This is a genomic window from Rathayibacter sp. AY1A2 (assembly GCF_002930935.1).
Taxonomy (GTDB): domain Bacteria; phylum Actinomycetota; class Actinomycetes; order Actinomycetales; family Microbacteriaceae; genus Rathayibacter.
Map to the genome: position 1 here is coordinate 136,121 of NZ_PSTP01000004.1, position 55,112 is coordinate 191,232.

Below are 55,112 nucleotides of genomic sequence, written 5' to 3' on the forward strand. Positions count from 1 at the left end.
GCACCGCACCCGGGACCGCAAGGGCGCCCGGGCCGTCTGGTTCGCCGGGCTCTCGGCGCTCGCCCCGGCGCCCTCGACCCCGTTCTCGCTCACCAGCCTGATCCTCGGCGTCACCTCCGTCTTCTTCGGACTGACCGTGATCGCTCCGGCCGCGGGCCTCGTCTTCGGCATCCTGGGCCTGCGGAGGGAGCCGACCGGCCGCACGCTCTCGATCTGGGGCATCGTGCTCAACTCCGTCATGCTCGGCCTCGTCCTGCTGTTCGCGATCGCCGTGCTCGTCGTGGTCGTGCTCGTTCCGCTCGCGGCCCTCGCGTCGGGCAGCGACTACCGCTGATCCGCCGCTTCCCGCGTCCCGCGCCTCCTGTCCGCTCCGGCGGCGGGAGGCGCGGTCGTTCCGCGCCCGCCGAGCGGACGCTCCGCGCCCGCGTCCGCCGCCGCCCCGTGCCCCGGCGATAGGCTGGCCGCGCAGTTCGCGAGCCCCCTGCACCCTCCGGGGCCGCACGACGACAGCAACGGAGCTGGACGTGACCCTCGAACCGAGCACCCTCCCCGACCGCGACCCGGAAGGCAGAGCCCTGGACGACACCGAGACCCCCGCCACGCGCACCGAGAGCGACTCCCTCGGCTCGATGGAGATCCCCGCCGAGGCCTACTGGGGCATCCACACGGCGCGGGCCCTCGACAACTTCCCGATCTCGAAGCGCCCCATCTCGATCTACCCCGATCTCGTCCGGTCCCTCGCCACGGTCAAGCTCGCGGCCGCCCGGGCGAACACCGAGCTCGGCAGCCTCGCCCCCGCCAAGGCCGAGCTGATCGACGCCGCGTGCCGCCGCATCATCGACGGCGAGTTCCACGACCAGTTCGTGGTCGGCGTGATCCAGGGCGGCGCCGGCACCTCGACGAACATGAACGCGAACGAGGTCGTCGCCAACGTCGCACTCGAGATCGGCGGCTTCGAGCGGGGCGACTACGCCCACCTGCACCCGCTCGACGACGTCAACCGCAGCCAGTCCACCAACGACGTCTACCCGACCGCGATCAAGATCGCGATGACCTGGTCGCTGCGCCGCCTGCTCGACGAGCTGGCGCTGCTGCGCGAGTCGTTCTCCCGCAAGGCGGTCGAGTTCGGAAGCGTCCTGAAGGTCGGCCGCACGCAGCTGCAGGACGCGGTGCCGATGACGCTCGGCCAGGAGTTCCACGGCTTCGCGACGACCCTCGGCGAGGACCACGCCCGCCTCTCCGAGACCATCTGGCTGCTCGCCGAGGTCAACATCGGAGCCACCGCGATCGGCACCGGCATCACCGCCGATCCGCGCTACGGCGCAGCCGCGGTCCGCCACCTCAACGAGATCACCGACCTCGACCTCGAGATGGCGCAGGACCTCGTCGAGGCGACGAGCGACACCGGCGTCTTCATGTCGTTCTCGAGCGCGCTCAAGCGCTCCGCGATCAAGCTGTCCAAGATCTGCAACGACCTGAGGCTCCTCTCCTCGGGCCCTCAGGCCGGCTTCGGCGAGATCAACCTGCCTCCGCGCCAGGCGGGATCCAGCATCATGCCCGGCAAGGTGAACCCGGTCATCCCCGAGGTGGTCAACCAGGTCGCCTACTCGGTGGCCGGGGCCGACGTCACGGTCACGATGGCGGCCGAGGCGGGTCAGCTCCAGCTCAACGCCTTCGAGCCGGTGATCGCGCACTCGCTGCTGCAGAGCATCACCTGGATGACGCAGGCCTGCAGGACGCTCCGCGAAAACTGCATCGACGGCATCACCGCGAACGTCGACCGGCTCGAGGCCATGGTCGCCTCCTCGGTCGGGGTCGTGACGGCGCTCACGCCGAGCATCGGCTACACCGCGTCCGCCGCCCTCGCGAAGGCCGCCCTCGCGACCGGCCGCAACATCGCCGACCTCGTCGTCGAGGCGGGGCTCATGTCCCGCGAGGAGGTCATGCGGCTGATCTCGCCGGCGCGGCTCTCGGGCATCGAGGCGATGACCGCGGCGCTCCCGATCATCGACCCCGCGCCGGAGGCGTGACCGCGGCCGCGAGGCGCGCCCCGGCGTAGCTGCGCCAGGGCGCCCAGCGGCGCCCGGCCTCGGCCAGCCCGCGTTCGCCGGCGGGCAGGCCGAGCGCCGCCGCGCCCCGCCGGAGCACGGGATCCCCTGTGAGCAGGACGTCCGGATCTCCGGTCGCCCGCTGCGCCACCTCGGCCGCCGTGGCCGCGTCGATCCCGGGGACCGCCAGCAGCTGCTCGGCGAGCTCCTCCCGGTCGGCGTCGAGCCGCAGGGCTCCCTCGGCGAGCAGCGTGCAGGTCCGCACCAGCACGTCGGCGGATCCGCGGAGCACGTCGGCGGCGTGCTCGGCGATCACCGCGGGGGAGGGGAAGGCGCGTGCGATCGATCCGCTCGCCACGGACTCCGGGAGCGTCGCGCCGAGCGCCGCGACCAGCCGTGCGGCCTCCCGCCGGCCGAGCAGCGCGCGCACCAGCGTCTCGGCCGGATCGACGGAGCCGGGCACGCGGACACCGGGGCGGGCGGCGACGCTCGGAGCGAGTGCGGGATCGGCCGCGAGGGCCTCGTCCACGGCGCGGGCGTCCGCGTCCAGGTCGAGCAGCCGCCTCACCCGGGCGACCAGCGGCCCGACGTCGGCGACGGAGACGAGCGTCGCGCTGCAGCGGACGCTCTCCCCGTCCGCCGCCAGCCGGATCAGCGCCGCGCCCCCGGGCAGGACGAGCGAGCGCGCGTAGCCGCCGGGGGACGCCTCCTCGATGCCCGGGAGCGCGGTGCCGCCGAGCACGTCGAGCACCCCGGGATCGAACGGAGCCCGCACTGCCAGCCGGAGCTCCAGCGTGGTCGCGCCGTCGTGGACGCTCGCCTCGGAGCGCGTGCCGCGGGCCGAGGCGCGCAGGGCCGTCGGGGTCCGCTCGTACACCTCCGCCAGGGTCGCGTTGAACTGCCGGATGCTCGTGAAGCCGGCGGCGAAGGCGACGTCGGACACGGGCAGGTCGGTGCTCGTGAGCAGGAGCCGGGCGGTCTGGGCGCGCTGGGCGCGAGCGAGGGCCAGCGGAGGCGCGCCCAGCTCCTCGCGCAGGATGCGGCCGAGGTGGCGCGCGCCGTAGCCGAGCCGGGCGGCCAGCCCCTCGACCCCCTCGCGGTCGACCACTCCGTCGGCGATCAAACGCATGGCGCGCGCCGCCGTGTCGTCGCGCAGGTTCCACTCGGGGGAGCCGGGGACGGCGTCCGGCAGGCAGCGCTTGCAGGCGCGGAGCCCCGCCTCGTGCGCGGCGGCGGCCGTCGGGTAGAAGCGCACGTTCGCGCGCCGCGGCGTGATGGCGGGGCAGCTCGGACGGCAGTAGATGCCGGTGGAGTGCACGCCGGTCAGGAACCGCCCGTCGAACCGGGAGTCGCGGGAGGCGACGGCGCGGTAGCGCTCCTCGAAGAGCGGATCGGAGTCGGGCACGCCTCGAGCCTCGCACGCGGCGACGTCGAGCAGGAGCGGGAATCGGACACGGGCGTCCGCACCCCGGCCCTCCTCCACGCGCCCGGCGCGTGTCAACCGCCGACAGCGCACCCCGCCCGTGCCCTACTGTCGGCCCCATGAGCGCCTATCCGCCGCCCGCACCGCCCGCCACCGCCCGCCCCTCCGTCGTGCCGACCGTGCTCGGCTCGATCGGCGTGGCGCTCCTCGGGATCCTGCTGCTGCTCGTGCTCGCCTACGTGGTCCTCGGACTCGGCGTCAGCGCCGCGGGGATCTGCGCGGTCATCGCCCTCGTCCCGCTGACCGTGGTTCTGCTGGGCGTCCGCTGGGTCGACCGGTGGGAGCCGGAGCCCGCGCTGGGCCTGTGGTTCGCGTTCCTCTGGGGTGCGGCCGGATCCGTCGCGATCGCGCTCCTGGTCGACCTCGGCGTGCAGATCGCCGTCTACGCGTCCGGGCAGCAGCCGAGCGGATCCGACTTCGTCGGCGCCGTGATCCAGGCGCCGCTGGTCGAGGAGACGGCCAAGGGGATCGGCGTCCTCCTCGTCCTGCTGATCTGGCGCCGGACCTTCGACGGACCCGTCGACGGCATCGTCTACGCGGCCGTCGTCGCCTCCGGGTTCGCCTTCGTCGAGAACATCCTCTACTTCGGCAGCGCGCTGGTGGAGGGCGGTCTCGGCTCGCTCGCCGTGACCTTCTTCCTCCGTGGGGTGCTCTCGCCCTTCGCGCACGTGCTCTTCACCGCCTGCACGGGCGCGGCCCTCGGCTTCGCCTCGAACCGGCCCGCCGTTGCGCGGCTGCCCATCGCCCTGCTCGGGCTGGCGCTCGCCGCGTTCCTGCACGCGCTCTGGAACGGCTCGTCGTTCCTGGTGTCCGACTGGTTCGGCTTCTACGGCGTGGTCCAGGTGCCGCTGTTCGCGGTCGCCGTGGTCGTGGTGGTGCTGCTGCGCCGGCAGGAGCGGCGCGTGACGCTCCAGCGGCTCGACGACTACGCCGTCGCCGGCTGGCTCTCGCCGGCCGAGGTGCGGATGATCGGCACCGCGGAGGGGCGCCGCACCGCCGCCCGCTGGGCCCGGAGCGCGGGAGGGGACCGGCCGCGGGCGATGCGGGACTTCCTCCGCTCGGCGACGCGGCTCGCGCACCACCGGCAGCACCTCCTGCTCGGCCGCGGCGGACGCACCGGAGCGGTCGACGAGCAGGTCCTGCTCGACGAGCTCGTCGCCCGCCGGGCGGTGCTCACCCGCTGAGCCGGGGCCGCCCCCGCTCAGCCCCGGCGCGCTAGGCGGAGGCGCTGCGCACGCGGCGCTCGCCGGCCGTCACGGGCACGCCGAGCCGGTTCTGCGCGGGCGGCAGCGGGCAGTTGTAGTGGGGCGAGAAGCCGCACGGCGGGATGTAGGCCCGGTTGAAGTCCAGGAGCACCGGACCGGGGGTGCCCGCGTCGGCCGCGCCGCCGATCCGCTGCACGACGAGGAAGCGGCCGACGGGGTAGCTCGCGAGCTCCGGGTCGTCGCTGCGGTTGGTCGGATCGCCGAACGGGACGAGGAGCGTGCCGCCGTCGTCGAACGCCGCGACCGTGTACTCGCGGGCGCGCCCGTCGTCCACGAGCGAGAAGGTGATGTCGCCGGGCACGACGAGCTCGCGGGTGGCGCCGTTGTCGCGCAGGTGCTCGAACGGGACGGTGCGGTCCTCGGCGACCGGCTCGAACCACGCCTCGAGCACCCAGGCGGCGTCGAACGGGAAGGTCTCGATGGCGTCGAAGGAGCGGATGCCGTCGGAGGCCGCGTCCCAGACGCGGTAGCCGTACTCCGGCTCGCCGGTGTCGAGGTTCTCGCGGCGCATCCGCGTCAGGGTCGCCGAGGGGCCGTAGCCGGCCAGCGCCTGCTCGTCGTCGATGCTCTCGGCGGGCTCGAGCCAGCGCGTCTCGACGAGGGCGAGATCGCCCCGGGGTCCGGTGACGCGCTCGACGCGTCGGGCGAGCCACGACTCCCAGCCGGCGCGCGCCGACTCCGTGAGGTCGATCGAGGCGCGGGAGGGGGCGGTGACGCTGCTGCTCGGAGTGGCCATGGAGCGTGCAACGCGGGGCCGTCCGGTTCTCTTCCCGGTCGATGACCGGACGGCGGACGGCTCCCGCGAGAAAGAGCTCGACGCCCTGCGGCAGCGGCAGGGCCGGCTGCTCGGACGGGGCGTCGAGCTCTTCGTGAGAGAGAGGATGCTCCTCCGCGGCGCCGAGCGCAAGAGGCATCCGGATCCCGCTGTCGGGACGGGCCGCTTCGGATCGCTCGGTAGACTGGACCGCCTGTTTTCCCGCGGCCCCCGGAGCGCATCCCGCGCCTCCCGGCCCGCGGCGGCGGACCCTCGGAAGGCGGACGATGACGGACGGCAGCACTGTGCAGGCCACCGAGCTCTCTCGGGAGCGCGACTACGTGGCGGCGCTCTACGCCCGCCTCGACGAGCTGATCGCCCAGGCCCGCGAGGCTCTGGACACCGTTCGCATCGAGAGCGTCGGCGGCAACCACCAGAGCCGCTCCGAGCGCGACGCGTACGCGCGGCTCTACGAGGACCGCATCCGCTCGCTCACCGGCGCCGACGACCGGCTCGCCTTCGGCCGGCTGACGCTCGCGGACGCCGACGCCGAGCACCGCTACATCGGCCGGATCGGCCTGAGGGACGAGGAGCAGGACACGCTGCTGCTCGACTGGCGCGCCCCGCAGTCGGCCGCGTTCTACCAGGCCACCGCCGCCCGGCCGATGGGGACGCGCGCCCGGCGCCACCTCACCACTCGGGGCCGCGAGGTCCTCCGCTTCGAGGACGAGGTCTTCGACGAGGAGCTGCTGCGCGAGGGCACCGTGCTGCAGGGCGAGGGCGCGCTCATGGCGGCCCTCGGTGCGCAGCGCACCGGCCGGATGCACGACATCGTCGCGACCATCCAGAGCGAGCAGGACCGCATCATCCGGTCCGAGCTGCGCGGCGTGCTCGTCGTGCAGGGCGGGCCGGGCACCGGCAAGACCGCCGTCGCCCTGCACCGGGCCGCCTACCTCCTGTACTCCTACCGAGACCGCATCGCCTCCTCCGGCGTGCTCGTGGTCGGCCCCTCACGCTCCTTCCTCCGCTACATCGAGGCGGTGCTGCCCTCGCTCGGTGAGACGGGCGTCGTCCTCTCGACGCTCGGCCAGCTCTACCCGGGCCTCGACCTCGTCGAGGAGGACGTGCCCGCGGTCGCCCGCGTGAAGGGCTCGGCGCGGATGGCGGAGCTGCTCAAGCGCGCGGTCCGCTCCCGCCAGACCGTCCCGGCCGAGACCCAGGTGCTCGACGTCAACGGCGAGAAGCTCCGTCTGGAGCCGCAGGACGTGGAGCGCGCGATCACCCGGGCGCGCGACACCCGCAAGCCGCACAACGAGGCGCGCGTCTCCTTCGTCAAGACGCTGCTCTCGCAGCTCACCCGCCAGCTCGCCGATCAGCTGCGGAGCCACGGCAGCACGGTCGACGAGGCCGACGAGGCGGTGCTGCGCGAGGACGTGCGGACCGCCCACGACGTCCGCGTCGCTCTCAACACCGCGTGGATCCCGCTGACCCCCGAGAAGCTGCTGCAGGACCTCTACGCCCGTCCGAACTGGTTCGCGACGCTCACGCCGCGCTGGAACGCCGCGCAGCGCTCCCTCCTCCGCCGCGACCGCGACGCTCCGTTCACGGTCTCCGACGTACCGCTGCTCGACGAGGCCGCGGAGCTGCTCGGCGCCTACGACGACCACGCCGACGCCTCGAAGAAGGCCGAGAAGGAGCAGCGCAAGCGCGACGTCGAGAACGCGGAGGCCGCCATCCGCAACATGGGCGTCGACGGCCTCGTCAATGCCAAGGACCTCGCGGCCGGCTTCGCCGAGCGCTCGGTGCTCGGCACCACCGCCGAGCGGGCCGCGGCCGACCGCACCTGGACCTACGGGCACGTCGTGGTCGACGAGGCGCAGGAGCTCTCGCCGATGCAGTGGCGGGTGCTGCTGCGCCGCTGCCCGATGCGCTCGTTCACGATCGTGGGCGACGTCGCGCAGGCGTCCGGCGCCTCCGCCGCCTCGAGCTGGGACGCCGCGCTCCGCGACACCTTCGGCCGCCAGGGCCGGGGAGTGGAGGCGGCGCCGTGGCGCCTGGAGGAGCTGACGGTCAACTACCGCACGCCCGCGCAGATCGTCGCCTTCGCCGAGCGGACGGCGCGCGAGAACGGGCTGGAGATCACGCCGGGGGAGGCCGTGCGCTCCACCGAGTGGCCGGTGCAGACGATCCGCGACCGCGGCGACGCGAGCCTCGCCGAGCGGGTGCTGGGGGCCGTCGTCGAGGACCGGGCGATCGAGGCGGAGGGGACGCTCGCGGTCATCGCGCCCGACGACGACCTCGCCCCGATCGCCGAGCGCCTCGAGGAGCGGTTCGGCCGGGAGGTGGGCCGCGGAGCGACCGGGCTCGACCGCGCGATCGCCGTGCTGTCGACGAACGACGCCAAGGGGCTCGAGTTCGACTCCGTGATCATCGCCCGGCCGCGCCTCATCGCGCAGACCGGCGAGCGCGGCGCCGCATCGCTTTACGTCGCGATGACCCGGCCGACGCAGCGCCTCACGCTCGTGGAGTGAGTGCTCGCAGCCCGCTCCCAGACTCCGCTCCCGAGCGCCGTAGGATCGAGGCATGAGCAGCGAGAACCTGACCAAGCCCGAGGTCGACGCCCCTGAGGGCCCGGCCCCCGACACCCTCGTCGTCGAGGACATCGTCGTCGGCGACGGCGCCGAGGCGCAGCCCGGCTCGACCGTCGAGGTCCACTACCTCGGCGTCGAGTACGACACCGGCGAGGAGTTCGACTCCTCCTGGAGCCGCGACCAGTCGATCAACTTCCCCCTCAACAACCTCATCCGCGCCTGGCAGCAGGGCATCCCGGGGATGAAGGTCGGCGGCCGCCGCAAGCTGATCTGCCCGCCCGCGCTGGCGTACGGCCCGGCCGGTGGAGGGCACCCGCTCTCCGGCAAGACCCTGATCTTCGTGATCGACCTGCTCGGCACCGAGTAGCTCCGAGCACACGACGAAGGCGCAGCTCCTAACGGGGCTGCGCCTTCTTCACGCGGTCGACCAGCTCGCGCCAGGCTCCGTCGAGCTCGGTCTCGCCGAGGCGGACATGGTGCGTCTGCACACGGATCTCGTAGACGAAGCGGTCGGCCCGGCCGGGGGACTCGCCGTCGGCGGCGTCCCAGGGGAGCGAGCCGAGCAGGTCGCGCCAGGCGCGCTCGTCGGGCTGCTGCTCGACGTCGACCCGCCACACCCGGCGGAGGCCGGCGACTCCGCCGCTGCGCGACACGATGACGTCCATGCGCGCGATGCTACCCGCCTCCGCCCTCGAGCGGACCGGCTCAGGCGGACAGCGTCACGCCGACCGTCGTCCAGCCGGTGCGCACGGCGGCCTCGACCTCGGAGCCGGATCCGTAGCGCTCGGCGGCGGCCCGCACGGTGAGCGCCGCGAACGCCTCGAAGTCGGCCGTCGCGGTGAGGACGCCCCCGGTCAGCACGTCGTACCAGACCTGCCCAGCGCGCTCCCACGCCTTCCCGCCGAGGGTCGTCGCCGCCACGGCGAACGCGCGGTTGGGGATCCCCGAGTTGATGTGCACTCCGCCGTTGTCGTCGTCGGTCTCGACGTAGTCGGCCATCGAGCCCGGCTGCGGGTCGGAGCCGAGGACGTCGTCGTCGTAGGCGGTGCCGGGGGCGATCATCGACCGCAGGGCCGTGCCCTGCACCTCGTCGGTGAAGAGCCCCTCGCCGATCAGCCAGCTCGCCTCGTCGGCGCTCTGGCCCGCGCCGTACTGCTCCAGCAGGGCTCCGAACACGTCCGAGACCGACTCGTTGAGCGCTCCGGACTGGCCGCGGTAGACGAGGTTCGCCGTGTACTCGGTGATGCCGTGGGCGAGCTCGTGGCCGATCACGCTCTGCGAGACGGTGAAGCGGCGGAACACCTGGCCGTCCCCGTCGCCGAAGACCATCCGCGAGCCGTCCCAGAAGGCGTTGTCGTAGTCGTCGCCGAAGTGCACGGTCGCGTCGAGCGGGAGCCAGGCGTCGTCGATCGAGTCGCGGCCGTACGCACCCTGCAGGAAGGCCGACATCGCGCCGAGGCCGTCGTACGCCTCGTCGACGGCCGCGTCCCCCGTGGCCGCCTCGCCCTCGCGGCGGACGACCGTGCCGGGCAGGGTCTCCTCGGTCCGCGCGTCCGCGATGGTGCGCTGGAGGGACTGCACGCGGGTGCGCGGCGAGGACGTCGCGGCGGCGGTCGGCGCCCCGCGGTCGGGCGCGGGCTCTCCGGGCCGGACGCGCCGGAACGGCACGTCCTGCTCGAGCGAGCGGCTCGCGGCCCGCGCGGCCCGGGCGAAGGCCGGATCGTCGAGGCGGGCGATGCGGACGAGGAGGTACGGCGGCACGACGGTTCGTCTCATGCCCCGATCCTGGCACCGACGTCCGACACGGTCCCGGGCTCGCCCGGCGGGCCCGCATGCGGTAGCGCCGAGCGGTAGCGTGAGCGCGACGAGCGGTTTCCAGCGATCCGGGGCCAGGCCCCGAGGACGACGAGGGCGGACATGGGCATCATCACGCGGGGCTTCTTCGGCAAGAGGGAGACGGACCCGGACCTCCCGCCGGGCCAGCACCTCGAGAACGGCTTCCCCGTCCTCTCGATCGGGCCCACCCCGAACATCCACGAGTGGGCCTTCTCCATCGACGGCGGCCCCGCGGGCGTCCGCCGCTGGAACCGGGAGGAGTTCGACGCGCTTCCGCACGAGGACGTGCACACCGACATCCACTGCGTGACCCGGTGGTCGAAGCTCGGCACCAGCTGGCGCGGCGTCTCGGTCGACACGCTGCTGGAGGGCCTGGAGACGGACGCCGGCTTCGTCATGGCGCAGAGCTTCGGCGGCTACACGACGAACCTCCCGCTCGCCGAGATCCGAGGCGGCAGGGCCTGGGTCGTCACCGAGTTCGAGGGGAAGCCCCTCGCGGCCGAGCACGGCGGCCCCGCCCGGCTCCTGGTGCCGCACCTCTACTTCTGGAAGAGCGCGAAGTGGGTGCGGACGCTCCTTCTGATGCCCGGCGACGAGCCCGGCTTCTGGGAGCAGAACGGCTACCACATGCACGGGGACCCCTGGAAAGAGGAGCGCTACTGGTGATGTGGACGGAGGCGGTGGCCGAGTCGGTCGCGCCGCTCACGCCCACGTCGCGCCTCCTGGTGCTCCGCGTGCCCGGGTGGCCGGGCCACCTGGCGGGGCAGCACCTCGACGTGCGCCTCACCGCGCCAGACGGCTACCAGGCGAGCCGCTCCTACTCGATCGGCGCCCCGGCCGACGGGGAGCGGGTCGAGCTCGCGGTCGAGCGGCTGGACGACGGGGAGGTCTCCCCGTACCTGGTCGACGGCCTCGAAGCGGGCGACCGGCTCGAGATCCGCGGTCCGATCGGCGGCTGGTTCGTCTGGCGTCCGGAGCAGGCGGAGCCGGTGCAGCTGATCGCGGGCGGGAGCGGCGTGGTGCCGCTGATGGCGATGGCGCGCGAGCACGCCCGGTCCGGGAGCGCGGCGCGGATGCAGCTGCTCTACTCGGTCCGCTCGCCCGTCTTCGCCTACTACCGCGAGGAGCTGGCGGCGCTCGCCGAGCTGCCGGCCGCGACGGGCGGAGTCGCGGTGGACCACGTCTTCACCCGGGTGGCGCCGGCGGGAGCGGCGCGTCCGGCCGGCCGCGTCACTCCGGAGCTGCTCGCCGAGGCGGCTCTGCCGGCCTCGCTCGAGCCGACCGTCTACGTGTGCGGCCCGACCTCGTTCGTCGAGGCCGTCGCCACCGCCCTGGTCGAGCAGGGCCACGCGCCCGAGCGCGTCCGCACCGAGCGCTTCGGCGGCGCCTGACGCCATTCCCCGCGAGGCGCCGCGCCCCGGCGGCGCCCCGGGGGGAGGGATCACTCGAAGGAGACGGTGCGGTTCTCGCCGATGTCGGGCTGTCCGCCGGTGACGGCGGCCTTGAGGACCTTGAACAGCACGACCGGACGCGGCTCGTCGGTCGCCCACAGCTCGACGGTCTCGGCCTCGACGCGGATCAGCGCGACGGTCGGGTCGTCCTTGCCGTCGGGGAACCAGCCGGCGACGGCCGGGGACCACAGCTCGTCCACCTTCGCCGGGTCGTGCACGACGGTCGCCGAGCCGGCCACCGACAGGTAGCCCTTCTTCGACTCGAACGCGACGTTGACGCTCGGGTTCGCGCGGATGTCGTCGACCTTGGGCGACGGGTCCTGCGTGAAGAACCACAGTTCGCCGTCGAAGTCGATGTCCTGGGCCTTGAGCGGACGGCTGACGAGCTGCCCGGTGGCGTTGACGGTGGTGAGGAGCCCGATCCCGGCGCTCTTCACCATCTCGGTGATCTGCTCGCGGTCGTCGGAGTCGGCGGGAGTGATGTCGGTGTCGGTCATGGTGCCGACGCTACGCGGACCGTGCGCCGCCGCAAGGGGTGGCGACGCCTCCCCGCGCGTGTCTAGCGTCGAGGCATGGACACCGAATCGACGTACACCGCCATCCTCGACAGCGGAGCGGAGCAGGAGAGCATCCGCCTCGAGATGATCGACGGCTCCCCGCAGCGCTCCTTCACCCGCCTGGCCGACATCGACGGCGAGGAGGTCGAGGTGGTCTGGGAGCTGGAGCCCGACGACGACGGCTTCCACGTCTACCGCCCGGTGCGGGTCGAGGGCCGCGACGACGACAGCGGACTGGTCTCGGACGACCGGCTGACCGACGGCGGCGGCGCCGACGCGGCCTCCGGCGACTGATCCCCGGCGCGCCCGTCCGCCGGCCTGAGCCGAGCGGGCGGGCGCGCTGTCCCATCCGGCTCGAGGGAGACGCCCCTCCGCTCAGGCCGTCGGGTGCAGGGCGTCGTACCCACGGAACCCCGGTCGGAGTCGCAGCACCGCGGCGAGGATCGCGATGATCGCGAGCCCGCCCGCGAGCGGCGGCAGCCAGAGCAGCGCGAGCGAGGCGAGCAGTCCCGTGTAGAGGTCGCCGACCCGCGGGCCGCCCGTCACCACGACGATGAACACGCCCTGGAGCCGACCCCGCATGTTGTCGGGGACCGCGGTCTGCAGCATCGTCTGCCGGAAGATCGAGCTGACGTTGTCGGAGGCGCCCGCGCCGGCCAGGGCGACCGCCGCCAGCGCGATGAGCACCGCGTTCGGCGCCGACGCGTCGTGCTGCACGAATGCGGCACCGAGCAGGACCGCGCCGAACGCGACCACGAACGCTCCGTACACCTGGATCGAGCGGCCGATCGCGAGGCCCTGTCGGCGGACCCCGGTGAGCCGGCCGGAGAAGACGCCGCTGATCAGCGCCCCGACCGCGAACGCGGCCGTGAGGGCGCCCACCGTCACCGCGCCTCCGCCGAGCAGCACGGCGGCGGCGGCCGGGAAGACCACGCGCGGCTGTCCGAAGGTCATGGCCACGATGTCGACCAGGAAGGACATCCGGATGTTCGGGGCGCCCTTCAGGAAGCCCAGGCCGTAGCGGAGGGACTCCAGCCCCGGCCGCTGCCGCTCGCCCTCGGGCACGAGCGCCGGCAGCCCCGCGATGCCGAGAAACGCGGCGAGGAACAGCACGACGTCGATCGTGTACGTGATCGCGAAGCCGGAGGAGGCGACCAGCACGCCGGCGAGGGCGGGCCCCACGGTCACCTCGACTCCGCTCGCGATGCCGCCCAGCGCGGCGGCGGCGGGGACCAGCTCGGTGCGGAGCAGCCGCGGAGCCAGCGTCATCCGGGTGGTCACGATCACCGTCGTCGCCACCGCGTTCACGGCGGTGAGCACGTAGAGGGAGAGCGGGGTCTCGGCGCCGAGCCAGGCGAGGGCCGCGATCCCCGCGGTCGAGCCCCAGGCCACGACCGCGGCGAGCAGGAGCACCAGGCGGCGGTCGAACGCGTCGGCGAGCATCCCGCCGTAGAGGCCGGCGATCACGGTCGGGACCAGCGCCACCACGCCGACCAGCGCGACCGCGAGGGTCGATCCGGTGAGCTCGTAGATGTGCAGGCCGACCGCGACGATCGTCATCTGGCCGCCGATGCCCGAGACCACGTTGCCGGCCCAGAGCCGGGCGAAAGCCGGGGACTCGCGGAGGGGGGAGACGTCGAGGACGTGGCTGCGCCGGGGGGCGCGGGGGGTCTGGCTCACTCGCTCCATTCTGCTGACTCCGCCGCCCCGGCGGGCCGCGTCGCGCCGATCCGGGGGCTCAGGGGTCATCCCCTAGGGTGAGAGGCATGAGCACGTCATCCGACGGCGCGCCCGGGCGTCAGGGTCCTCCTGCCCCGCGAGCAGCCGGAGCCGCCCCCTCGCGACGCTCGATCCGCACCGCCGCCGAGGCGGGCGCGCGTCGCGCGGCGGCCGCCACGGGCGGTCGGCGCAGCTCCACGGGCGGCGTCCGCGCCGGAGCCGCTCGGACCGGTGCCACGGCCTCGGGAGCTCGCGGGTTCCTCCGCCGCTACGGAGCCGGGATCGTCTCGGTCCTCCTGGCCGTCCTCGCGGTCCCGCTGTCGTTCTTCGTCTGGTACGCCCTGATCTCGCTCGGCGCCTACCCGGGCGACCAGGCCGTCAGCGACCTGCTGGTCGGCGTGCTCTACACCGCGCTCGTGCACGCGGTCCTGCTCGCCGGGATCCTGCTCGCCGTCTCCACCCTCCGCGCCCGGCGTCGCGAGAAGCGCCCGCCGATCGCCGGCTGGATCGGCGTGGTCCTCAACGTCCTCGTGCTCGTCTACTGGCAGCTGCTGGTCTCGCCGTGGCTCGTCGTACTCTGGAACCGGGCCACCGGCTCCTGATACCGCCCTCCCTCTGGTAGAGTCGTCCGGTTGCCGTTCGACGGCCGCGGATCAAGAGAGCCCACGCATCAGGCGCCGGGCACCGCGCAACGAGAGAGAGGGGATCCCATATATGGCACTCGAAGCAGATGTCAAGAAGGCGATCATCGAAGAGTACGCGACCCACCCCGGTGACACCGGATCCCCCGAGGTGCAGGTGGCCGTCCTGACCAAGCGGATCAAGGACCTCACCGAGCACCTCAAGGAGCACAAGCACGACCACCACTCGCGTCGTGGTCTGCTGCTGCTCGTGGGTCAGCGTCGTCGACTCCTCGGCTACCTGTCGGATGTGGACATCAACCGCTACCGCTCGCTGATCGAGCGTCTCGGTCTGCGCCGCTAGCTCCTCCCGGAGCAGGGCGCGGTCTCGATGACACCGCGAACTTCTTGCCGAACGGGCCGTCCTCCTCGCGGAGGGCGGCCCGTTCGCGTTCCCGGGCGGACGAGGCGCGCGGCGCCGGTCAGGGCAGGGGAGCGGGGCGGTCGACCCCGCCCCACGAGTAGCCGCTCGAGGCCGAGAACCAGTCGGCCGCGGCCCGCTGGAGCGCCGTGTCCTCCTCGGGGCGGCCGGGAGCCTCCACGGCGTCGACGAGCCCGGGCAGGGCGATCCGCCAGGCCGCCGCGCTGCGCTGGGCGCGGCCCCAGTCGCGCGCGCACACCGGGTCCTCGGCCGCCGCGGCGAGAGCCCGCGGCGAGGTCACCCGCCAGCCGGTGTCCGACTCCGCGACCACGACCGCGCAGGTGAGCGCGGCGCCGCGGATGATGCTGTCGGGACCGGCGGAGGGGCCGATCGCCTGATCCTGAGCCGCGACCACCGCGGTGAGCGCGAGCTGCAGCCGGGTCGAGGGCTCGTCGGGCCGCGGTCGGATCCTCCCCTCGCCGGCGGAGACCGAGGCCGCCGATCCGGGTGCGAGGAGCAGCCCGGAGGAGGACTGCGACGCGTGCAGGCTCAGCAGACCCGTCACTCCGTCCGTCCCGCTCGTCACGCCCCGCACCGAGGAGTCGCCGAGACTCCAGACGACGGGGGTGCGGTTGTGGATCGTGAGGCGCCGGTGGTCCTCGTCGAGGCAGGCCACGAGGTGGCCGGCCGGCACGCCCGCTCCGCCCTCGAAGGCGGACGAGGCGGCCAGCAGCTCCCGGGCGTCGTCGCACTGGGCGGGGGCGTCGGAGGCGGCGGCGGCCTGGTCGGCGACCGGCGCCCAGGGGGCGAGGGAGCCGTGCACGCCCGCGACCGCCGCCGTGGTGAGCGCCGCGGCGGCGAGGAGGAGGACCACGCCGCGCCTGCCCATCCTCCGCACCTCCTGGTCGGAGGCTAGCCCGGCACGGGCGCTCGGGCCAGCGCCGCGAGGGGCCCTCGAAGCGTCCGGCAGGAATTCTTTCGAGGAATCTCAGACCGGGTGCATCCGAGGAGGCGCCTCGGGCGGAAGTAGTGGTGAAGGCCCTTCTCGACCACCCCCCGACCCCTCGCGGGTCCCATCGTGAAAGAGGAACACCGTGACCACCTCCCGCTTCTCCCGCAGCCTGCTCGCCGGTGCCTGCATCGGAACCCTGGCCGTCGTCGGCATCGCCGCCACGCCCGCCGCCGCCGCCGACGCCGACTCGGCCGACCTCTCGGTCCTGCACGCCGTCCCCGACACCCCGGTCGACGTCTACGTCGACGGCAAGCTGACGCTCGACGACTTCACCCCCGGCTCGCTCGCCGGCCCGCTCGACCTCCCCACCGGCACCTACAAGGTCGCCATCACGGCCTCCACCGCCGCGGACGCCAGCGCCCCCGTGATCGGCCCGATCGACATCAGCCTCGAGGCGGGGAAGAGCTACACCGTCGCGGCGCACCTCAAGCCCGACAACACCCCCACCGCGACCCTCTTCACCAACGACATCTCGAAGACCGCCGCGGGCGAGGGCCGGCTCACGGTCCGCCACATCGCCGCCGCTCCGGCCGTGGACATCCTCGCCGGAGGGTCGCCCGTCCTGACGAACGTGACGAACCCGAACGAGGGCGTGCTGAACCTCGCCCCGGCCACGATCTCGACCGTGGTCGCCGCGACCGGGACCACCGCGCCGGTCATCGGCCCGGCCGACGTGCAGGTCCAGGAGGGCGTGAACACGATCGTCTACGCCTGGGGCAGCCTGGAGAAGGGCAACCTCGCTCTCGCGACGCAGACCATCGACGGACTGCACTCCTCGCCGTCGGGCGTCCCCGCCGGTGAGGCCGGCCTCGCCGCGGACAACCGCCCCGACGCCGCCGCGGGCTGGTGGGGCGGAGCACTGCTCGCCGCCCTCGCCGCCGCCGGCGCCGTGCTGATCGGCCGCCGCACCGCCGCCTCGCGTCGCTGACCCGAGGAACCGACCGCCGGGTCGGCCGTGCTGGAGCGCGGCCGTCCCGGCACCCCCGACCACGACCCAGGAGGACGCCATGAGCCGGAGCCCCTTCCCTCTGCGCGTCCTCGCCGTGGTCGGGCTGATCGTGGCCGGTGCCGGTCTCGCCGGATGCGCGGCGCAGGAGTCCCGGGTGGAGCCCGCTCCCGCCGCCGTCTCCTCGGCGCCCCAGCAGCCGGTGCCGGCCACGGTCCCCTCCTCGCCCACGGCGGCCCCGCCGGAAGCGGTGCCGTCCGTCCCGGTGGCGGACGCCCGGCTCGGCGCGACCCCCGCCCCCACCGCGCTCGCTCCCGAGCGGCTCGTCGTCGAGGGGCTCCCCGTCGACATGGCCGTCGAGCCGGTCGGAGTCGCGGACGACGGCACGATGGAGCTCGTGCCCGACACGCAGGTCGCCGGCTGGTACCGCTTCGGCGCCGGCCTCGACGAGCCGGAGGGCACGGTCGTGATCGCCGCGCACGTCGACTCCCTCGCCTACGGCCTCGGGCCGTTCGTCGAGCTGAAGAAGGCGGTCCCGGGCCAGACCGTGACCCTCACCGGCGCGGACGGCGCGGAGAGCGCGTACACCGTCTCGACGGTGGAGACCACGGAGAAGACCACGGTCGACCTCTCGGCCGTGTTCGCCGCCGACGGACCGCCGCGGCTGGTCCTGATCACCTGCGGCGGCGACTTCGACTACGACACCCGCCACTACCTCAGCAACGTGGTGGTCACGGCCGTCCCGGCCGGCTGATCCGCCCGCCCGAGCCTCAGCGACGTACGATGAGCCTCGCAGCGCCGCACGCCCCCGGGCGGCAGCGCTCCCCGCAGCCCTGGAGGGATCCCCTGATCGAGACCATCGAGCCCGCCGACGGCGCCGAGGCCGACAGCGCTCTCGTGGCCCGGCTCGGCCGCCGCTTCGCCGCAGGGGAGGAGGCGGCGCTCGCCGAGGCGTACTCGCGCTGGTCGCCGCTGGTCTTCACGCTGGCGCTGCGCTCGCTCGGCGACCGCGGCGACGCGGAGGACGTGGTGCAGCGCGTGTTCGTCTCGGCCTGGACCTCGCGCTCGGGCTTCGACCCCGGACGGGCGGCTCTCGGAGCCTGGCTGGTCGGGATCTCCCGGAGGAGGATCGCGGACGCGCACGAGGCCCGGGCGCGCGAGCGGAGGCTCACCGAGGCCCTCGTCGCCGTCACCCCGGTCGAGGAGGGGGAGGCCCCTGTCGACCTCGAGGCGCGGATCCTGATCGCCGACGAGCTGGCCCGCCTGGATCCCGTCCCCCGGCGGGTGATCGGCCTCGCCTTCTACGAGGACCTCACCCACACCGAGATCGCCGAGCGCACCGGCCTGCCGCTCGGTACCGTCAAGAGCCACATCCGCCGCAGCCTCGACCGGCTCCGCTCCCGCCTGGAGGTGAGCAGCACATGACCCACCTCGATCCCGACGAGCTCGCCCTGCTCGCCCTCGGCGAGCACTCGAGCGACGCCGAGCAGGCCCACCTGCGCGACTGCCCCGACTGCGCCCGGCAGCTGGTCGAGCTCGGCCACGCCGCGGGCCTGGGCCGTGCGAGCCGTGCTGTCGAGCTGGAGGCGCCGCCCGCGATCGTCTGGGACCGCATCCGCGAGGAGCTCGCCCTCGGCGACCTCGGGCCCGGCGCCCTTCCGTCGTCGGCGGCTGCCGTGCCGCCTCCGCTCGCACTTCCCCGGGGACGGCACCGTCCCGCGCGCCGCCGCCGGCCCCGCGCTCTGAGCGCCGTTCTGGCAGCTCTCGGCGCGCTCGTCATCGGGGTCGCGGGCGGAGCCTGGTGGCAGGCCTCGCGGAGCGACGACACCGCCGCCGTCGTGGCGCGCGCTGATCTCGCCGCTCTCCCCGACTGGCAGGGAGCGAGCGGAACCGCCGAGCTGGAGGACGCCGACGGCACCCGCCGCCTGCACGTGCACCTCGATGCGCAGAGCGCGGACGACTCGTACCGGGAGGTCTGGCTCCTCGCCGCCGACGCCTCCGGGCTGGTCGGGCTCGGCGTGCTCGACGGGACCGACGGCGTCTTCGCCGTGCCCGATGACGTCGACCTCGCCGAGTTCCCGCTCGTGGACGTCTCCCAGGAGCCGTTCGACGACGACCCGGAGCACTCCGGCGACTCGATCGTCCGCGGCCCCCTGCGCGAGGGCTGAGGCCTAGGCCGAGCGCTCCGCCAGCACGGCCGTGAGCGCCTGCACCGCGGCGGAGGGGCGCGGCGCCGTGCAGACCGAGAGCTCCCAGACCAGCCCCGGCCAGTCGAGCGCGAGGGCCGTGACGCCCTCCAGCGGCTCGACGCCCGCGCGCGGCACGATCGCCGGACCCAGCCCCGCCTGCACGAAGCGGGGGATCCCCGGCAGATCGGCGACCTCGGTGGCCACCCGGCGCGACGCCCCGGCCTCGCGGAAGGCGAGGTCGACGGCGACCCTGTTGCCGAAGCCGGCGGGCGTGTCCACGAAGGTGAGCCCGTCGAGGTCCTGCGGGGAGGGCGGTCCCGCCGCGGCGAGCGGATGCGCGCTCGCCACCAGCAGGACGTAGTCGCTGCGCACGAGCCGCGTCACCGCCAGGCCCCGCAGCTGCGTCGCCGGCAGTGCCAGCAGAGCGGCGTCGAGCAGGCCGCGGCGCAGGTCCTCGGCGAGACCGGTGGAGCCGGTGGTCGAGGTGCGCAGGAGCAGGTCCACCAGCGGGTGCCGAGTGCGGAAGACGCCGAGCGCGCCGGGCAGGTCGACGAGGTCGAGGGCGGAGAAGGTGCCCACCCGCACCCGCCCGCGGAGCCCCGCCGCGTCGTCGGCCGCGAGCGAGCGCATCCGGTCGAGGCTGTCGATCGCCGATCGGGCCGAGGGCAGGAGCGCCTCGCCGACCGCGGTGAGCGCCACCCGCCGGGTCGAGCGGGCGAACAGCGGCGAGCCGAGCTCCTGCTCGAGCGAGCGGATGCTCGCCGAGAGGGTCGACTGCACGACGAACAGGCGCGCGGCCGCCCGAGTGAAGCTGAGCTCCTCGGCGACGGCGACGAAGGCGGCGAGCTGGCGGTCGTCCATCCGCCCATTATCCAGCAGGGACGATCAATCCAACCGAGATCCTCCGTTGGACACGGATGATGGGGCGGAGCACTGTGGACACCGTGACCACCACCGAGCGCTCCCTCCCGTCCGTCCACCGCCGCGAGCTCCCGCACCGCCACGGCTTCTGGGTGATCGCCGTCGCCTTCCTCACGGTGATGGCGTTCTCGACCGTGCCGACACCGCTCTACGCGATCTACCAGCAGCGCGACGGGTTCCCGGCCTTCGTCGTCACCGTGGTCTTCGCCGCGTACGCGGTCGGAGTCGTGGCGAGCCTCTTCCTCGCCGGGCACGTCAGCGACTGGCTCGGCCGCCGCCGGATCCTGCTCGCGTCGATCCTCGTCGAGGTCCTGGCGGCCGCCGTGTTCCTGCTCTGGCCGGACGTGCCCGGGCTGATCCTCGCCCGCCTGCTGACCGGGCTCGGCGTCGGCGCGCTCACCGCGACGGCCGCCGCCCACCTCTCGGAGCTGCGCGCCGTCGCCCGCCCGGAGGAGGGCCCCGGCACCTCCCGCGCCGTCTCCGCCCTCGTCAACATGGGCGGGCTGGCGCTCGGCCCGCTCGTCGGCGGGGTGTTCGCCGTGACGGTGCGCGAGCCCCTGGTCGTCCCGTACGCCGTGTTCCTCGTCCTCCTGGTCGTCCTCGGGATCGGCGTCGCGCTCGTCCCCGAGACGGTCGAGCGGCGCGAGGTCCTCCCGGCCTACCGTCCGCAGCGCCTGGCCGTGCCGGCCGCCTCCCGCGGCGTCTTCCTCTCGGCCGCGGTCGGCGCGTTCGCCGGGTTCGCCGTGTTCGGCCTCTTCACCTCGCTGGCGCCGACCTTCCTCGCCGGGCGCTTCGGCGAGACCTCCCACCTCGAGGCGGGCGCGGTCTCCTTCGGGGTCTTCGCCGCCGGAGCCGTCGCGCAGCTGGTCTCGATCCGGCTGTCCTCGCAGACGGCGCTCCGCCTCGCGGCCGTGGCGCTGACGGCCGGGCTGCTGCTGGTCGCGACCGGCGCCGTGATCGTCTCGGTGTCCGCCTTCATCATCGGCGGGGTGCTCGCGGGAGCGGGCGTGGGCCTGCTCTTCCGCCTGGCGCTCGGAGTCGCCGGCTCGCTCGCCACCGACGAGACCCGCGGCGAGGTGCTCGCGGCCGTGTTCCTCGCCGCCTATCTCGGCCTCGCGGTGCCGGTCCTGGCGATCGGTGCCGCGCTCGCGCTCCTGCCGGCCGTCCCGGTCCTGCTCGGCTTCGTCGCCGTCGTGCTCGTCCTGGTGCTCGCGGCGATCGCCCGGATGCGGCGCACCGCCTGACGCGAGCGGGGGAGGGGCCGCGCGCTGGACAATGGAGGCATGAAGCTCTTCCCGTTCGGACGCGGCGACGCGAACCCCCTCCCCTCCGACGACCGCGGCTCGGGCAAGCTCGACGACTACGACTACGAGCTGCGTCCGAAGTCGCGGCGCGGCGACACCCTCCTCCGCCTCGCCGACTCCCGGCCGCACCAGGACGAGATCGCGCGGGTGCTCGCCCTCGGCGAGGACGAGGTCACGGCCGTGATCCCGCGCCGCACCGCGGAGGAGGAGCGCGTGGACGCTCCGATGCCGGTCCGCCTGTTCGCGGCCCAGCGCCCCTCGGGGCTCGTCGGCCAGGTGCCGCGCGGTCTCGAGAACGTGGTCGAGGCCGCCCTCGCCCGGCTCTCGGAGGCGGGGAGGTCGCCCCGCGTGCCGGCCCGCATCGTGACGGTGAGGGGCGGGCTGCGCGTCGAGCTGCTGATGCACGAGACGCGGGGCTGACGGGCGGAGGGCCCGCCGGGTCGGCGCGGTCCATGGAGGAACCGCACCGCGGCTGATAGCATGAACCGGTTCCGAATCCGAAAGCGACCGCCGGTCGACCCAGGATTCGAGCCACGGAGCAGGCCGGCAGGAAGCTGGTCCTCGGTGGTGGAGTCCCGGACGGCGGCAGCGTGCGACAGAGCGCGGGCCGCCGCGGCACGAGTCGCAGGCGGCACGTCCCGCTCGCGGCACAGGTCGCGACAGCCCGGAGCTCTTCTACTGGTGGCCAGCACGAACGCCCTCCACACGACGGCACGGCGCGAAGCCCTGCCGTGGGATCGTCTCGATTCCTGACCGGACCGCTGCTCCGACGAACGCCGGCGCCCAGAAGGGGCGCCGCTGCAGACGTTAAGGAGACAGACCTCTTGGAAGGTCCTGAAATCACATTCGCCGAAGCCGTTCTCGACAACGGCTCGTACGGCACCCGCACCGTCCGCTTCGAGACCGGCCGCCTCGCGCAGCAGGCTCAGGGCGCCGTCGCCGCCTACCTCGACGAGGACACCATGCTCCTCTCGGCCACGTCGGCCTCGAAGAACCCGAAGGACAACTTCGACTTCTTCCCGCTGACCGTCGACGTCGAGGAGCGCTCCTACGCCGCCGGCAAGATCCCCGGCTCGTTCTTCCGCCGCGAGGGCCGCCCCTCCACCGAGGCGATCCTGGTCTGCCGTCTGATCGACCGGCCGCTGCGCCCCTCGTTCGTCGAGGGCCTGCGCAACGAGGTCCAGATCGTCATCACGGTCCTCAGCATCGCGCCGGACGAGTTCTACGACGCCCTCGCGATCAACGCCGCGAGCGCGTCCACGCAGATCTCCGGCCTGCCGTTCTCCGGCCCGGTCGCCGGCGTCCGCCTGGCGCTCATGTCCGACGGCTCCGGCAACGACCAGTGGGTCGCCTTCCCCAAGGCCTCCCAGCTGGAGAACGCCGTCTTCGACCTCACCGTCGCGGGCCGCGTCGTCACCAACGAGGACGGCTCCTCGGACGTCGCCATCATGATGGTCGAGGCCGAGGCCACGGAGTCCTCCTGGAACCTCATCAAGGCGGGTGCGACCAAGCCCAGCGAGGACGTCGTCGCCGAGGGCCTCGAGGCCGCCAAGCCCTTCCTCCGCGCACTCGTCGAGGCGCAGGCGAAGCTCGCCGCCGAGACCGCGAAGCCGGTCAAGGACTACCCGGTGTTCCTGCCCTACGCGCAGGAGACCTACGACAACGTCGCCGAGCTCAGCTACGACGAGCTCGTCCGCGTGTACCAGATCGCCGACAAGGTCGAGCGGCAGGACGCCGACGACGCCCTCAAGGCGCGCGTCAAGGAGCAGATCGCCGAGCGCATCGCCTCGGGTCAGCTGTCGGCCGAGGCCTACAACCAGGTCGGAGCGGCGTACAAGTCCGTCACGAAGGTGGTCGTCCGCGGCCGCATCCTTCGCGACGGCGTGCGCATCGACGGACGCGGCCTCGCCGACATCCGCCCGCTCGACGCCGAGGTGCAGGTCATCCCGCGCGTCCACGGCTCGGCCATCTTCCAGCGCGGCGAGACCCAGATCCTGGGCGTCACCACGCTGAACATGCTCAAGATGGAGCAGCAGATCGACTCGCTGTCGCCCGTCACCAAGAAGCGGTACCTGCACCACTACAACTTCCCGCCCTACTCGACCGGTGAGACCGGCCGCGTCGGATCGCCGAAGCGTCGCGAGATCGGGCACGGCTTCCTCGCCGAGCGCGCCCTCGTGCCGGTGCTGCCGAGCCGCGAGGAGTTCCCCTACGCGATCCGCCAGGTCTCCGAGGCGCTGAGCTCCAACGGCTCGACCTCGATGGGCTCGGTCTGCGCGTCGACCCTGTCGCTCCTCAACGCCGGAGTGCCGCTGCGCGCCCCGGTCGCGGGCATCGCGATGGGCCTCGTGTCCGACGTCGTCGACGGCCAGACCCGCTACGCGGCGCTGACCGACATCCTGGGCGCCGAGGACGCGCTCGGCGACATGGACTTCAAGGTCGCCGGAACCGCCGAGTTCGTCACGGCCATCCAGCTCGACACCAAGCTCGACGGCATCCCGTCGTCGGTGCTCGACGCCGCGCTCAAGCAGGCCAAGGACGCCCGCACCACGATCCTCGCGGTGCTCACGGCGGCCATCGACCAGCCCGACGAGATGGCCCCGACCGCGCCCCGCGTGATCTCGGTGCAGATCCCCGTCGACAAGATCGGCGAGCTGATCGGCCCCAAGGGCAAGACGATCAACGCGATCCAGGACGAGACCGGCGCCGACATCTCCATCGAGGAGGACGGCACCGTCTACATCGGGGCCGTCGACGGTCCGTCGGCCGAGGCCGCGCGTGCGCAGGTCAACGCCATCGCGAACCCGACCAACCCCGAGGTCGGCGAGCAGTTCCTCGGAACCGTCGTCAAGCTCGCGACCTTCGGCGCGTTCGTCTCGCTCCTCCCCGGCAAGGACGGACTGCTGCACATCAGCGAGGTCCGCAAGCTCGCCGGCGGCAAGCGCGTCGAGAACGTCGAGGACGTCCTCGGAGTCGGCCAGAAGCTGCTCGTCCAGATCACCAAGATCGACGACCGCGGCAAGCTGTCCCTCGCGCCCGTCGTGGCCGAGGAGGCCGAGGCCGAGGCTCCCGCCGAGAGCTGATCCCTCCTGCACGACCGTGACGCCCGTCCCACTCCGGTGGGGCGGGCGTCCGTCGTCGGCGGGGGCATGGGGTACGGTGGCGGGACCGCGCCGCACCGCCACGACCGGAGGACTCCGTGACCGACCCGACGCCGCTGGCCACCGAGCCGGAGACGCCCCTCCTCTCGCGCACCCTGGGTCGGACCGGCCTCCCCGTGCATCCGCTCGCCCTCGACGGCTCCGTCTTCGGCTGGGCCGCCGGGATCGACGACACCACCGAGGTGCTCGACGCGTTCGGCCGCCTCGGCGGCACCCTGATCTCGACCGCGGACCACTACGCGACCGGTCGGAGCGAGTACATGATCGGCCGCTGGCTCGAGCAGAGCGGGCTGCGCGAGCGGATGCTGGTCGCGACGAAGGTCGGCCGGCACCCGGACGCGCCGGGACTCGCCCCGGAGGACGTCCGCATCGCGATCGAGGGGAGCCTCGAGCGGCTCGGCACCCGGATCGACCTGCTCTCGTTCGACAGCGAGGACCCCGGGATCCCCATCGCCGACAGCCTGGCGGCGGTCGCGCCGTTCCTGGCGGACGGCTCGGTCGGCGCCCTGGGCGCCGCGCACTTCAGCGGAGCCGCGATCACGGCGCTGCACGAGACGGCGACCGCGTTCGCGCTGCCGTCGCTCTCGGCCGTCGTGTCGGAGTACAGCCTGATGGAGCGCCGGACCTACGAGACCGACGTCGCCCCCGAGGTGGTGCGGCTAGAGCTCGGCACCCTCGCGCGGCTGCCCCTGGCGAGCGGCTACCTCACCGGCGCCCTGCGCAGCCGCACGGACGAGCCGGAGTCGGCCCTGTTCGAGGCGGGCCTGGACTACGTCGGCCGCCACGGCTCCCGCGTGCTCGCTGCCCTCGACGAGATCGCCGGCGCCCACGGCACGGAGCCCGGCGTGGTCGCGCTCGCCTGGGTGCTCTCGCACCAGGAGGTCTCGGCGGCGATCGTCCGGGCCCGGAACGCCGCGGAGCTCGAGTCGCTGTTCGCGGCGGCCGCGCTCCCACTGACCCGGAGCGACATCGCCCAGCTGGACCGCGTCTCCGCCTGAGGCTCTCGCCGGCTGGTCCGCCGCCGTCGGGCGCCGCGCCCCGCGCCGGGCTCGGAGCGGGGCGCGGCGAGGTTCAGCGGCGCAGGATGCGCGCCTCCCACGGGCCGAGCGTCGACCCGGTCGCACCGGCGACGTTGCCGAGGACCGTCTCGGCAGCCGCCCACTCCTCGAGCAGCGGCACCTCGAGCGGCTCACCGGACACGTTCCCGACGACGAGCAGCTCGCCCGGTCCGGTGCGCGTGAAGGCGAAGAGCGCGGGGTGCTCGGGCTCCAGCAGCGCGAAGCGGCCCAGCTGCACCGTCTCGTCGGCGTGCCGCAGCGCGATCAGCGCCCGGTAGTACTCGAAGACCGACCGCTCGGCGGCCCGATCGGCGGCGACGTTCACCTCGGCGGCGTTAGGGTTGACCGCGATCCACGGCTCGCCGGTCGTGAAGCCGGCCTGGAGGCTGTCGTCCCACTGCACCGGCGTGCGGGCGTTGTCGCGGCTCTGCGCGCGCAGCCCGGCGAGCACGGTCGCCGGGTCCTCGCCGCGCTCGCCGACGGCCTCGGCCCAGTAGTTCAGGGACTCGACGTCGCGGAAGTCCTCGATGCCGGCGAACGGGACGTTCGTCATCCCGATCTCGTCGCCCTGGTAGATGTACGGCGTGCCGCGCTGGAGGTGGAGGAGCGTCGCCCAGAGGGTCGCGGACTCGTAGCGGTGCGCGCCGTCGTCCCCGAAGCGCGAGACGAGACGCGGCTGGTCGTGGTTGCCGAGGTACAGGCTGTTCCAGCCGCGCTCGGCCAGGCCGTCCTGCCAGCGCGCGAGGTTGGCCTTCAAGGCGACCAGGTCCAGCGGCACCGGGTGGAACTTGTCGACTCCGTGGTCGATGCCGACGTGCTCGAACTGGAAGACCATGTCGAGCTCACGCCGCTCGGGATCGGTCACGAGCACCGCCTCCTCGAGGGTGACCCCGGGCATCTCGCCGACGGTGAGGAAGGAGCCCTCGCGGTGCGCGAACACGGCCTCGTGCATCTCGCGGAGGTACTCGTGGAGCCGCGGACCCACCCCTCCGACGATGCCCGCGCCGCCCTGCTCGCCGTCGACGGCTCCGACGTCCTTCGAGACGAGGTTGATCACGTCCATCCGGAAGCCGTCCACTCCGCGGTCGAGCCAGCGGTTCATCATCGCGTGCACCGCGTGCCGCACCTCGGGGTTCTCCCAGTTGAGGTCCGGCTGCTGCACCGCGAAGAGGTGGAGGAAGTACTCGTCCGTCGCCGGGTCGAGCGTCCAGGCAGGGCCGAAGAAGTAGGAGCGCCAGCCGTTCGGCTCGGCGACGTCGAGGCCGGCGCCGGCGGCCGCCTCGAGCTCGCGGCCGGGCTCGGCCGAGCGGCGCCCGCGGCGCCACCAGTACCAGTCGCGCTTCGGGTCCTCCTGCGAGGAGCGGGACTCGACGAACCAGGCGTGCTCGTCGCTCGTGTGGTTGACCACGAGGTCCATCACGATGCGGATGCCGCGCTCGTGGGCCTCCGCGAGGAGCAGGTCGAACTCCTCCAGCGTCCCGAACCGCGGGTCGATGTCCTCGTAGTCCGAGATGTCGTAGCCGTTGTCGTGCTGCGGCGACGGGTAGACCGGCGAGAGCCAGATCACGTCGACCCCCAGGTCGGCGAGGTGGTCGAGCTTCGAGCGGATGCCGCCCAGGTCGCCGATGCCGTCGCCGTTCGAGTCCGCGAACGAGCGCGGGTAGATCTGGTAGACGACGGCGCTCGTCCACCAGGGCGCGGACGTCTCCCGCTCGGGGGAGTCGGAGGTCGGGGCGGCGGTCTCGGAGGGGGTCGGGGCGGCGGAGTCCATGGTCGCGAATCTAGCCCGGACGGCCGACACGGAGGGGCCCGCCGCACCGCTCGCCGGCGCGAGTCGACCCCGCCGGCGGCGCCCGTGTAACGATCTGGTGAACCGTGCGCGACCCGGCGGAGTGGCGGCTCCGGCGCTCGGATACTCTCTCCCCTGGCGGGACCCGAGCCGCCGCAGGGAGAGTGGTGGCGTGCCCAGGGACAGGACCGGCGTCGTCGTGCGGGCTCCCCGTCACAGTGCCGTCCCGCTCCCGCCCGCGGCGTCCCGCGCAGCCTCCTCGAGCGGCGTCCTCGCCGAGACCGGCCCCGTCGAGCCGACCGCCGTCGCACCCTCGCACCGCCGGCCGATGGGCGACTCCGGCCACGACCTCTTCCCCTTCGTGCTCGACGCGGCGGCCCTCGGCCGCGACGACGGTGCCGCGCTGCTCGAGCGCTACGCGGCGTGGGGCGGCAACGGCGTCGTCGTCACCGACTCGAGCGTCGCGGAGGGCGTCGGCGGCTGGCCCGCCGGACACCGCGACCGGGACCGCTTCCTCCTGATCGGCCGCTTCGCCGCTCCGGTCGGCGCCCCCGCGACGCCACGTGCGCTGGTGGACCGTGTCGAGGGGGCGCTGCGCCGCCTCCGCACCGATCGCCTCGATGTGCTGGCGGTCCGCCCCGACGGGGCCGGACGCCTCGACGAGCTCCTCAGCGCTGTCGACGTGCTGCTGGCGCGCGGGCTGGTGCGGTCGGTGGTCGCCTCCGGATTCTCCCCGGAGGAGCTGTTCGAGGCGCGCGTCCTGGCCGCCCACGGGCTGCCCCGCCTCGCCGGCGCGGAGGTCCGCTGGAACCTGCTCGAGCGGCCCGGCTCGGAGGGCGACCTCGGCCTCGTCGCCGCCGGCCAGGGACTCGCCCTGCTCGCGACCGTCCCCCTCGCCCACGGGTTCCTCCGCGGCGCCGAGCGCACCCGCCGCGAGCTCGGCCGCCTGCCCGACGGGGCACTCGCCGCCGCCCACCTCGGGCGCCGCGGACGCCGGGTCCTCGCCGTCCTCGACGCGATCGGCGCCGAGCTCTCGGCCGTTCCCGCCGCCGTCGCCCTGGCCTGGCTGCTCGGCCGGCCGCGCCTGACCGCCGCGACGGTCGCCCCGCGCTCGCCCGCCGACGTGGACGCGCTGGTGCGCGCGGTCTCGCTCGAGCTCGACCCCGGACACCTGGCCGCGCTGGAGCGCGCGCGCCGCTGACCGCGCCCGTCCGCGACGCCCCAGGCACCTCTCCCGCCACGGCGCGACAGCCCGGCTCGGGCCGCCGTCGCGGTGGCCTAGGGTGGGCACGATGAACCACGGAGTCGCACTGCCCCTCGACCAGCCGGAGACGTCAGTCCGGGCCGCAGGCGGATCCACGGTCCGCCGCTCCGTCCTCCCGAGCGGTGTCCGCATCCTCAGCGAATCGGTGCCCGGCGCCCGCAGCGCCACGATCGGCTTCTGGGTCGCCGCGGGTTCGCGCGACGAGCGGCCCGGCCGCCCCGCGACCGCGGGCGAGCCCGCCGTGCCCTCCAACGTCGGCTCGACGCACTTCCTCGAGCACCTGCTGTTCAAGGGCACGCAGAAGCGGTCCGCCCTCGACATCGCCGTGTCCTTCGACTCCGTGGGCGGGGAGCACAACGCTCTCACCGCCAAGGAGTACACCTGCTACTACGCCAAGATCCAGGACCGCGACCTCCCGATGGCGGTCGAGGTGATCGCCGACATGGTGACCTCGAGCCTGATCGATCCGGACGAGTTCGAGACCGAGCGCGGGGTCATCCTCGAGGAGCTGGCGATGGCGGACGACGATCCGGCCGACGTGGCGGGCGAGAAGCTGTTCGAGGCCGTGTTCGGCGACCACCCGCTGGGCCGCCCGATCGGGGGCACCGCCGCGACCATCGGCGAGGCCACCCGGGACGCGGTCTGGGCGCACTACCGCGCCGCCTACCGCCCGCGAGACGTGGTGATCACCGTCGCCGGCGCCGTCGACCACGAGGCGCTCGTCGCGCTGCTCCAGCGGGTCCTCGTCGCCGACGGCTGGGACCTCGGCACGGCGGCCCCGCCCGTCGAGCGGCGCGTCGGCGGCCGTGCGTCCTACACCCGCGGCAGCGCCCTGTCGGTGGTGCACCGCCCCACCGAGCAGGCGAACCTGCTGGTCGGCTTCCCCGGTCTCGCCGCGGGCGACGAGCGGCGGATGACGATGGGCGTCCTCAACTCGATCCTCGGCGGCGGCATGTCCTCGCGGCTGTTCCAGGAGGTGCGCGAGAAGCGCGGCCTGGCCTACTCCGTCTACTCCTTCGCCCCGTCCTACTCGGACGCGGGCCTCTTCGGGCTCTACGCCGCGTGCACCCCGGCGAAGGCGGGGACGGTCGCCGAGCTCCTGCTCACCGAGTTCCACCGCCTCGCCGAGGACGGCGTCACCGACGACGAGCTCGCGCGCGCCCGCGGCCAGCTCTCGGGAGCGGCGGCGCTCGCGCTGGAGGACTCCGACACCCGGATGTCGCGCCTCGGACGCGCCGAGCTGACCTTCGGCGAGTTCGTCGACCTCGACGAGAGCCTGCGCCGACTCGCCCTCGTCGGCGCGGAGGACGTCCAGGCACTCGCGGCAGACTTGGCCCGGGGGCCGTCGTCGATCTCGGCCGTCGGCGCGGTCGACGAGTCGGCCTTCGCCGGGATCGCCGGGATCGAGAGCGCCTCCGCGATCTGATCCGATCGTCGAACGCCCGCTGACCGCGCACCGCCGCGCCGCACCAGGGAGGACCCCGTGTCCCACTACATCTACCTCGTCCGCCACGGCGAGCAGCAGGACGCCGAGCACGGCATGCCGGACGGCCCGCTCTCGGCCCGTGGTGAGCGCCAGGCGAGGCTCATCGCCGAGCGGCTCGGCGGAGTCCCCTTCACCGGAGCGTGGCACTCGCCGCTGCGCCGGGCCGAGGAGACGGCCGCGCGCTTCCAGACGCTTCTGCCGAGCCTGCCGCTCCAGCCGTCCTCGCTGCTGTTCGACTGCATCCCCTCGGGGCCGACCCCGGACATGCCCAAGGCGTTCGAGCCCTTCTTCGGCAGCGTCACCGCGGCCGAGATCGAGGCGGGGCACGCGCAGATGCAGGACGCGGTGGCCGAGTTCCTGGCGCCGTCGCGCGAGGACCGCCACGACCTCCTCATCACCCACAACTTCGTGATCGGCTGGTTCGTCCGCCACGTGTTCGACGCTCCCGACTGGCGGTGGCTGGGCCTCAACCAGGCCAACTGCGGGCTGACGATCATCCGCGTCCGCTCCCGCAAGCCGCCGGTGCTCGTCGTGCACAACGACCTCTCGCACCTGCCCGTGGAGCTGCGCACCGGCCTGCCCGAGGCCCAGCCGTACTGAGCTGCGGGCTACGCTGAGTCGGTGACTACCTCCGTCGCCGTGGTCGGCGCGTCCGGCCGACTCGGCTCGTTCACCTGCTCGCTCATCGAGGCGTCGAGCGAGTTCTCGCTCGTCGCGCGGCTCGGCTCGCGGAGCGATCCCGCCGAGATGCTCGCGGCCGACGTCGTCGTCGACATGACCGCGCCGGCCGTCAGCCAGCAGATCGTCGACTTCGCCGTAGCCAACGGGAGGAAGGTGCTCGTCGGCACCTCCGGCTGGACCGGCGACCGGATCGCGGCCCTCCGGCACAGCGTCGCCGAGCAGCCGGAGGCCGGCGTCGTGATCATCCCCAACTTCTCGCTGGGCTCGGTGCTCGCGACCGCGCTGGCCACCGTGGCCGCGCGCTTCTTCGACGCCGCCGAGATCGTCGAGACCCACGGCGCCCGCAAGGTCGACTCGCCCTCCGGGACCGCGGTCCGCACGGCCGAGCTGCTGCTGCGCGCCCGGGCCGAGCTCGGTCCGGTGCAGGCTCCGCACACCGACCAGCGGGCCCGCGGCCAGCAGGTCGCGAGCGTCCCGGTCCACAGCCTCCGCCTGCCCGGAGTGGAGGCGCGCCAGGAGGTCGTCTTCGGCGGTACCGGCGAGACGGTCACCATCCGGCACGACACCACCTCGCAGGCGTCCTACGAGCAGGGCGTCCTGCGTGCTCTCGACGCGGTCCGGACGACCTCGGGCGTGGTAGTGGGCCTCGACGCGCTGATCGACCTGCGCGCCGCCTTCGACGCCGCGCCTCTCGCCGAGCGGCCGGTCGACGAGCAGCCCGTCGTCGACCGGGCTCCGTCCGGCCAGGCCGCCGCAGCGACGAGCACCCCGTGAGGACCCGCGTCGGCGTCGTCCTGATGGCGGTCCTGCTCGCCCTCTACCTGTTCGTCTGCCTGCAGTACTCCGTCGTCGCCTTCGCCGCGGCGACGGTGCCCGGCATCGTGATGGGCGTCGGCCTGCTGATCCTCGGCGCCGTCGGCGTCTGGGGGCTCGTGCGCGAGCTGCTGTTCGGGCTCCGCGCCGAGAAGCTGGCCCGTCGGCTGGAGGGCGAGAACGCGCTGCCGCAGGAGGTCCTCGACTCGCGGGCCAGCGGGCGTCCGCTCCGGGAGGAGGCGGACGCGCTGTTCCCGCAGTACGCGGAGGAGGTCGACGCGCAGCCCGGGAGCTGGCGCGCCTGGTACCGCCTCGGCCTCGCCTACGACGCCAGCGGCGACCGCAAGCGCGCCCGAGGCGCCATCCGCAGGGCCATCGCGCTGGAGCACGAGGCTCCGGCCTGACCGCTCGGCCGCGACTCGAGCGCGGCTCTCCGGGCGAGAACCGCTCGGGCGCCCGGGATCAGGCGAGCACCCACTCCAGCGCCGCGCCGACCGTGCGGTGGCGGAACTCGAAGCCGTCGTCGAGCAGCCGCTGGGGGACCAGGCGCTGGCTCGAGAGCAGGAGCTCGTGCCCGGCGTCGCGCAGCGCGAGCTCGATGATCTTCTCGGGGACGGCCAGCTTGAACGGGCGGTGCAGCTGCTCGGCGAGGGTGCGCATCACGTCGTTCGCGGTCGCCGGCACCGGTCCGGCGAGGTTCACCGGGCCCGAGAGCGAGGACGTGAGCAGGTGGCGGATCGCCGCGGCCTCGTCGTAGAGGCTGATCCAGGGCCAGGCCTGATTGCCGCTGCCGAGGGGTCCGCTGAGACCGAGCTTCGTCAGGGGCAGGAGCGGCTTGAGCGCGCCGCCGTCGCCGAGGACGAGCCCGGTGCGAGCGGTGACCACCCGCGTGGCCTCGGGCGCGAGGTGGGCGGCCTTCTCCCAGCGGTCGACGACGTCGGCGAGGAACCCGTCGCCGCGCGAGGACTGCTCGGTGAGCTCCTCGCCCGGGCGGTCTCCGTAGTAGCCGACCGCGGAGGCGTTGATCAGCGTCGTCGGCGGGGTCGAGGACATCCGCATCGCGTCGGTGAGGGTCTGCGTGGACTGGATCCGCGAGTCGAGGATCTCCCGCTTGTAGGACGCGGTCCACGGCAGGCGGCTGATCGAGGCGCCGGAGAGGTTGATCACGGCGTCGACGCGGTCGAGCACGCTGAAGTCGAGCATGTGCGAGGTGGGCGCCCAGTGGAACTCGTCCGGGCTCGACGGCGCGTGGCGCACCAGGCGCAGGATCTCGTGCCCCTCGGCGCGCAGCTGGCGGGTCAGCTCGGAGCCGATCATCCCGCTGGCGCCCGAGATCAGGACGCGGAGCCGGGGAGCGGACGCGTCCGGCCGGGCCGAGGGCAGCTCGGACGGCGTCGACACGTGCTCGCCCGGCGTGCGCGCGGCGCGCCGCGGCGAGCCGGAGTCCGTGGTCCCGTCGTGGTCGGAGTGCCGTGCGGATGAGTCGCTCATGGTGCCTCCCGGAGCCGGTCGCGGGCCGCCCGCGAAGCGGACCCAGCCTAGAGCCTCACGCCCGGGAGCCGGCCGAGCGCCCGACCAGGCCGGCCCGCGCGAGCACGAGGTAGAGCTCGCAGCCCAGGCAGAGGCCGAACACGGCGTTGAGGAAGGCGGCGAGGAAGGCGACGGCCGCGGCGACCGGAACCGATCCCGGGACGCCGGCGACGTGCAGGAGGACGCCGGCGCCGGTCACCACCAGGCCGATCAGCTGGGCGAAGCGCGGCGGGCGGGCGTCCTCCCACTCGCGCGGCGGTGCCAGGTGCGGCCGGACCACCCGGCGGAACAGCACCGCCCAGGGGCCGGAGCCGACGCCGCGCGCGGCCGACCAGGCGAAGAGGGCGGCGAGCGCGAGCAGCAGGAGGAAGCCGGGCTGGGAGAGCCGGCCGTCGAGGTCGGCCCGGGCCGCGGCCGCGAGCCCGAGGCCCACGGCCGTGAGGAGGAGTGCGGCGGTGACTCCGGCGGCGACTCTGGGGCCGCGGGGATCGACGGTGCCGGACGGGGGAGTGGCGCCGGTGGTGGAGGGGGAGCGGGTGCTCATCATGTCTCCTGGAGTCGGTCGAGCTCGATGGTCAGGGCGGCCCGGGTCGGAGCGCCGCCGACGCGGCTGCGCGGAACTCCGTCTCGATCGAGCAGGAGGAGCGTGGGCGTCTGCCGGACGCGGAAGCGCGCCGCGAGGTCGGGGCGGTGCGTCAGATCGACGTCGAGGTGCGCCAGCCCGGGCCGCTGCTGGGCGAGCTCCCCGAGCATCCGTCGCACTGCAGGGCACCGCGTGCAGACGTCGGTCGAGAACTGCACGACTGTGGCCCGGGTCCCGAGCACTGCGCCGGGGACGAGCTCGCCGGGGTCGATCGCGGGGTCCTGGCGCGAGGGGGCGCTCGCGACGCGCCCGGAGCGGGCCCGATGGACAGCCCCGAGGACGACGCCCAGCACGACGAGGCCGAGCAGTGCGGCGAGGATCGTCACGGGCTCCATCCGGGAAGCGTAGGTCGGCGCGGGCGCTTCGCGGACGACTGTTTCGGGATGTGACGACGGCCGCGGTCGGAGCGTGGTCTAGGTTCGATCCGTGACCGAACAGAGCAGCCTCAGCGCAGACCCGAGCAGTCCCGTCTTCCGCAGCGATGTCGTCGTCGAGCTGGTCCGCGCGAGCGCCCACGACTCCGACGTGCTGTTCGCGGCCCGCGTCTCGACCCAGGGCGAGAAGACGCTCGCCGAGGCGCTCGACGGCGAGGAGTCCGACGCCGAGCTGCAGCGCAAGCGCGCCCGCGGCCTGATCAACTACCTCATGCGCGACCGCCACGGCTCGCCGTTCGAGCACAACTCGATGACCTTCTACGTGCAGGCGCCGATCTTCGTCTTCCGCGAGTTCATGCGGCACCGCATCGCCTCCTACAACGAGGAGTCGGGCCGCTACCGCGAGCTCCGTCCGGTCTTCTACGTGCCCGGCCCCCGCCGCGACCTCGTGCAGGTCGGCAAGCCCGGCGCCTACTCCTTCGAGCCGGGCACCCCCGAGCAGGCCGAGCTCGTCGCCGAGGAGACGCGCCGCGTCAGCACGCAGGCCTACGAGTCGTACCGGCGGATGCTCGGCGAGGGCGTCGCCCGCGAGGTCGCCCGGATCGTCCTTCCGCTGAACATCTACTCGTCGATGTACGTCACGCTCAACGCCCGCTCGCTGATGAACTTCCTCTCCCTGCGCACCAAGCGCGATGACTCGACGTTCCCCTCCTTCCCGCAGCGCGAGATCGAGATGGCGGCCGAGCAGATGGAGACGCACTTCCAGGAGCTGATGCCCCTCACGGCCGCCGCCTTCACAGCGAACGGCCGCGTCGCCCCGTAGCCCGCCGCCCGGCGAGGACGAGCGGGCCGTCCCGCCCGATCCGCCTGCTGCCGTCCGCGCGGGCGGCTCCGGGAACCTCCTCCCGGCGGCGCGGCGGCGACCCGCTACCCTGGCAGCGTGTCAACTCCGGAGAATCCCTTCGGCCAGGTCCTGGTCGCCCTGGTCACCCCGTTCACCGCCGACGGCGAGGTCGACTGGCCCGGTGTCGAGAAGCACATCGACGACTGCATCGCAGCGGGCGCGGACGGCATCGTGGTCACCGGGACCACGGGCGAGACCAGCACCCTGACCGACCCGGAGAAGATCCGCCTCGTCGAGGTCGGCCGCTCGGTCGCGGGGGGCCGCGCGAAGATCATCACGGGAGGCGGCTCGAACGAGACCGCCCACGCCATGCAGCTCGCCCGTCAGAGCGAGAAGGCCGGCGCCGACGGCAACATGATCGTCACCCCGTACTACAACAAGCCCACGCAGGCGGGCGTGCTCACCCACTTCCGGATGATCGCGGATGCGACGGACCTGCCGGTGATCCTCTACGACATCCCCGGCCGCACCGGCGTGCCGATCCGCTACGAGACGATCCTGCGGGCGGCCAAGCACCCGAACATCCTGGCCGTGAAGGACGCGAAGGGAGATCTCTCCGAGGTCAGCCGCGTGCTCAACCAGACCGACCTGATGTACTTCTGCGGCGACGACGCGAACGTGCTGCCCGAGCTCGCCATCGGCGCCACGGGGCTCATCGGCGTCACCGCGAACATCGCTGCCGCGCCGTACCGCACGATCGTCGACGCCGTGAACGCGGGCGACCTCCACGCGGCCACCCGTGCGCACCAGCAGCTCGAGCCGCTCGTGCGCGCCGTGATGACGCACGTCCCCGGGACCGTCGCCGCGAAGTACATCCTGCACGGCCTCGGCCGCATCTCCTCGCCGCGCGTGCGGCTGCCCCTGGTCGGCCCGGAGGAGTCGGAGGCGGCGCTCATCGAGGACGAGCTCGGCCTGGTCCGCGACATCCCGGGCGTCGACTTCCGCAACTTCCGGCCCGACCGCAACGCCGCGGCCGGCGGCGCCCTCCCGAAGGTCGCCGGCACCACCCGCTGAGCCCGAGCGGCACGTCCCGAGAAAGCACCGCTGGAGAAGGAGGGCGCATGCCCGGTCCCGTGATCATCCCCGCCCCGCTCGCTCCGGGAACGCTCCGGATCATCCCCCTCGGCGGCCTCGGCGAGATCGGCCGCAACATGACCGTCTTCGAGATCGACGGCAGGCTCCTGGTCGTCGACTGCGGCGTGCTCTTCCCGGAGGAGGACCAGCCGGGCGTCGACCTGATCCTCCCGGACTTCACGCCCATCCGGGACCGGCTCGACGACATCGTCGGAGTGGTCCTCACCCACGGCCACGAGGACCACATCGGCGCCGTCCCCTACCTGCTCCGGCTGAAGCGCGACATCCCGCTGATCGGGTCCACCCTCACGCTCGCCCTCGTCGAGGCGAAGCTCAAGGAGCACCGGATCACGCCGTACACGCTCACGGTGAAGGAGGGCGACGTCGAGAACCTCGGGCCCTTCGAGCTCGAGTTCGTCGCCGTGAACCACTCGATCCCGGACGCGCTGGCCGTGTCGATCGTCACCGACGCGGGCTCGGTGCTGCACACCGGCGACTTCAAGATGGACCAGCTGCCGCTCGACGGCCGGATCACCGACCTGCGCGCCTTCGCCCGCCTCGGCGAGGAGGGAGTCGACCTGTTCATGGTCGACTCCACCAACGCCGACGTCCCCGGCTTCACGCCGAGCGAGCGCGACATCGGCCCGGTCATCGAGAGCGTCATGGCCAGGGCGACCCGCCGCGTCATCGTCGCGAGCTTCTCCAGCCACGTGCACCGGGTGCAGCAGGTGCTCGACGCGGCCCACGCCACGGGCCGCCGCGTGGCGCTGCTCGGCCGCTCCATGGTCCGCAACATGCGCATCGCCGCGGATCTCGGCTACCTGCACGTCCCTCCGGGAGTCCTGGTCGACATGAAGAAGTCGGGCGACGTCCCCGAGGACAGGATCGTCTACATGTCCACCGGGTCGCAGGGCGAGCCGATGGCCGTCCTCAGCCGGATGGCCAACCTCGATCACCAGATCGAGCCGGGGGAGGGCGACACCGTGATCCTCGCCTCCAGCCTCATCCCCGGCAACGAGAACGCGGTGTACCGGGTCATCAACGGGCTCACCCGGCTCGGAGCGACCGTCGTGCACAAGGGCAACGCGAAAGTGCACGTGTCCGGGCACGCCGCGGCCGGCGAGCTCCTCTACTGCTACAACATCCTCAAGCCGCTGAACGTGATGCCGGTGCACGGCGAGTACCGGCACCTGGTCGCGAACGCGCAGCTCGCGCGCGAGACCGGGATCGCGGAGGAGAACACGATCATCGCCGAGGACGGCACCGTGATCGACCTGCTCGACGGCAGGGCGACCGTCGTCGGACGGCTCGACCTGGGGTTCGTCTACGTCGACGGATCGTCGGTGGGCGAGATCACCGACGCCGACCTCAAGGACCGGCGGATCCTCGGCGAGGAGGGCTTCATCTCGATCATCGTGGTGGTGGAGGCGGGCACGGGGCGGATCGTCGTCGGCCCCGAGATCCACGCGAAGGGCTTCGCGGAGGACGACAGCGTCTTCGACGAGGTCAAGCCGCGGATCGCGGCCGCGCTCGAGGAGGCGGTGCGGAACGGGGCGAGCGATCAGCACGCGCTCTCGCAGGCCGTCCGTCGCGTCGTCGGCCGCTGGGTCAACACCTCCTACCGCCGCCGGCCCATGATCGTGCCGCTCGTCATCGAGGCCTGAGCCTCCCGGCCGGCGGCCGATCGGCGCCGGCCGTCGCGGCGCGGGTCACCGGCCCTGACGGGGGCGGCGGGTACGGTGGCCTCATGGCGACCAGTACCAAGACGACCTCGCGCGGGCGCGGCAGCGCGACTCCGCGCTCCGGCGCGCCGCGATCCGGCCGGGGCTCGGGCAAGGCGGCCGCCGAGACGAAGACGGTGGCCTTCGAGTCCGCCCCGCGCACCAACCCCGCGGTGCGGCTCTGGATGGCGCTGGCCCACCTCGCGGGCGGCGCCGCGCGCGCCCTCGGTCCCGAGCGGCTGGCGAAGGAGGAGCGCCGCGATGGCGTCCCCTTCCTGCTGCTGCTGCTGGCCGTCGCGGGCGCGGTCGTCGAGTGGTTCCTCGCGACCGACCCGGTCGCCCTGGTGCTCGACGCGTGGAGCTTCGGCGGCTTCTTCGGCCGGGTCGCCTACGTGCTGCCGGTCGTCCTTCTCCTCTTCTCCCTCTGGCTCTTCCGGCACCCCCGGTCCGTCGACGACAACGGGCGGATCGGCGTGGGCGTCATCACGCTGCTCGTCGCCTCCGCCGGCATCTGCCACGCGCACCTCGGCCTGCCGCAGCCCGGCCAGGGAATCGAGACCATGGCGGCAGCGGGAGGCGTCCTCGGCTGGCTGGTGGGCGCCCCGCTCGCGGCGATCGCCACCGTCCCCGGCGCGACCGTGCTGCTGTCGCTCGTGATCCTGCTGTCGCTGTTCATCATCACCAAGACCCCGCCGAACCGCATCGGCGCGCGCTCGCGGGAGCTCTACGGCTACCTCTTCGGCGCCCCCGTGCTCGACGACGAGGAGCGTGCCCGCCTCAAGGCCGAGCGGGCCGCCGCCAAGGCCGCGGCGAAGGCGGAGGCCGAGCAGGAGGAGGACGCGCAGCAGGACGGCGGAGAGCTGCCCTGGTGGCGGCGCACCGAGTCCGGGCGCGAGGACGAGCCGACCGTGCAGACCGAGCTCCCGATCGACTCCTTCACCGAGGTCATCGAGGGCGCCGCGCCCGCTCGCGGCCGCGCGAAGGGCTTCGACACCGCGCTCGAGGAGCGCGACGACGAGGCCCACCCGCCGACCCGCTCCTACGCCACCGAGGTGCTGGCCGAGGCCGAGACCGCCGAGGCGGCGCTCGCCCGCTTCGAGCAGACGGGCGCTCCCCGCGGCGCGACCGGCGTGGTCGACGACGACGCGACCGAGGTCATCCGGCTCGACCGCCTCGACGTGGCGCCCGCCGTCCCGATCCCGCCCGTCATCGAGACCGGCCCGATCGCGCCCCTCGCCGAGGAGGATCCGACCGCCGGCTTCGACTCCTCGTTCGAGGACGACGCGCCGTACCGCCTCCCCTCGGCGGCCGCCCTCTCGACGGGCACGCCCTCCAAGGCGCGCTCGGCGGCCAACGACGAGATGGTCCGCGCCATCACCGAGGTGCTGCAGCAGTTCAACGTGGATGCGACGGTCACCGGCTTCTCCCGCGGCCCGACCGTCACCCGCTACGAGATCGAGCTCGGCCCCGGCGTCAAGGTCGAGCGCGTCACCGCGCTCAGCAAGAACCTCTCCTACGCCGTCGCCAGCAACGAGGTCCGGATCCTCTCCCCGATCCCGGGCAAGAGCGCGATCGGCGTCGAGATCCCCAACACGGACCGCGAGATCGTCTCCCTGGGCGACGTCCTCCGCTCGCCGGCCTCGACGACGTCCACGCACCCGATGACCATCGGCGTCGGCAAGGACGTCGAGGGCGGCTACGTCGTGGCGAACCTCGCCAAGATGCCGCACCTCCTGGTCGCCGGCTCCACCGGCTCCGGCAAGTCCAGCTTCGTCAACTCGATGATCACGAGCCTGCTGATGCGCGCGCGCCCGCAGGACGTGCGGATGGTCCTGATCGACCCCAAGCGCGTGGAGCTCACCATCTACGGCGGAGTGCCGCACCTGATCACTCCGATCATCACGAACCCCAAGAAGGCCGCCGAGGCGCTGCAGTGGGTCGTGAAGGAGATGGACATGCGCTACGACGACCTGGCGTCGTTCGGGTTCCGTCACATCGACGACTTCAACGCGGCCGTCCGCGCGGACGAGATCAAGCTCCCGGCGGGCAGCAGCCGCGTCCTCAAGCCGTACCCGTACCTCCTCGTGGTGGTCGACGAGCTCGCCGACCTGATGATGGTCGCCCCGCGCGACGTCGAGGACTCGATCGTGCGCATCACCCAGCTCGCGCGCGCCTCGGGCATCCACCTCGTGCTGGCCACGCAGCGGCCGAGCGTCGACGTGGTGACCGGCCTCATCAAGGCGAACGTGCCCAGCCGCCTCGCCTTCGCGGTGACCAGCGTCACCGACTCGCGGGTCATCCTCGACCAGCCGGGAGCCGACAAGCTCATCGGGCAGGGCGACGGCCTCTTCCTCCCCATGGGCACCAACAAGCCGATGCGCGTCCAGGGCGCCTGGGTCCGCGAGGACGAGATCGCGAAGGTCGTCGAGCACGTCACCCGTCAGGCGCAGCCCGAGTACCGCCAGGACATCACCGTGCAGGCGCAGCGCAAGGAGATCGACTCCGACATCGGGGACGACCTCGAGCTGCTGGTCGCGGCGGCCGAGCTCGTCGTCAGCACGCAGTTCGGCTCGACTTCGATGCTGCAGCGCAAGCTCCGCGTCGGCTTCGCCAAGGCCGGCCGACTGATGGACCTGCTCGAGTCGCGCGAGGTCGTCGGCCCCTCCGAGGGGTCGAAGGCCCGCGACGTGCTGGTCACCGCCGAGCAGCTGCCGGGCGTCCTCGCGCGGATGCGCGGCGAGGACCCGGGTGAGGGGCCGGCCGCGCCGTCCTCGGTCGCCCCGGACCCGTACGCGGATCCGCTGGCCGAGCCGACGGGGCCCGCCGCCACCGACTACCACGACGACGACGAGGGGTCCGGCGAGGACGCCTGGACGCTGACGGGACGCGAGTGACCGTCCCGGTCGCCCGCACTGCGAGGAACGGCGGAGCACGATGACGAACCCCACCGCACCGGCTCCGGCCGCGTCGGGCAACTGGAACCTGCCGAACGCGATCACGGTCGTCCGGATCCTGCTGGCGCCCGTCTTCTTCTGGCTCCTGCTGGCCGACGGGGGGCAGGACGGCGGGATCCGGATCGCCGCGGCGCTCCTCTTCATCGTCGCGATCGCCACGGACGGCATCGACGGGCACATCGCCCGGAGCCGGGGCCTCGTGACCGATCTCGGCAAGCTCCTGGATCCGATCGCCGACAAGGTGCTCACCGGCGCGGCGCTCGTCGGGCTCTCGATCCTCGCGGAGCTGCCGTGGTGGGTGACGATCGTCATCCTGGTGCGCGAGATCGGCATCACCGTGTTCCGGATGGCCGTGCTCTCGGATCGGGTGATCCCCGCGTCGCGGGGCGGCAAGCTCAAGACGATCGTGCAGTCGATCGCGATCTCCCTCGCTCTGCTGCCGCTCTGGGCCGTCCTCGGCGAGTGGGTCCACTGGCTGAACGGCATCACGATGACGGCCGCGGTGGTGCTCACGGTCGCCACCGGGATCGACTACCTCGCCGACGCCGCCCGCCAGAGCCGGGCCGCCCGGTCGACGCGGTGACGGCCGCGCAGCTGATCGCCGAGCTCCGGCGGCGGGGTGTCGACCTCGCCGTCGCGGAGTCCCTCACCGGCGGCGCGCTCAGCTCCGCCCTCGTGGAGGTGCCCGGCGCCTCCGCCGTGTACCGCGGGGGAGTGGTGAGCTATGCCACCGACCTCAAGGACCGGCTCCTCGGGGTCGACGCGCGCGTCCTCGGCGAGCGGGGTCCCGTCGATCCCGGAGTCGCCGTGCAGATGGCGCGCGGAGCGTCCTCGCGGCTCGCAGCCGACGGGCGTCCGACGCTCGGCCTGGCGACGACGGGGGTCGCCGGTCCGGATCCGCAGGGGGACGCGGCCGTCGGCACCGTCATCGTGGCGGCCGTCCTCGGCGAGGACGAGCTCGTCCGTGAGCACCGGTTCGACGGCGACCGCGCCGCGATCCGCGCCGCCTCGGTCGACGCGGCCCTCGCCCTCGGCGCGGAGCTGATCGCCCGCGGCGCATGAGGCGGATACCCAGCCGGGGCCCTTCGGGAATCGGAATGCGCCGCATTGCGGCCCGGTTACAACTGGTGTCGCTCACACGCAAAGTCCAGTCATCCGGTATTAGAGTCGACACCATACGAACCGGGTAGTGAACAGCTATCCGGTTCTCTCGTCCCAGCCCCCCCGATCACCCCCTCCGGAATCTCCGGCGCTCGTGCTCGCGGTGCAGGTGCACGACATGCGGTTGACGTGGAGAAGGAGGGTCCAGTGGTTCTAGTTCGTCAGGAGATCGGCGATGTCCTCAGGGACTTTCGCCTGCAGAAAGGTCGTACGCTCCGTCAGGTGGCGAGCAAGGCGAGCGTTGCGCTCGGCTACCTGAGCGAGGTCGAACGCGGTCAGAAGGAGGCCTCCTCGGAGATCCTCGCCTCTGTCGCCGACGCCCTCGACACCCCCATCTCGGTGATCATGCGCGAGGTCGGCGATCGTCTCGCCGTCATCGAGGGCATCGACACCATCCCCGACACCATCCCGGCAGACATGGTCGCCGGCTTCGACGCGGACCTCGTCACGCAGTAGTCGGATTCCGTCCCCTCCACTCACCGCACCCGTTCCACGCGAAGGGCGCCCAGGCTCCGGCCGGGCGCCCTTCGGCGTTCCCGGGGGAGTGCGGCTTCCGGGCAGCGGCTACCGTGGACGCATGCGCTTGAGCGAGTTCCGGCAGCTGGTGGACGACGAGTTCGGCGGCGCCTACGCCCGTGTCCTGGTCTCGGACCTCGTGCTGACCGAGCTCGGGGGCCGCACCGCCGAGCGCGCCCTCGCGGATGGAGCGGAGCCGCGCGAGGTCTGGCTCGCCCTCTGCCGCGCCAACGACATCCCGGAGGCCCGGTGGCACGGCGTGGATCCGCGGAAGCGCCACCGCTGACGCTCCCGTCGCCGAAGCCGTGTTCGACACGCCGACGGCTCGTGCTCGAATCCGTGTTCGAACGGGTCTAGGCTCCTCCACAGAAGCAGGATCGGCTCCGTCTCCACGGAGTCGCTCTCGCTCGGCCCCGATGTCGGTGGTCGGGCGTACCGTCGGAGACACCTGAACGGACCTGCTTCACCGCCTTGTCGCAGCCGGCCGGCACTGTCACTCCGACAGCCGCCGGCATGTCGCGACAGCCTGTAGGCGACACCACCACGAACACGAGAGCGAGACGGCCATGCCCAGTTCCTCCGACCGCGAGAAGTCCCTCGAGACCGCACTCGCCCAGATCGACCGCCAGTTCGGCAAGGGCGCCGTCATGCGCCTCGGAAGCGACGACCGCGCTCCCGTCGAGGTGATCCAGACCGGTTCTATCGCGCTCGACGTCGCGCTCGGGATCGGCGGGCTCCCCCGCGGCCGCATCGTCGAGATCTACGGCCCAGAGTCCTCCGGAAAGACCACCCTCACGCTGCACGCGATCGCGAACGCGCAGCGCAACGGCGGCATCGCCGCCTTCATCGACGCGGAGCACGCGCTCGACCCCGAGTACGCCAAGAAGCTCGGCGTCGACATCGACTCCCTCCTCGTGTCGCAGCCCGACACCGGAGAGCAGGCGCTCGAGATCGCCGACATGCTCGTGCGCTCGGGCTCGATCGACCTCATCGTGATCGACTCCGTCGCGGCCCTCGTGCCGCGTGCCGAGATCGAGGGCGAGATGGGCGACTCCCACGTCGGCCTGCAGGCCCGCCTCATGTCCCAGGCGCTGCGCAAGCTGACCGGCGGACTGAACACCACGAACACCACGATGATCTTCATCAACCAGCTGCGCGAGAAGATCGGCGTCTTCTTCGGAAGCCCCGAGACCACGGCGGGCGGCAAGGCGCTCAAGTTCTACGCGTCGGTCCGCCTCGACATCCGCCGCATCGAGACGCTGAAGGACGGCACCGACGCGGTCGGCAACCGCACCCGCGTCAAGGTCGTGAAGAACAAGATGGCCCCGCCCTTCAAGCAGGCCGAGTTCGACATCCTCTACGGCGTCGGCATCTCCCGCGAGGGCAGCCTGATCGACTTCGGTGTCGAGCACGAGATCGTCCGCAAGTCGGGCGCCTGGTACACCTACGACGGCGACCAGCTCGGCCAGGGCAAGGAGAAGGCGCGCCAGTTCCTCATCGACAACCCCGATGTGGCCGCCGAGATCGAGAAGCGCATCCTGGTCAAGCTCGGCGTGATCGTCGACCCGAACGCGGCCGTCGAGGCCGCGCCGGTCGCGATCGAGACCAAGCAGCCCGTGCGCAAGGGCGCCTAGCCCGTGGCGGAGAAGGCCGCGGAGGGGGCGAAGGGCCGCCCCGTGGCCTTCCTGCCCTGGGTCGACCGGGGTGCGGCGGGCGACGACGGCTGGGCTCCGGCGGCGCCGGACGCCGACGGGGCCGGGTCGCTTCCGGAGCCGTCCGGAGCCGGGACGCCGCGTACCAGAGCTCCCGGGACGGTCGCAGGCGAGTTGGAAGGCTCCGCCGTCGGGGGCGCCGCGTCTCCGGCCTCCGAGCGGATCGCCGAGCTCTCGGCTCATGTCGCCCGGCGCGCGCCAGCGTTCGTCGAGAACGCGGACGACGAGGACGACGACGACGCGATCGAGGTCCCGGAGGAGATCGATCCCGAGCAGGTCGCGGATCGGATCGTACGGGGGCTCTCCCGCAAGAGCCTCTCGGTCGCCGAGGTCGAGGCGCGCCTCTACACGGAGGGCGTCGCCGAGAAGGACGCCCTCGAGATCCTCGAGCGCTTCACGCGCTTCGGCTACCTCGACGACCTCCGCATGGCGGAGCAGCTGGTCGTCTCGCTCCGTGACCGCAAGAAGCTCGGCCGCTCCTCCATCCAGCAGGAGCTGCGCGCGCGGAAGATCGACCCCGAGGCGATCGCGTCAGCGCTCGACGAGCTGGACGGCGACGATGAGTACCGCACGGCGCTCGAGCTCGCGCGCAAGCGCCTGCCGAGCCTGCGCTCTCTCTCCGACGAGGTCGCCGAGCGCCGGCTCACGGGATTCCTCGCGCGCCGCGGCTACGCCGGCGGACTCGTGCAGCGCGTCGTCCGCGAGACGATCCGCAAGCCGGGGTCGAGCGTCCGCTTCCGCTGACACGGCGGGCCGGGAGCGGTCCGACCGGAGCGTAGAATCCCACACCATGAGCACGCTCGGTACCGCCCCGTCGCCCGTCGCCGAGACCCGGCCGAGGACCTACGAGGTCCGTACGTTCGGGTGCCAGATGAACGTGCACGACTCCGAGCGGCTGAGCGGTTCGCTCGAGGCGGCGGGCTACGTGTCCGCCGATGGAGCCGAGGCCGACGTCGTCGTGATCAACACCTGCGCGGTGCGCGAGAACGCCGACAACAAGCTCTACGGCAACCTCGGCCACCTCGCGTCGGTGAAGCGCCGACACGAGGGGATGCAGATCGCGGTCGGCGGCTGTCTCGCGCAGAAGGACAAGAACGTCATCCTCGACCGTGCCCCGTGGGTCGACGTGGTCTTCGGCACGCACAACATGGGCGCCCTCCCGAGCCTGCTCGAGCGCGCCCGCCACAACGACGAGGCGCAGCTCGAGATCCTCGAATCGCTCGATGTCTTCCCCTCCACGCTCCCCACGAAGCGCGACTCGACCTACAGCGGCTGGGTCTCGATCTCGGTCGGCTGCAACAACACCTGCACCTTCTGCATCGTCCCCTCGCTCCGCGGCAAGGAGAAGGACCGGCGTCCCGGCGACGTGCTCGCCGAGATCCAGGCGCTCGTGGACGACGGCGCGATCGAGGTCACCCTTCTCGGCCAGAACGTGAACTCCTACGGCGTCGAGTTCGGCGATCGCCAGGCGTTCTCGAAGCTGCTCCGCGCGGCGGGCACCATCCACGGGCTCGAGCGGATCCGCTTCACGAGCCCCCATCCCGCGGCCTTCACGGACGACGTGATCGACGCCATGGCCGAGACGCCGGCGGTGATGCCGCAGCTGCACATGCCGCTCCAGTCCGGCTCCGACCGCGTCCTCAAGGCGATGCGCCGCTCCTACCGCTCCGAGAAGTTCCTCGGGATCCTCGACCGGGTGCGCGATCGCATCCCGCACGCGGCGATCAGCACCGACATCATCGTTGGCTTCCCCGGCGAGACGGAGGCCGACTTCCAGGAGACCCTGCGGGTGGTCGAGGCGGCCCGCTTCGCCTCCGCCTTCACCTTCCAGTACTCCATCCGGCCCGGCACCCCGGCCGCGACGCTGCCCGACCAGATCCCCAAGGCGGTCGTCCAGGAGCGCTACGAGCGGCTCGTCGCCCTGCAGGACGCGATCAGCGAGCAGGAGAACCGCACGGTCGTCGGCCGAGAGGTCGAGGTCCTCGTCGCGACCGGCGAGGGCCGCCGCGACACGGAGACGCACCGGCTGAGCGGACGCGCCGAGGACAGCCGTCTGGTGCACTTCGACGTGCCCGAGGGCTCCGAGCAGCCGCGTCCCGGAGACGTGGTCTCCGTCCGGGTCACCCGTGCCGCCCTTTTCTACCTCCTGGCGGATTCGCCCGACGGCGCGCCGCTCCGCATCCGCCGCACCCGCGCGGGCGACGCCTGGGACCGGGCGCAGACCGAGTCCTGCGGAGTTCCGGCCGCCCCGGGCGCGAGCGGGGCGCCCCGGGTCTCGCTGGGCCTGCCGTCGCTGCGCGTGCGCGACGCCGGCACGCTGACGACGCCGATCTACGACGCCCTCGATGGCGAGCGCTGAGACCGGAGCCCCCGATACCGCGCCGGAGCTCATCGCGGTCGTCGGCGCGACCGGCACGGGCAAGTCCGACCTCTCGCTCGAGCTCGCCGAGGCGATCCGGCAGGACGGCGGCGCCGCTGAGATCGTGAACGCCGACGCGATGCAGCTCTACCGCGGGATGGACATCGGCACCGCGAAGCTGCCCGCCGACGAGCGTCGGGGCGTCCCGCACCACCTGCTCGACGTCCTCGACGTGACGGAGGAGGCGTCGGTTGCCCGCTACCAGAGCGAGGCGCGGCGCGTGATCGAGAGCGTGCTGGCGCGCGGGGCGACGCCGATCCTCGTCGGGGGCTCCGGTCTGTACGTCTCCAGCGTCGTCTTCGAGTTCTCGTTCGCGGGCACCGACCCGGCCGTCCGGCGCCGGCTCGAGGAGACCGCCGAGCGGGAGGGCCTGGGCGCCCTCGTCGAGCGGTTGCGCCGGATCGACGCCGGAGTGGCCGAGCGGATCGGTCCGCACAACGCCCGGCGCATCGTCCGCGCGCTCGAGATCGCGGAGCTCACCGGCGGGAGCACGCACAGCGCGCTGATGTCCGACGAGCCGGTTCGGTGGCGCCCCGCCTCGATCCTGTTCCTCGAGGCTCCGCGGGAGGAGCTGGTGCAGCGCCTCGACCGGCGGGTGGAGCGGATGTGGGCGGCCGGGATGCTCGACGAGGTCGAGCGGCTCGTCCCCCTCGGCCTGGAGCGCGGCGTCACAGCCGGGCGGGCCATCGGGTACGCCCAGGCGCTCGCCCAGCGTGCCGGCGTCCTCCGCGAGGAGGAGGCGATCGCGGCGACGCAGGCGCTCACGCGCCGCTACGCACGTCGGCAGAACAGCTGGTTCCGGCGCTACGGCGGCGCCCACCGGCTCCCGTACGACGCGCCGGACCTGGTGTCGCGGGCGCACGCCGCCGCCCAGGCCGCCGCTCCCGCTCCTCGCTAGGCTGTGCGCCATGACGATCGAGCTGCACTTCACCAAGGGCCAGGGCACCGGCAACGACTTCGTGCTCTTCAGCGACCCGGACGGTGAGGTCGACCTCTCGCCCGCGCAGATCGCGATGATCTGCGACCGCCACTTCGGCGTCGGCGCCGACGGCGTCATCCGTGCCGTCCGCTCCCGCGCGATCCCGGAGGGCGCCGCGGCTCTGGCCGAGGAGAGCGAGGCGGAGTGGTTCATGGACTACCGCAACGCCGACGGCTCGATCGCCGAGATGTGCGGCAACGGCATCCGCGTCTACGCCGCGTTCCTGCTCGCGGGCGGCCTCGCGGCGCTCGAGCCCGGCGACACCCTGCCGATCGGCACCCGCGCCGGCGTCCGCGACGTCACCCGCAGCGGTGCCGGGTTCCAGGTCGACCTCGGCCGCTGGGAGCTGGCGGGCGGCGAGCCCCTGGTGCGGGCGAAGGAGCTCAAGGTCGCGCGCCCCGGTCTCGGGATCGACCTCGGCAATCCGCACGTGGTCGTCGCCCTCAGCAACGACGAGGAGCTCGACTCCGCCGACCTCTCCTACATCCCGCAGCTCGACCCGGAGCCCGAGGACGGCGCGAACGTCGAGTTCGTGGTTCCCGGCGAGCCCCTGGTCCACGACGGGATCGGGCGGATCCGGATGCGCGTGCACGAGCGCGGCAGCGGCGAGACCCTGAGCTGCGGCACGGGTGCCGCGGCGGCGGCACTGGCGGTGCGCTACTGGGCGGGAGCGCGCGCTCCGCAGGCCTGGCGCGTGGAGGTCCCGGGCGGCACGCTCGGCGTGACGATGTTCGCGGCGGAGGAGGGCGAGCACGTCGGGCTCTCCGGCCCGGCCGACCTCGTCTTCACCGGGACGATCCGGATCGACTGAGGACCCGGTCAGGCCCGGCGGGTCGTCCGGAGCACGCGGAAGCCCTTCGCCGAGGAGACGCGCTCCACGTCGAGCCACCCGGCGAACGCGGCGCCGAGCCAGGTCTGGAGCGAGTCGGAGCCGAGGTTGCGCTGCACGACGAGCCAGGCGTCCGCGCCCTCCTCGAGCCGCGGCAGCCAGCGCTCGAGCAGGAGGTGCAGCTCCTCCTTGCCGATGCGGATCGGCGGGTTCGACCACACGGTGCGGAAGCGGACGTCGTCGGGAACATCCTCGGGCAGCACGGCGTTGACATTGAGGACGCCGAGTTCCTCGCAGTTGCGACGGACCAGCTCGAGCGCCCGCTGGTTGACGTCGACCGCCCACACCCGGGCGTCGGGGGAGGCGAGGGCGAGCGCGAGGGCGACCGGGCCCCAGCCGCAGCCGAGGTCCAGCAGGTCCCCGTCAGCGGGGGCGTCGGGCACCGCGTCCAGCAGGACGCGCGTGCCGAGATCGACGTGACCGGGGCTGAACACCCCTCCTGCCGTCGTGACCTCGAGGTCGCGGCCGGCCAGGCGGGCCTGGATCCTGCGGGGCCGGAGGTCGCCGTCGGGAGTACTCGAGAAGTAGTGCTCGGCGGCCATGAGAAGTGAACCTATCAAGACCTGAGGAGTTAGTGTTATCCGGATGACGGAAGACCTGAACGAGACCGACACGACCGAGGCCGTGGACGTCGTCTCGAGGGTCCTGGCGAACGCGCAGTCGCGTTCGGCAGGGTACTCGCGCTTCGTCGCGGGTGGAGCCCAGGCGCTGCAGAGCGCCGGCCACGAGGGCGAGAACAGCGACGGCGAGCAGTTCGACCGCGACGACCGGCAGGCGCTGCGACGCGTCGCCGGCCTCTCGACCGAGCTCGAGGACGTCACGGAGGTCGAGTACCGCCAGCTGCGCCTGGAGAACGTCGTGCTCATCGGCGTGTACTCGCAGAATTCGCTGGAGGACGCGGAGAACTCGCTGCACGAGCTCGCCGCGCTCGCGGAGACGGCGGGAGCGACGGTCCTCGACGGCCTGCTCCAGCGCCGCCCGCACCCCGATCCGAGCACCTACCTCGGCAAGGGCAAGGCCCAGGAGCTCGCGGGGCTCGTCGCGGCCCTCGGCGCGGACACGGTCGTCGCCGACACCGAGCTCGCACCGAGCCAGCGGCGTGCGCTGGAGGACGTGGTGAAGGTCAAGGTGATCGACCGCACCGCGGTGATCCTCGACATCTTCAGCCAGCACGCGAAGAGCCGCGAGGGCAAGGCGCAGGTCGAGCTCGCGCAGCTCGAGTACCTGCTCCCGCGACTGCGCGGCTGGGGCGAGTCCATGTCCCGCCAGGCTGGCGGACAGGTGGGCGCGGGAGCCGGAATGGGCTCGCGCGGTCCGGGTGAGACGAAGATCGAGCTCGATCGTCGCCGCATCCACACCCGCATGGCGCGCCTGCGCAAGCAGATCACGGCGATGAAGCCCGCCCGCGAGGCCAAGCGCGCGAACCGCAAGCGCAACGCCGTCCCCTCGGTGGCGATCGCGGGGTACACGAACGCCGGCAAGTCGAGCCTGCTGAACCGGATGACGCACGCGGGCGTCCTCGTCGAGAACTCGCTCTTCGCGACCCTCGACGCCACCGTCCGCAAGGCCCAGACGAAGGACGGGCGCCTCTACACGCTCGCCGACACGGTCGGCTTCGTCCGAGCGCTTCCGCACCAGCTCGTCGAGGCCTTCCGGTCGACGCTCGAGGAGGTCGCGGACTCCGATGTGATCGTCCACGTCGTGGACGCCTCCCACCCCGATCCGGCCGGGCAGATCGCCACCGTGCGCGACGTGATCGGCGAGGTGGGCGCCCGCAGCATCCCCGAGATCATCGCCTTCAACAAGGCCGATCTGGTGGACGAGGGCACGCGGCTGGTGCTGCGCGGTCTCGCTCCCGACGCGGTCTTCGTGTCGGCGCGCAGCGGCGAGGGCATCGACGAGCTGGAGGCGCGGATCGCCGAGATCCTGCCCGAGCCGGACGTCGAGATCGACCTGCTCGTGCCCTACGACCGGGGCGACGTGATCTCGCATCTGCACCGCAGCGGCCGGATCCTGTCGACGCAGTACGTCGAGGGCGGCACCCACGTGGTCGCCCTCGTGCACGCCGACCTGGCGGGCTCGCTCACCGAGTTCGCGGTTCCGCGCGCGGCCGTCCAGGCCTGATCGCCACCACCCGAGCGCCCGTCTCCCCGTCCGGGAGGCGGGCGCTCGGCGCATCCGGGAGGGGGTGCGGCGTCCCGCACCATCGACCCGCTCCGGCGGCCGGAGGGTTCGGCGATCTCGTGTCGGCGGCCCTCCTCCGCCTTCCCGTGACCGCGACGGAGGGGCGCGCGCCCCGATCGCCGGTGCCCGTCGAACGCAGGAGGGGCCCGGCCGGCTGCACGCCGGTCGGGCCCCTCCTGCGTTCCCGGTGTCAGACCGAGCGGAGGACCGCCACGATCTTCCCGAGCACCTCGGCCTCGTCGCCGAGGATCGGCTCGAAGTTGGAGTTGCGGGGCAGCAGCCAGGTGTGGCCGTCGCGCTGGCGCAGCACCTTGACGGTGGCCTCGCCGTCGAGCATGGCCGCTACGATCTCGCCGTTCTCGGCGGTGCGCTGCGAGCGGACCACGACCCAGTCGCCGTCGCAGATCGCGGCGTCGATCATCGACTCGCCGACGACCTTGAGCATGAAGAGCTCGCCCTTGCCGACGAGCTGCCGGGGAAGCGGGAACACCTCGTCGATCTGCTGGTCCGCCATGATCGGCACGCCCGCCGCGATCCGGCCGACGAGGGGGACCATCGCCGCGTCGCCGACCGTCGCGGTCGACTCGAACGACCCGTCGTCCTCCGTCGAGCTGGGGACGTCGATGAGGATCTCGAGGGCGCGGGGCCGGTTCGGGTCGCGGCGCAGGTAGCCGCTGAGCTCGAGCTGGTTGAGCTGGTGGGTGACGCTCGACAGCGAGGCGAGGCCGACCGCGTCGCCGATCTCGCGCATGCTCGGCGGGTAGCCGCGGCTCGACACCGAGCGCTGGATCGCGTCGAGGATCGCGAGCTGCTTGGCGCTCAGGCTCTTCCGGCGGCGGCCTGCGGCCGCCTTCGTCTTGGCGGCCGGGGTCCCGGCCCTCTGCGCGTCGCTCACGATGCTCCCTCTTCCCGGTGCGCACGCCGCGTGCGCGCCCGCCCGGTCGCGACCCGACAAGGAATGTCGGTGGTCGCTGCTCTACTACGACCAGGCTCTCGAAACTGTATCCGCCGGAACTCACGACTCGGAACATTCGTTCGAGTGTGTCGCGCGCGAGTCCGCCCGCGGATCAGCCGGAACGGTCCCTTGACCGCTCCGTCGTTCGAAGATATGTTCGGTACAGGCGTTCGGGGCGGCCCTCCCGGCCGAGGGCCTCCCCGAATCCCTGTTGAAAGGAGCGATCCCATGACCGCACAGCTCACCTCCCGCCCGCTCCAGCGCTCGTCCGCGGCTCGGCACGTCGAGGTACTGCCGTCCGCTCCCGAGCCGATGAGCGCGTTCGGCGAAGCGCGGATCGTTCGCACCCGTCTGCGCCTCACGCGCCGCGGCCGCGCCGTGGTGGCCGCTCTGGGGGCCCTGCCGATCGTGGCGGGCGCCTTCGCCTTCGGGCTCAACGGCGGTGGAGCGGTCGCGTCGAGCGACGCCGCTGCGGTCGAGTTCCAGTACGTCACCGTTCACGCGGGCGAGTCGCTCTGGTCGCTCGCCGAGGAGCTCGCCCCGCAGGCGGACCCGCGCGACGTGGTCGACGACATCCTCTCCCTCAACCAGCTCTCGAGCGCGGGCGTCGAGCCCGGGCAGCGCCTCGCGGTCCCGGCCGAGTACGACACCGCTCGCTGAGCCGGGCTGCCCGGACGTCCGCGCCGGGTGCTTCGCTACCATTCCCTGGTGACGACTTTCGATGACCTACCCCTCCGCGACGACCTCCGAGGCAGGCACCCGTACGGTGCACCCCAGGCGGTCGTGCCCGTCGCCCTCAACGTCAACGAGAACACCCACCCGGTCCCGGACGACGTGATCGCCGACATCGTCGGGCGGGTCACGGAGGCGCTGCGCACCGTCAACCGGTACCCCGACCGCGAGTTCCGAGAGCTGCGCGACTCCCTCGCCGGCTACCTCGGTCACGGGCTCACCGCGGACGGCGTGTGGGCTGCGAACGGATCGAACGAGGTGCTCCAGCACGTCCTTCAGGCGTTCGGCGGTCCCGGGCGCTCGCTGCTGGGGTTCGCGCCCACCTATTCGATGTACTCGATCCTCGCGTCGGGGAGCGGAACGGAGTGGATCCCCGCTCCGCGCGAGGCGGAATTCGAGATCGGAGCCGAGTACGCCGCGGAGCAGGTGCGCCGGGCCCGGCCCGACATCGTCTTCCTCTGCGCTCCGAACAACCCGACCGGGACGCCGCTCGACCTCGCCGTGATCGAGGCTGTCTACGACGCGACCGACGGCATCGTCGTCGTCGACGAGGCGTACGCCGAGTTCGCCGGCAGGGGCGCGCCCACCGCGCTGAGCCTCCTCCCCGGGCGACCGCGCCTGCTCGTGTCCCGCACCATGAGCAAGGCCTTCGCCTTCGCCGGTGTCCGCCTGGGCTACCTCGCCGCCGACCCCGCGGTGATCGACGCGCTCCGCCTAGTCCGCCTCCCGTACCACCTGTCGGCCCTCACCCAGGCCGCCGCGACCGCCGCCCTCGCTCACGCCGACGAGATGCTCGCCATGGTCGGCGAGATCATCGTGCAGCGCGACCGGATGATCGACGGACTGCGCGCCCTCGGCTACCGCCCGTACACGACCGGCAGCAACTTCGTCCTCTTCGGCGGCGTCGCGGATCCGGCCGCGATGTTCGAGGGCCTGCTCGCCCACGGCGTCCTCATCCGCGACGTCGGCATCCCGAACCACCTCCGTGTCAGCGCCGGCACCGAGGAGGAGACGACCGCGTTCCTCGAGGCGCTCGCCTACATCCCCGCACCGTCGGCCGACGCCACGGTGGCGCTCTCGCGCGAGTGAGCTCCGCCCGGGGGCGGCGACGCGGCGCGAATAGACTGGGAGGCATGACCTCCCCGAGCGCCGCACCCGGGCGCACCGCCTCCCTCAGCCGTGCCACCAGCGAGTCGAGCATCGAGCTCTCCCTCGACCTCGACGGCACGGGCGTCGCCGATCTCGAGACCGGCGTGCCCTTCTTCGACCACCTGCTGACGGCGTTCGCGAAGCACTCGCTCACGGACCTGCACGTCCGGGCCCGCGGCGACATCGAGATCGACATCCACCACACCGCGGAGGACATCGGCATCGTGCTCGGCACGGCCATCCGTCAGGCGCTCGGCGACAAGGCCGGGATCTCCCGCTTCGGCGACGCGCTCGTCCCCCTCGACGAGGCGCTCGTGCAGGCCGTCGTCGACATCTCGGGGCGCCCCTACCTCGTGCACACCGGCGAGCCGGAGGGCTTCGCGCTGCACCTGATCGGCGGCCACTTCACCGGGTCGATGGTGCGCCACGTCTTCGAGGCGATCGCGTTCAACGCCGGCCTCACCGTGCACGTCACGGTGCTCGGCGGCAGGGACCCGCACCACATCGCCGAAGCGGAGTTCAAGGCGTTCGCCCGCGCCTTCCGTCAGGCCAAGGCCCTCGACCCGCTCGTCTCCGGCGTGCCGTCGACGAAGGGCGCGCTGTGAGCTCGGCCCGCCCCTCCGTCGTGGTCTACGACTACGGCTCGGGGAACGTGCACTCCGCCGTCAAGGCGCTCGAGCTCGCCGGGGCCGACGTCGAGCTGACGGGGGACCGGCAGCGGGCGCTGGAGGCGGACGGCCTCCTCGTGCCCGGCGTCGGCGCCTTCGACGCCGTGATGTCGGCGCTGACCCGCGCCCGCGGCGGCGAGATCATCGAGAAGCGCCTCGCCGGCGGGCGCCCCGTCCTGGGCATCTGCGTCGGGATGCAGGTGCTCTTCGAGCGCGGCGTCGAGCGCGGGGTCGAGAGCGAGGGCCTGGGCGAGTGGCCGGGGACGGTGGACCTCCTCCCGGCCGAGGTCGTCCCGCACATGGGCTGGAACACCGTCTCCGCTCCCGAGGGCTCGGTGCTCTTCGACGGCATCGCCGAGGAGCGCTTCTACTTCGTGCACTCCTACGGCGCCCGCGAGTGGTCGCTCGATGTCATGCCCCCGTTCCCGCGTCCCGCGGTCACCTGGGCCGATCACGGAGGCCCCTTCATCGCCGCGGTCGAGAACGGGCCGCTCTCGGCCACGCAGTTCCACCCCGAGAAGTCGGGGGCCGCCGGGCTCCGGCTGCTGGCCAATTGGCTGGGCACCCTCCGCACGAACTAGGATCGGCCGGTGGTCGGCGCCTCCAGGGGCCGGCACCGGCTCCGAGACTGAGGATGACGATGAGCGAGTTCACCAAGGCCCCGGGCCTGGTCCTCCTGCCTGCGATCGACGTGGCGGGCGGCAGGGCCGTGCGGCTCACGCAGGGCGAGGCCGGGACCGAGACCAACTACGGCGACCCGATCGACGCCGCGGGCGACTGGGCCGACCAGGGCGCGGAGTGGATCCACCTCGTCGACCTCGACGCCGCCTTCGGCCGCGGCGACAACCACGGCATCATGAAGAAGGTCATTCGGCAGGTGAAGGGCGTCAACGTCGAGCTCTCCGGCGGGATCCGCGACGACCGCAGCCTCGAGTCCGCGCTGAGCGCCGGCGCGAAGCGCATCAACCTCGGCACCGCGGCGCTCGAGAACCCCGAGTGGGCCGCGAGCGTCATCGCGCAGTACGGCGACCAGATCGCCGTCGGGCTCGACGTCCGGGGCACCACGCTCGCCGCGCGCGGCTGGACCAAGGAGGGCGGCGACCTCTGGCAGGTCCTCGACCGCCTGGAGGAGGCCGGCTGCACCCGCTACGTCGTCACCGACGTCACGAAGGACGGCAC

Annotated in this window: 56 protein-coding genes (1 of these 56 cut by a window edge); 42 read left to right on the plus strand and 14 right to left on the minus strand. The window is 73.1% G+C overall.

Annotated features, from left to right (window positions below; translation table 11 throughout):
- The coding region (locus tag C5B93_RS17470) for a hypothetical protein (RefSeq protein WP_219814027.1) at window positions 1-334 on the plus strand (334 nt) is incomplete at its 5' end.
- A gap of 241 nt (window positions 335-575) precedes the next feature.
- Window positions 576-2,030 carry an aspartate ammonia-lyase gene (locus C5B93_RS06130; RefSeq protein ID WP_258062860.1) on the plus strand — a complete coding sequence of 485 codons (1,455 nt, stop codon included), beginning with the start codon at window positions 576-578 and terminating at the stop codon, window positions 2,028-2,030.
- Here the strand turns inward: C5B93_RS06130 and C5B93_RS06135 are convergent.
- Window positions 2,005-3,453 carry a DNA-3-methyladenine glycosylase 2 family protein gene (locus C5B93_RS06135; protein ID WP_181067784.1) on the minus strand — a complete coding sequence of 483 codons (1,449 nt, stop codon included), beginning with the start codon at window positions 3,451-3,453 and terminating at the stop codon, window positions 2,005-2,007. The genes C5B93_RS06130 and C5B93_RS06135 overlap by 26 nt on opposite strands.
- 137 nt (window positions 3,454-3,590) lie before the next feature.
- On the opposite strand from C5B93_RS06135, the gene C5B93_RS06140 reads away from it, so the two are divergent.
- Window positions 3,591-4,715, plus strand: coding sequence for a PrsW family intramembrane metalloprotease (locus C5B93_RS06140; protein WP_104233243.1), 1,125 nt, complete (start codon window positions 3,591-3,593; stop codon window positions 4,713-4,715).
- Window positions 4,716-4,746: 31 nt separating this feature from the next.
- On the opposite strand, the gene C5B93_RS06145 is transcribed toward C5B93_RS06140, so the two are convergent.
- Window positions 4,747-5,532 carry a DUF1684 domain-containing protein gene (locus C5B93_RS06145; RefSeq protein ID WP_104292034.1) on the minus strand — a complete coding sequence of 262 codons (786 nt, stop codon included), beginning with the start codon at window positions 5,530-5,532 and terminating at the stop codon, window positions 4,747-4,749.
- Between the two features lie 305 nt (window positions 5,533-5,837).
- Between C5B93_RS06145 and C5B93_RS06150 the strand changes: the two genes are divergently transcribed.
- Both C5B93_RS06150 and C5B93_RS06155 read left to right on the plus strand, forming a co-directional pair.
- Entirely contained in the window at window positions 5,838-8,081 is a 2,244-nt protein-coding gene (locus tag C5B93_RS06150) for a UvrD-helicase domain-containing protein (protein WP_104292035.1), read from the plus strand.
- A gap of 52 nt (window positions 8,082-8,133) precedes the next feature.
- Window positions 8,134-8,508 carry an FKBP-type peptidyl-prolyl cis-trans isomerase gene (locus tag C5B93_RS06155; RefSeq protein WP_104224823.1) on the plus strand — a complete coding sequence of 125 codons (375 nt, stop codon included), beginning with the start codon at window positions 8,134-8,136 and terminating at the stop codon, window positions 8,506-8,508.
- A gap of 28 nt (window positions 8,509-8,536) precedes the next feature.
- On the opposite strand, the gene C5B93_RS06160 is transcribed toward C5B93_RS06155, so the two are convergent.
- Window positions 8,537-8,806 carry a protealysin inhibitor emfourin gene (locus C5B93_RS06160; RefSeq protein WP_104233246.1) on the minus strand — a complete coding sequence of 90 codons (270 nt, stop codon included), beginning with the start codon at window positions 8,804-8,806 and terminating at the stop codon, window positions 8,537-8,539.
- A 40-nt stretch (window positions 8,807-8,846) separates the two neighbouring features.
- A complete protein-coding gene (locus tag C5B93_RS06165; protein WP_104260613.1) occupies window positions 8,847-9,917 on the minus strand; it encodes a M4 family metallopeptidase in 1,071 nt (356 codons plus the stop codon).
- 141 nt (window positions 9,918-10,058) lie between these two features.
- On the opposite strand from C5B93_RS06165, the gene C5B93_RS06170 reads away from it, so the two are divergent.
- The gene (locus C5B93_RS06170; protein ID WP_104292036.1) at window positions 10,059-10,643 is read left to right on the plus strand and encodes a molybdopterin-dependent oxidoreductase; all 585 of its coding nucleotides are present in this window, start codon (window positions 10,059-10,061) and stop codon (window positions 10,641-10,643) included.
- The gene (locus C5B93_RS06175) at window positions 10,643-11,368 is read left to right on the plus strand and encodes an FAD-binding oxidoreductase (RefSeq protein WP_104292037.1); all 726 of its coding nucleotides are present in this window, start codon (window positions 10,643-10,645) and stop codon (window positions 11,366-11,368) included. Before C5B93_RS06170 ends, C5B93_RS06175 begins: the two co-directional genes overlap by 1 nt.
- A 50-nt stretch (window positions 11,369-11,418) precedes the next feature.
- Here the strand turns inward: C5B93_RS06175 and C5B93_RS06180 are convergent, their stop codons facing one another.
- Complete coding sequence (locus C5B93_RS06180; RefSeq protein ID WP_104224818.1) at window positions 11,419-11,925, minus strand: pyridoxamine 5'-phosphate oxidase family protein; 507 nt, start codon at window positions 11,923-11,925, stop codon at window positions 11,419-11,421.
- 75 nt (window positions 11,926-12,000) lie between these two features.
- On the opposite strand from C5B93_RS06180, the gene C5B93_RS06185 reads away from it, so the two are divergent.
- A complete protein-coding gene (locus C5B93_RS06185) occupies window positions 12,001-12,279 on the plus strand; it encodes a hypothetical protein (RefSeq protein WP_104224817.1) in 279 nt (92 codons plus the stop codon).
- A gap of 81 nt (window positions 12,280-12,360) precedes the next feature.
- Here C5B93_RS06185 and C5B93_RS06190 read toward each other — a convergent pair whose 3' ends face one another.
- Window positions 12,361-13,665 (minus strand): MFS transporter, encoded by a 1,305-nt coding sequence (locus C5B93_RS06190; protein ID WP_258068160.1) that lies wholly within the window; start codon window positions 13,663-13,665, stop codon window positions 12,361-12,363.
- Window positions 13,666-13,751: 86 nt separating this feature from the next.
- On the opposite strand from C5B93_RS06190, the gene C5B93_RS06195 reads away from it, so the two are divergent.
- Window positions 13,752-14,306 (plus strand): hypothetical protein, encoded by a 555-nt coding sequence (locus tag C5B93_RS06195; RefSeq protein WP_104224815.1) that lies wholly within the window; start codon window positions 13,752-13,754, stop codon window positions 14,304-14,306.
- Between the two features lie 112 nt (window positions 14,307-14,418).
- Entirely contained in the window at window positions 14,419-14,688 is a 270-nt protein-coding gene (gene rpsO, locus C5B93_RS06200) for a 30S ribosomal protein S15 (protein ID WP_068252328.1), read from the plus strand.
- Window positions 14,689-14,806: 118 nt separating this feature from the next.
- Here the strand turns inward: rpsO and C5B93_RS06205 are convergent, their stop codons facing one another.
- The gene (locus tag C5B93_RS06205; RefSeq protein WP_104292039.1) at window positions 14,807-15,634 is read right to left on the minus strand and encodes a hypothetical protein; all 828 of its coding nucleotides are present in this window, start codon (window positions 15,632-15,634) and stop codon (window positions 14,807-14,809) included.
- A gap of 205 nt (window positions 15,635-15,839) precedes the next feature.
- Between C5B93_RS06205 and C5B93_RS06210 the strand changes: the two genes are divergently transcribed.
- The 4 genes from C5B93_RS06210 (at window position 15,840) to C5B93_RS06225 (ending at window position 18,871) form a co-directional block, all read left to right on the plus strand.
- Window positions 15,840-16,685, plus strand: coding sequence for a DUF4397 domain-containing protein (locus C5B93_RS06210; RefSeq protein ID WP_104224813.1), 846 nt, complete (start codon window positions 15,840-15,842; stop codon window positions 16,683-16,685).
- A 79-nt stretch (window positions 16,686-16,764) separates the two neighbouring features.
- Window positions 16,765-17,457 carry a class F sortase gene (locus C5B93_RS06215; RefSeq protein WP_104292040.1) on the plus strand — a complete coding sequence of 231 codons (693 nt, stop codon included), beginning with the start codon at window positions 16,765-16,767 and terminating at the stop codon, window positions 17,455-17,457.
- Window positions 17,458-17,486: 29 nt separating this feature from the next.
- A complete protein-coding gene (locus C5B93_RS06220) occupies window positions 17,487-18,128 on the plus strand; it encodes an RNA polymerase sigma factor (RefSeq protein ID WP_104226288.1) in 642 nt (213 codons plus the stop codon).
- Complete coding sequence (locus C5B93_RS06225; protein ID WP_104292041.1) at window positions 18,125-18,871, plus strand: anti-sigma factor; 747 nt, start codon at window positions 18,125-18,127, stop codon at window positions 18,869-18,871. Before C5B93_RS06220 ends, C5B93_RS06225 begins: the two co-directional genes overlap by 4 nt.
- Window positions 18,872-18,874: 3 nt before the next feature.
- Here the strand turns inward: C5B93_RS06225 and C5B93_RS06230 are convergent, their stop codons facing one another.
- Window positions 18,875-19,753, minus strand: coding sequence for a LysR family transcriptional regulator (locus C5B93_RS06230; protein WP_104292042.1), 879 nt, complete (start codon window positions 19,751-19,753; stop codon window positions 18,875-18,877).
- A gap of 83 nt (window positions 19,754-19,836) precedes the next feature.
- Here C5B93_RS06230 and C5B93_RS06235 point away from each other — a divergent pair, with 83 nt between their 5' ends.
- The 4 genes from C5B93_RS06235 to C5B93_RS06250 all read left to right on the plus strand — a co-directional run bounded on the left by C5B93_RS06235 (window position 19,837) and on the right by C5B93_RS06250 (window position 25,276).
- Window positions 19,837-21,057, plus strand: coding sequence for an MFS transporter (locus C5B93_RS06235; protein ID WP_258068161.1), 1,221 nt, complete (start codon window positions 19,837-19,839; stop codon window positions 21,055-21,057).
- Between the two features lie 39 nt (window positions 21,058-21,096).
- Window positions 21,097-21,537 carry a hypothetical protein gene (locus C5B93_RS06240; protein WP_104226292.1) on the plus strand — a complete coding sequence of 147 codons (441 nt, stop codon included), beginning with the start codon at window positions 21,097-21,099 and terminating at the stop codon, window positions 21,535-21,537.
- 404 nt (window positions 21,538-21,941) lie between these two features.
- Window positions 21,942-24,200 carry a polyribonucleotide nucleotidyltransferase gene (locus tag C5B93_RS06245; protein ID WP_104226293.1) on the plus strand — a complete coding sequence of 753 codons (2,259 nt, stop codon included), beginning with the start codon at window positions 21,942-21,944 and terminating at the stop codon, window positions 24,198-24,200.
- Window positions 24,201-24,316: 116 nt separating this feature from the next.
- Entirely contained in the window at window positions 24,317-25,276 is a 960-nt protein-coding gene (locus C5B93_RS06250) for an aldo/keto reductase (protein WP_104233259.1), read from the plus strand.
- A gap of 73 nt (window positions 25,277-25,349) precedes the next feature.
- Here the strand turns inward: C5B93_RS06250 and C5B93_RS06255 are convergent, their stop codons facing one another.
- Window positions 25,350-27,107 carry an alpha-glucosidase gene (locus C5B93_RS06255; protein WP_104292044.1) on the minus strand — a complete coding sequence of 586 codons (1,758 nt, stop codon included), beginning with the start codon at window positions 27,105-27,107 and terminating at the stop codon, window positions 25,350-25,352.
- A 190-nt stretch (window positions 27,108-27,297) separates the two neighbouring features.
- Here C5B93_RS06255 and C5B93_RS06260 point away from each other — a divergent pair, with 190 nt between their 5' ends.
- From C5B93_RS06260 to C5B93_RS06280, 5 genes are all read left to right on the plus strand, one after another.
- Window positions 27,298-28,326 (plus strand): aldo/keto reductase, encoded by a 1,029-nt coding sequence (locus C5B93_RS06260; RefSeq protein WP_146078453.1) that lies wholly within the window; start codon window positions 27,298-27,300, stop codon window positions 28,324-28,326.
- Window positions 28,327-28,417: 91 nt separating this feature from the next.
- Window positions 28,418-29,815 carry a pitrilysin family protein gene (locus tag C5B93_RS06265; RefSeq protein ID WP_104224504.1) on the plus strand — a complete coding sequence of 466 codons (1,398 nt, stop codon included), beginning with the start codon at window positions 28,418-28,420 and terminating at the stop codon, window positions 29,813-29,815.
- Between the two features lie 57 nt (window positions 29,816-29,872).
- Entirely contained in the window at window positions 29,873-30,475 is a 603-nt protein-coding gene (locus tag C5B93_RS06270; protein WP_104224462.1) for a histidine phosphatase family protein, read from the plus strand.
- Between the two features lie 21 nt (window positions 30,476-30,496).
- Window positions 30,497-31,330 (plus strand): 4-hydroxy-tetrahydrodipicolinate reductase, encoded by an 834-nt coding sequence (gene dapB, locus C5B93_RS06275; protein ID WP_104292046.1) that lies wholly within the window; start codon window positions 30,497-30,499, stop codon window positions 31,328-31,330.
- Window positions 31,327-31,773 carry a tetratricopeptide repeat protein gene (locus tag C5B93_RS06280; RefSeq protein WP_104233263.1) on the plus strand — a complete coding sequence of 149 codons (447 nt, stop codon included), beginning with the start codon at window positions 31,327-31,329 and terminating at the stop codon, window positions 31,771-31,773. The genes dapB and C5B93_RS06280 overlap by 4 nt, the downstream gene beginning before the upstream one ends.
- Before the next feature lie 58 nt (window positions 31,774-31,831).
- On the opposite strand, the gene C5B93_RS06285 is transcribed toward C5B93_RS06280, so the two are convergent.
- Genes C5B93_RS06285 through C5B93_RS06295 form a run of 3 tightly spaced genes read right to left on the minus strand, consistent with a single transcriptional unit; the run spans window position 31,832 to window position 33,877 of the window.
- On the minus strand, window positions 31,832-32,860 hold the full coding sequence (locus tag C5B93_RS06285) for a TIGR01777 family oxidoreductase (protein WP_104238626.1): 1,029 nt from the start codon (window positions 32,858-32,860) through the stop codon (window positions 31,832-31,834).
- A gap of 55 nt (window positions 32,861-32,915) precedes the next feature.
- The gene (locus C5B93_RS06290; protein WP_104233265.1) at window positions 32,916-33,443 is read right to left on the minus strand and encodes a DUF4395 domain-containing protein; all 528 of its coding nucleotides are present in this window, start codon (window positions 33,441-33,443) and stop codon (window positions 32,916-32,918) included.
- On the minus strand, window positions 33,443-33,877 hold the full coding sequence (locus tag C5B93_RS06295; RefSeq protein WP_104233266.1) for a thioredoxin family protein: 435 nt from the start codon (window positions 33,875-33,877) through the stop codon (window positions 33,443-33,445). The genes C5B93_RS06290 and C5B93_RS06295 overlap by 1 nt, the downstream gene beginning before the upstream one ends.
- Window positions 33,878-33,968: 91 nt before the next feature.
- Between C5B93_RS06295 and thyX the strand changes: the two genes are divergently transcribed.
- The 13 genes from thyX to dapF all read left to right on the plus strand — a co-directional run bounded on the left by thyX (window position 33,969) and on the right by dapF (window position 48,167).
- Window positions 33,969-34,739 (plus strand): FAD-dependent thymidylate synthase, encoded by a 771-nt coding sequence (gene thyX, locus C5B93_RS06300; RefSeq protein WP_104292047.1) that lies wholly within the window; start codon window positions 33,969-33,971, stop codon window positions 34,737-34,739.
- Between the two features lie 117 nt (window positions 34,740-34,856).
- The gene (gene dapA / locus C5B93_RS06305) at window positions 34,857-35,834 is read left to right on the plus strand and encodes a 4-hydroxy-tetrahydrodipicolinate synthase (protein ID WP_104224469.1); all 978 of its coding nucleotides are present in this window, start codon (window positions 34,857-34,859) and stop codon (window positions 35,832-35,834) included.
- A 47-nt stretch (window positions 35,835-35,881) separates the two neighbouring features.
- On the plus strand, window positions 35,882-37,558 hold the full coding sequence (locus tag C5B93_RS06310; protein WP_104224470.1) for a ribonuclease J: 1,677 nt from the start codon (window positions 35,882-35,884) through the stop codon (window positions 37,556-37,558).
- An 83-nt stretch (window positions 37,559-37,641) separates the two neighbouring features.
- Entirely contained in the window at window positions 37,642-40,509 is a 2,868-nt protein-coding gene (locus C5B93_RS06315; protein WP_104292048.1) for a DNA translocase FtsK, read from the plus strand.
- Between the two features lie 40 nt (window positions 40,510-40,549).
- Window positions 40,550-41,152, plus strand: a complete 603-nt coding sequence (pgsA, locus tag C5B93_RS06320; protein WP_104224472.1) for a CDP-diacylglycerol--glycerol-3-phosphate 3-phosphatidyltransferase — start codon at window positions 40,550-40,552, stop codon at window positions 41,150-41,152.
- Window positions 41,149-41,631, plus strand: a complete 483-nt coding sequence (locus C5B93_RS06325) for a CinA family protein (RefSeq protein ID WP_104267090.1) — start codon at window positions 41,149-41,151, stop codon at window positions 41,629-41,631. The genes pgsA and C5B93_RS06325 overlap by 4 nt, the downstream gene beginning before the upstream one ends.
- Before the next feature lie 246 nt (window positions 41,632-41,877).
- A complete protein-coding gene (locus C5B93_RS06330) occupies window positions 41,878-42,186 on the plus strand; it encodes a helix-turn-helix domain-containing protein (RefSeq protein WP_068207524.1) in 309 nt (102 codons plus the stop codon).
- Window positions 42,187-42,307: 121 nt separating this feature from the next.
- A complete protein-coding gene (locus C5B93_RS06335; RefSeq protein ID WP_104267091.1) occupies window positions 42,308-42,532 on the plus strand; it encodes a DUF3046 domain-containing protein in 225 nt (74 codons plus the stop codon).
- A gap of 280 nt (window positions 42,533-42,812) precedes the next feature.
- On the plus strand, window positions 42,813-43,880 hold the full coding sequence (gene recA, locus C5B93_RS06340) for a recombinase RecA (RefSeq protein ID WP_104224475.1): 1,068 nt from the start codon (window positions 42,813-42,815) through the stop codon (window positions 43,878-43,880).
- 42 nt (window positions 43,881-43,922) lie between these two features.
- On the plus strand, window positions 43,923-44,702 hold the full coding sequence (locus C5B93_RS06345) for a regulatory protein RecX (RefSeq protein WP_181068345.1): 780 nt from the start codon (window positions 43,923-43,925) through the stop codon (window positions 44,700-44,702).
- A gap of 46 nt (window positions 44,703-44,748) precedes the next feature.
- Window positions 44,749-46,317: a tRNA (N6-isopentenyl adenosine(37)-C2)-methylthiotransferase MiaB gene (miaB, locus tag C5B93_RS06350; RefSeq protein WP_104292049.1), complete on the plus strand. Its 1,569-nt coding sequence runs from the start codon at window positions 44,749-44,751 to the stop codon at window positions 46,315-46,317.
- On the plus strand, window positions 46,304-47,275 hold the full coding sequence (gene miaA / locus C5B93_RS06355; protein ID WP_104292050.1) for a tRNA (adenosine(37)-N6)-dimethylallyltransferase MiaA: 972 nt from the start codon (window positions 46,304-46,306) through the stop codon (window positions 47,273-47,275). The genes miaB and miaA overlap by 14 nt, the downstream gene beginning before the upstream one ends.
- 10 nt (window positions 47,276-47,285) lie before the next feature.
- The gene (gene dapF / locus C5B93_RS06360) at window positions 47,286-48,167 is read left to right on the plus strand and encodes a diaminopimelate epimerase (RefSeq protein WP_104226308.1); all 882 of its coding nucleotides are present in this window, start codon (window positions 47,286-47,288) and stop codon (window positions 48,165-48,167) included.
- Window positions 48,168-48,175: 8 nt separating this feature from the next.
- Here dapF and C5B93_RS06365 read toward each other — a convergent pair whose 3' ends face one another.
- The gene (locus C5B93_RS06365; RefSeq protein ID WP_104233274.1) at window positions 48,176-48,787 is read right to left on the minus strand and encodes a class I SAM-dependent methyltransferase; all 612 of its coding nucleotides are present in this window, start codon (window positions 48,785-48,787) and stop codon (window positions 48,176-48,178) included.
- A gap of 43 nt (window positions 48,788-48,830) precedes the next feature.
- Between C5B93_RS06365 and hflX the strand changes: the two genes are divergently transcribed.
- Entirely contained in the window at window positions 48,831-50,369 is a 1,539-nt protein-coding gene (gene hflX / locus C5B93_RS06370) for a GTPase HflX (RefSeq protein WP_104224481.1), read from the plus strand.
- A gap of 250 nt (window positions 50,370-50,619) precedes the next feature.
- Here hflX and lexA read toward each other — a convergent pair whose 3' ends face one another.
- Window positions 50,620-51,324, minus strand: a complete 705-nt coding sequence (gene lexA, locus C5B93_RS06375) for a transcriptional repressor LexA (RefSeq protein WP_104224482.1) — start codon at window positions 51,322-51,324, stop codon at window positions 50,620-50,622.
- A gap of 288 nt (window positions 51,325-51,612) precedes the next feature.
- On the opposite strand from lexA, the gene C5B93_RS06380 reads away from it, so the two are divergent.
- The 5 genes in view from C5B93_RS06380 to priA are tightly spaced (at most 59 nt apart) and all read left to right on the plus strand, a layout consistent with a single transcriptional unit that may run on beyond the window.
- Window positions 51,613-52,044: a LysM peptidoglycan-binding domain-containing protein gene (locus tag C5B93_RS06380; protein WP_308471249.1), complete on the plus strand. Its 432-nt coding sequence runs from the start codon at window positions 51,613-51,615 to the stop codon at window positions 52,042-52,044.
- Window positions 52,045-52,092: 48 nt separating this feature from the next.
- Window positions 52,093-53,205: a histidinol-phosphate transaminase gene (locus tag C5B93_RS06385; protein WP_181068346.1), complete on the plus strand. Its 1,113-nt coding sequence runs from the start codon at window positions 52,093-52,095 to the stop codon at window positions 53,203-53,205.
- Window positions 53,206-53,249: 44 nt separating this feature from the next.
- Window positions 53,250-53,870, plus strand: a complete 621-nt coding sequence (hisB, locus tag C5B93_RS06390) for an imidazoleglycerol-phosphate dehydratase HisB (RefSeq protein WP_104233277.1) — start codon at window positions 53,250-53,252, stop codon at window positions 53,868-53,870.
- Window positions 53,867-54,514, plus strand: a complete 648-nt coding sequence (hisH, locus tag C5B93_RS06395) for an imidazole glycerol phosphate synthase subunit HisH (protein ID WP_104224485.1) — start codon at window positions 53,867-53,869, stop codon at window positions 54,512-54,514. The genes hisB and hisH overlap by 4 nt, the downstream gene beginning before the upstream one ends.
- Window positions 54,515-54,573: 59 nt before the next feature.
- Window positions 54,574-55,112 carry the 5' portion of a bifunctional 1-(5-phosphoribosyl)-5-((5-phosphoribosylamino)methylideneamino)imidazole-4-carboxamide isomerase/phosphoribosylanthranilate isomerase PriA gene (gene priA / locus C5B93_RS06400; RefSeq protein WP_104224506.1) on the plus strand. It continues 208 nt past the right edge of the window, so 539 of the gene's 747 nt are visible here — the first part of the coding sequence; the start codon lies at window positions 54,574-54,576; its stop codon lies off the right edge, out of view.

Bases quoted from the DNA above. Each gene is read 5' to 3' on its own strand.
- hisB (WP_104233277.1), top strand. From the start codon at position 53,250: ATGACCTCCCCGAGCGCCGCACCCGGGCGCACCGCCTCCCTCAGCCGT.
- dapF (WP_104226308.1), top strand. From the start codon at position 47,286: ATGACGATCGAGCTGCACTTCACCAAGGGCCAGGGCACCGGCAACGAC.
- C5B93_RS06285 (WP_104238626.1), bottom strand. From the start codon at position 32,860: ATGAGCGACTCATCCGCACGGCACTCCGACCACGACGGGACCACGGAC.
- C5B93_RS06365 (WP_104233274.1), bottom strand. From the start codon at position 48,787: ATGGCCGCCGAGCACTACTTCTCGAGTACTCCCGACGGCGACCTCCGG.
- C5B93_RS06140 (WP_104233243.1), top strand. From the start codon at position 3,591: ATGAGCGCCTATCCGCCGCCCGCACCGCCCGCCACCGCCCGCCCCTCC.
- C5B93_RS06380 (WP_308471249.1), top strand. From the start codon at position 51,613: ATGACCGCACAGCTCACCTCCCGCCCGCTCCAGCGCTCGTCCGCGGCT.
- hflX (WP_104224481.1), top strand. From the start codon at position 48,831: ATGACGGAAGACCTGAACGAGACCGACACGACCGAGGCCGTGGACGTC.
- C5B93_RS06230 (WP_104292042.1), bottom strand. From the start codon at position 19,753: ATGGACGACCGCCAGCTCGCCGCCTTCGTCGCCGTCGCCGAGGAGCTC.
- C5B93_RS06165 (WP_104260613.1), bottom strand. From the start codon at position 9,917: ATGAGACGAACCGTCGTGCCGCCGTACCTCCTCGTCCGCATCGCCCGC.
- C5B93_RS06145 (WP_104292034.1), bottom strand. From the start codon at position 5,532: ATGGCCACTCCGAGCAGCAGCGTCACCGCCCCCTCCCGCGCCTCGATC.
- C5B93_RS06315 (WP_104292048.1), top strand. From the start codon at position 37,642: ATGGCGACCAGTACCAAGACGACCTCGCGCGGGCGCGGCAGCGCGACT.
- C5B93_RS06310 (WP_104224470.1), top strand. From the start codon at position 35,882: ATGCCCGGTCCCGTGATCATCCCCGCCCCGCTCGCTCCGGGAACGCTC.
- C5B93_RS06195 (WP_104224815.1), top strand. From the start codon at position 13,752: ATGAGCACGTCATCCGACGGCGCGCCCGGGCGTCAGGGTCCTCCTGCC.
- C5B93_RS06295 (WP_104233266.1), bottom strand. From the start codon at position 33,877: ATGGAGCCCGTGACGATCCTCGCCGCACTGCTCGGCCTCGTCGTGCTG.
- C5B93_RS06335 (WP_104267091.1), top strand. From the start codon at position 42,308: ATGCGCTTGAGCGAGTTCCGGCAGCTGGTGGACGACGAGTTCGGCGGC.
- recA (WP_104224475.1), top strand. From the start codon at position 42,813: ATGCCCAGTTCCTCCGACCGCGAGAAGTCCCTCGAGACCGCACTCGCC.
- C5B93_RS06155 (WP_104224823.1), top strand. From the start codon at position 8,134: ATGAGCAGCGAGAACCTGACCAAGCCCGAGGTCGACGCCCCTGAGGGC.
- C5B93_RS06240 (WP_104226292.1), top strand. From the start codon at position 21,097: ATGAAGCTCTTCCCGTTCGGACGCGGCGACGCGAACCCCCTCCCCTCC.
- C5B93_RS06180 (WP_104224818.1), bottom strand. From the start codon at position 11,925: ATGACCGACACCGACATCACTCCCGCCGACTCCGACGACCGCGAGCAG.
- C5B93_RS06265 (WP_104224504.1), top strand. From the start codon at position 28,418: ATGAACCACGGAGTCGCACTGCCCCTCGACCAGCCGGAGACGTCAGTC.
- C5B93_RS06290 (WP_104233265.1), bottom strand. From the start codon at position 33,443: ATGAGCACCCGCTCCCCCTCCACCACCGGCGCCACTCCCCCGTCCGGC.
- pgsA (WP_104224472.1), top strand. From the start codon at position 40,550: ATGACGAACCCCACCGCACCGGCTCCGGCCGCGTCGGGCAACTGGAAC.
- C5B93_RS06185 (WP_104224817.1), top strand. From the start codon at position 12,001: ATGGACACCGAATCGACGTACACCGCCATCCTCGACAGCGGAGCGGAG.
- C5B93_RS06255 (WP_104292044.1), bottom strand. From the start codon at position 27,107: ATGGACTCCGCCGCCCCGACCCCCTCCGAGACCGCCGCCCCGACCTCC.
- C5B93_RS06205 (WP_104292039.1), bottom strand. From the start codon at position 15,634: ATGGGCAGGCGCGGCGTGGTCCTCCTCCTCGCCGCCGCGGCGCTCACC.
- miaA (WP_104292050.1), top strand. From the start codon at position 46,304: ATGGCGAGCGCTGAGACCGGAGCCCCCGATACCGCGCCGGAGCTCATC.
- C5B93_RS06170 (WP_104292036.1), top strand. From the start codon at position 10,059: ATGGGCATCATCACGCGGGGCTTCTTCGGCAAGAGGGAGACGGACCCG.
- C5B93_RS06160 (WP_104233246.1), bottom strand. From the start codon at position 8,806: ATGGACGTCATCGTGTCGCGCAGCGGCGGAGTCGCCGGCCTCCGCCGG.
- miaB (WP_104292049.1), top strand. From the start codon at position 44,749: ATGAGCACGCTCGGTACCGCCCCGTCGCCCGTCGCCGAGACCCGGCCG.
- C5B93_RS06225 (WP_104292041.1), top strand. From the start codon at position 18,125: ATGACCCACCTCGATCCCGACGAGCTCGCCCTGCTCGCCCTCGGCGAG.
- C5B93_RS06150 (WP_104292035.1), top strand. From the start codon at position 5,838: ATGACGGACGGCAGCACTGTGCAGGCCACCGAGCTCTCTCGGGAGCGC.
- C5B93_RS06215 (WP_104292040.1), top strand. From the start codon at position 16,765: ATGAGCCGGAGCCCCTTCCCTCTGCGCGTCCTCGCCGTGGTCGGGCTG.
- C5B93_RS06175 (WP_104292037.1), top strand. From the start codon at position 10,643: ATGTGGACGGAGGCGGTGGCCGAGTCGGTCGCGCCGCTCACGCCCACG.
- rpsO (WP_068252328.1), top strand. From the start codon at position 14,419: ATGGCACTCGAAGCAGATGTCAAGAAGGCGATCATCGAAGAGTACGCG.
- C5B93_RS06220 (WP_104226288.1), top strand. From the start codon at position 17,487: ATGAGCCTCGCAGCGCCGCACGCCCCCGGGCGGCAGCGCTCCCCGCAG.